46 protein-coding genes are annotated in these 44,659 nt (G+C 70.0%); 28 read left to right on the top strand and 18 right to left on the bottom strand.

Going from position 1 to position 44,659, the window contains the following annotated elements; genetic code table 11:
- The 5 genes from ICN82_RS13790 to ICN82_RS13770 all read right to left on the bottom strand — a co-directional run.
- On the bottom strand, positions 1–713 hold a 713-nt coding region (locus ICN82_RS13790), incomplete at its 3' end, for an FGGY family carbohydrate kinase (protein ID WP_269142411.1).
- 4 nt (positions 714–717) lie between these two features.
- A complete protein-coding gene (locus tag ICN82_RS13785) occupies positions 718–1,536 on the bottom strand; it encodes an SDR family oxidoreductase (protein ID WP_193183765.1) in 819 nt (272 codons plus the stop codon).
- A 14-nt stretch (positions 1,537–1,550) separates the two neighbouring features.
- Positions 1,551–3,101, bottom strand: coding sequence for a tripartite tricarboxylate transporter permease (locus ICN82_RS13780; protein WP_193183763.1), 1,551 nt, complete (start codon positions 3,099–3,101; stop codon positions 1,551–1,553).
- On the bottom strand, positions 3,098–3,568 hold the full coding sequence (locus ICN82_RS13775; protein WP_193183761.1) for a tripartite tricarboxylate transporter TctB family protein: 471 nt from the start codon (positions 3,566–3,568) through the stop codon (positions 3,098–3,100). Before ICN82_RS13775 ends, ICN82_RS13780 begins: the two co-directional genes overlap by 4 nt.
- Before the next feature lie 24 nt (positions 3,569–3,592).
- Positions 3,593–4,576 (bottom strand): Bug family tripartite tricarboxylate transporter substrate binding protein, encoded by a 984-nt coding sequence (locus tag ICN82_RS13770; protein WP_193183759.1) that lies wholly within the window; start codon positions 4,574–4,576, stop codon positions 3,593–3,595.
- 174 nt (positions 4,577–4,750) lie between these two features.
- Between ICN82_RS13770 and ICN82_RS13765 the strand changes: the two genes are divergently transcribed.
- Together ICN82_RS13765 and ICN82_RS21535 are read left to right on the top strand one after the other, a co-directional pair.
- Positions 4,751–5,500, top strand: a complete 750-nt coding sequence (locus tag ICN82_RS13765; RefSeq protein WP_193183758.1) for a FadR/GntR family transcriptional regulator — start codon at positions 4,751–4,753, stop codon at positions 5,498–5,500.
- On the top strand, positions 5,493–6,173 hold the full coding sequence (locus tag ICN82_RS21535; protein ID WP_193183755.1) for an RraA family protein: 681 nt from the start codon (positions 5,493–5,495) through the stop codon (positions 6,171–6,173). Before ICN82_RS13765 ends, ICN82_RS21535 begins: the two co-directional genes overlap by 8 nt.
- A 206-nt stretch (positions 6,174–6,379) precedes the next feature.
- Here the strand turns inward: ICN82_RS21535 and ICN82_RS13755 are convergent, their stop codons facing one another.
- A complete protein-coding gene (locus ICN82_RS13755) occupies positions 6,380–7,357 on the bottom strand; it encodes a LysR family transcriptional regulator (RefSeq protein WP_193183753.1) in 978 nt (325 codons plus the stop codon).
- 126 nt (positions 7,358–7,483) lie between these two features.
- On the opposite strand from ICN82_RS13755, the gene ICN82_RS13750 reads away from it, so the two are divergent.
- The 8 genes from ICN82_RS13750 to ICN82_RS13715 all read left to right on the top strand — a co-directional run bounded on the left by ICN82_RS13750 (position 7,484) and on the right by ICN82_RS13715 (position 15,174).
- The gene (locus tag ICN82_RS13750) at positions 7,484–8,659 is read left to right on the top strand and encodes a cytochrome P450 (protein WP_193183751.1); all 1,176 of its coding nucleotides are present in this window, start codon (positions 7,484–7,486) and stop codon (positions 8,657–8,659) included.
- 72 nt (positions 8,660–8,731) lie between these two features.
- Positions 8,732–9,055 (top strand): 2Fe-2S iron-sulfur cluster-binding protein, encoded by a 324-nt coding sequence (locus ICN82_RS13745; RefSeq protein ID WP_193183749.1) that lies wholly within the window; start codon positions 8,732–8,734, stop codon positions 9,053–9,055.
- A 1-nt stretch (position 9,056) separates the two neighbouring features.
- Entirely contained in the window at positions 9,057–10,208 is a 1,152-nt protein-coding gene (locus ICN82_RS13740) for an NAD(P)/FAD-dependent oxidoreductase (RefSeq protein ID WP_193183747.1), read from the top strand.
- A gap of 79 nt (positions 10,209–10,287) precedes the next feature.
- The gene (locus tag ICN82_RS13735) at positions 10,288–11,292 is read left to right on the top strand and encodes an AraC family transcriptional regulator (protein ID WP_193183745.1); all 1,005 of its coding nucleotides are present in this window, start codon (positions 10,288–10,290) and stop codon (positions 11,290–11,292) included.
- Between the two features lie 106 nt (positions 11,293–11,398).
- Positions 11,399–11,950: a 2,4'-dihydroxyacetophenone dioxygenase family protein gene (locus tag ICN82_RS13730; RefSeq protein WP_193183743.1), complete on the top strand. Its 552-nt coding sequence runs from the start codon at positions 11,399–11,401 to the stop codon at positions 11,948–11,950.
- A gap of 79 nt (positions 11,951–12,029) precedes the next feature.
- Positions 12,030–13,292, top strand: a complete 1,263-nt coding sequence (locus ICN82_RS13725; RefSeq protein WP_193183741.1) for an MFS transporter — start codon at positions 12,030–12,032, stop codon at positions 13,290–13,292.
- 56 nt (positions 13,293–13,348) lie between these two features.
- Positions 13,349–14,173 (top strand): SDR family NAD(P)-dependent oxidoreductase, encoded by an 825-nt coding sequence (locus ICN82_RS13720; RefSeq protein WP_193183739.1) that lies wholly within the window; start codon positions 13,349–13,351, stop codon positions 14,171–14,173.
- Positions 14,173–15,174: a zinc-dependent alcohol dehydrogenase gene (locus ICN82_RS13715; RefSeq protein WP_193183737.1), complete on the top strand. Its 1,002-nt coding sequence runs from the start codon at positions 14,173–14,175 to the stop codon at positions 15,172–15,174. The genes ICN82_RS13720 and ICN82_RS13715 overlap by 1 nt, the downstream gene beginning before the upstream one ends.
- A gap of 99 nt (positions 15,175–15,273) precedes the next feature.
- Here ICN82_RS13715 and ICN82_RS13710 read toward each other — a convergent pair whose 3' ends face one another.
- Genes ICN82_RS13710 through ICN82_RS21345 form a run of 3 tightly spaced genes read right to left on the bottom strand, consistent with a single transcriptional unit; the run spans position 15,274 to position 17,446 of the window.
- On the bottom strand, positions 15,274–15,600 hold the full coding sequence (locus ICN82_RS13710) for a YciI family protein (protein ID WP_193183735.1): 327 nt from the start codon (positions 15,598–15,600) through the stop codon (positions 15,274–15,276).
- Positions 15,600–16,439 carry a class III extradiol dioxygenase family protein gene (locus ICN82_RS13705; RefSeq protein WP_193183733.1) on the bottom strand — a complete coding sequence of 280 codons (840 nt, stop codon included), beginning with the start codon at positions 16,437–16,439 and terminating at the stop codon, positions 15,600–15,602. Before ICN82_RS13705 ends, ICN82_RS13710 begins: the two co-directional genes overlap by 1 nt.
- The gene (locus tag ICN82_RS21345) at positions 16,439–17,446 is read right to left on the bottom strand and encodes an alpha/beta fold hydrolase (protein WP_226898487.1); all 1,008 of its coding nucleotides are present in this window, start codon (positions 17,444–17,446) and stop codon (positions 16,439–16,441) included. The genes ICN82_RS13705 and ICN82_RS21345 overlap by 1 nt, the downstream gene beginning before the upstream one ends.
- A 173-nt stretch (positions 17,447–17,619) precedes the next feature.
- Between ICN82_RS21345 and ICN82_RS13690 the strand changes: the two genes are divergently transcribed.
- The 4 genes from ICN82_RS13690 (at position 17,620) to ICN82_RS13675 (ending at position 21,366) form a co-directional block, all read left to right on the top strand.
- Positions 17,620–18,354: a GntR family transcriptional regulator gene (locus ICN82_RS13690; RefSeq protein WP_193183730.1), complete on the top strand. Its 735-nt coding sequence runs from the start codon at positions 17,620–17,622 to the stop codon at positions 18,352–18,354.
- A gap of 237 nt (positions 18,355–18,591) precedes the next feature.
- A complete protein-coding gene (locus ICN82_RS13685) occupies positions 18,592–19,572 on the top strand; it encodes a TRAP transporter substrate-binding protein (protein WP_193183729.1) in 981 nt (326 codons plus the stop codon).
- A gap of 4 nt (positions 19,573–19,576) precedes the next feature.
- Complete coding sequence (locus tag ICN82_RS13680; protein WP_193183726.1) at positions 19,577–20,065, top strand: TRAP transporter small permease; 489 nt, start codon at positions 19,577–19,579, stop codon at positions 20,063–20,065.
- Entirely contained in the window at positions 20,062–21,366 is a 1,305-nt protein-coding gene (locus ICN82_RS13675) for a TRAP transporter large permease (RefSeq protein ID WP_193183724.1), read from the top strand. Before ICN82_RS13680 ends, ICN82_RS13675 begins: the two co-directional genes overlap by 4 nt.
- Positions 21,367–21,426: 60 nt before the next feature.
- Here ICN82_RS13675 and ICN82_RS13670 read toward each other — a convergent pair whose 3' ends face one another.
- The 4 genes from ICN82_RS13670 to ICN82_RS13655 form a co-directional block, all read right to left on the bottom strand.
- Positions 21,427–22,317, bottom strand: a complete 891-nt coding sequence (locus ICN82_RS13670; protein WP_193183722.1) for an NAD(P)/FAD-dependent oxidoreductase — start codon at positions 22,315–22,317, stop codon at positions 21,427–21,429.
- Entirely contained in the window at positions 22,307–22,768 is a 462-nt protein-coding gene (locus ICN82_RS13665) for an Rrf2 family transcriptional regulator (protein ID WP_193183720.1), read from the bottom strand. The genes ICN82_RS13670 and ICN82_RS13665 overlap by 11 nt, the downstream gene beginning before the upstream one ends.
- A 99-nt stretch (positions 22,769–22,867) precedes the next feature.
- Positions 22,868–23,737: a DMT family transporter gene (locus tag ICN82_RS13660; RefSeq protein WP_193183718.1), complete on the bottom strand. Its 870-nt coding sequence runs from the start codon at positions 23,735–23,737 to the stop codon at positions 22,868–22,870.
- 32 nt (positions 23,738–23,769) lie between these two features.
- Positions 23,770–24,252: a DUF2938 family protein gene (locus tag ICN82_RS13655; RefSeq protein WP_193183716.1), complete on the bottom strand. Its 483-nt coding sequence runs from the start codon at positions 24,250–24,252 to the stop codon at positions 23,770–23,772.
- Between the two features lie 126 nt (positions 24,253–24,378).
- On the opposite strand from ICN82_RS13655, the gene ICN82_RS13650 reads away from it, so the two are divergent.
- From ICN82_RS13650 to arsH, 6 genes are read left to right on the top strand one after another with little or no spacing between them, the layout of a single operon-like run.
- Positions 24,379–25,212 carry an arsenate reductase/protein-tyrosine-phosphatase family protein gene (locus tag ICN82_RS13650; protein WP_193183714.1) on the top strand — a complete coding sequence of 278 codons (834 nt, stop codon included), beginning with the start codon at positions 24,379–24,381 and terminating at the stop codon, positions 25,210–25,212.
- Positions 25,209–26,207 (top strand): ArsJ-associated glyceraldehyde-3-phosphate dehydrogenase, encoded by a 999-nt coding sequence (locus ICN82_RS13645; protein ID WP_193183712.1) that lies wholly within the window; start codon positions 25,209–25,211, stop codon positions 26,205–26,207. Before ICN82_RS13650 ends, ICN82_RS13645 begins: the two co-directional genes overlap by 4 nt.
- A 41-nt stretch (positions 26,208–26,248) precedes the next feature.
- Positions 26,249–27,475, top strand: coding sequence for an organoarsenical effux MFS transporter ArsJ (arsJ, locus tag ICN82_RS13640; RefSeq protein WP_226898490.1), 1,227 nt, complete (start codon positions 26,249–26,251; stop codon positions 27,473–27,475).
- On the top strand, positions 27,476–28,495 hold the full coding sequence (gene arsB / locus ICN82_RS13635; RefSeq protein WP_193183707.1) for an ACR3 family arsenite efflux transporter: 1,020 nt from the start codon (positions 27,476–27,478) through the stop codon (positions 28,493–28,495).
- The gene (arsC, locus tag ICN82_RS13630; protein ID WP_193183705.1) at positions 28,492–28,914 is read left to right on the top strand and encodes an arsenate reductase (glutaredoxin); all 423 of its coding nucleotides are present in this window, start codon (positions 28,492–28,494) and stop codon (positions 28,912–28,914) included. The genes arsB and arsC overlap by 4 nt, the downstream gene beginning before the upstream one ends.
- 22 nt (positions 28,915–28,936) lie before the next feature.
- Positions 28,937–29,617 (top strand): arsenical resistance protein ArsH, encoded by a 681-nt coding sequence (gene arsH, locus ICN82_RS13625; RefSeq protein ID WP_193183778.1) that lies wholly within the window; start codon positions 28,937–28,939, stop codon positions 29,615–29,617.
- Between the two features lie 38 nt (positions 29,618–29,655).
- On the opposite strand, the gene ICN82_RS13620 is transcribed toward arsH, so the two are convergent.
- Together ICN82_RS13620 and ICN82_RS13615 are read right to left on the bottom strand one after the other, a co-directional pair.
- On the bottom strand, positions 29,656–31,260 hold the full coding sequence (locus ICN82_RS13620; protein WP_193183703.1) for an ABC transporter substrate-binding protein: 1,605 nt from the start codon (positions 31,258–31,260) through the stop codon (positions 29,656–29,658).
- Positions 31,261–31,300: 40 nt separating this feature from the next.
- Positions 31,301–32,488 carry a mandelate racemase family protein gene (locus ICN82_RS13615; RefSeq protein ID WP_330999007.1) on the bottom strand — a complete coding sequence of 396 codons (1,188 nt, stop codon included), beginning with the start codon at positions 32,486–32,488 and terminating at the stop codon, positions 31,301–31,303.
- Positions 32,489–32,735: 247 nt separating this feature from the next.
- On the opposite strand from ICN82_RS13615, the gene ICN82_RS13610 reads away from it, so the two are divergent.
- Positions 32,736–33,482, top strand: a complete 747-nt coding sequence (locus ICN82_RS13610) for a FadR/GntR family transcriptional regulator (RefSeq protein ID WP_193183701.1) — start codon at positions 32,736–32,738, stop codon at positions 33,480–33,482.
- 188 nt (positions 33,483–33,670) lie between these two features.
- On the opposite strand, the gene ICN82_RS13605 is transcribed toward ICN82_RS13610, so the two are convergent.
- A complete protein-coding gene (locus ICN82_RS13605; protein WP_193183699.1) occupies positions 33,671–34,564 on the bottom strand; it encodes a LysR family transcriptional regulator in 894 nt (297 codons plus the stop codon).
- 194 nt (positions 34,565–34,758) lie between these two features.
- Between ICN82_RS13605 and ICN82_RS13600 the strand changes: the two genes are divergently transcribed.
- From ICN82_RS13600 to ICN82_RS13590, 3 genes are all read left to right on the top strand, one after another.
- Positions 34,759–35,220 carry a (2Fe-2S)-binding protein gene (locus ICN82_RS13600; RefSeq protein WP_193183697.1) on the top strand — a complete coding sequence of 154 codons (462 nt, stop codon included), beginning with the start codon at positions 34,759–34,761 and terminating at the stop codon, positions 35,218–35,220.
- The gene (locus ICN82_RS13595; protein ID WP_193183695.1) at positions 35,217–37,466 is read left to right on the top strand and encodes a xanthine dehydrogenase family protein molybdopterin-binding subunit; all 2,250 of its coding nucleotides are present in this window, start codon (positions 35,217–35,219) and stop codon (positions 37,464–37,466) included. Before ICN82_RS13600 ends, ICN82_RS13595 begins: the two co-directional genes overlap by 4 nt.
- A 61-nt stretch (positions 37,467–37,527) precedes the next feature.
- A complete protein-coding gene (locus ICN82_RS13590) occupies positions 37,528–38,862 on the top strand; it encodes a c-type cytochrome (RefSeq protein ID WP_330999006.1) in 1,335 nt (444 codons plus the stop codon).
- Positions 38,863–38,872: 10 nt separating this feature from the next.
- Here the strand turns inward: ICN82_RS13590 and ICN82_RS13585 are convergent, their stop codons facing one another.
- Positions 38,873–39,778 carry a LysR substrate-binding domain-containing protein gene (locus tag ICN82_RS13585; protein WP_193183691.1) on the bottom strand — a complete coding sequence of 302 codons (906 nt, stop codon included), beginning with the start codon at positions 39,776–39,778 and terminating at the stop codon, positions 38,873–38,875.
- Between the two features lie 100 nt (positions 39,779–39,878).
- On the opposite strand from ICN82_RS13585, the gene pobA reads away from it, so the two are divergent.
- From pobA to ICN82_RS13565, 4 genes are read left to right on the top strand one after another with little or no spacing between them, the layout of a single operon-like run.
- Entirely contained in the window at positions 39,879–41,048 is a 1,170-nt protein-coding gene (gene pobA / locus ICN82_RS13580; protein ID WP_193183689.1) for a 4-hydroxybenzoate 3-monooxygenase, read from the top strand.
- A gap of 53 nt (positions 41,049–41,101) precedes the next feature.
- Positions 41,102–42,133 (top strand): TRAP transporter substrate-binding protein, encoded by a 1,032-nt coding sequence (locus tag ICN82_RS13575; protein WP_193183687.1) that lies wholly within the window; start codon positions 41,102–41,104, stop codon positions 42,131–42,133.
- A 25-nt stretch (positions 42,134–42,158) separates the two neighbouring features.
- Complete coding sequence (locus ICN82_RS13570; protein ID WP_226898486.1) at positions 42,159–42,677, top strand: TRAP transporter small permease; 519 nt, start codon at positions 42,159–42,161, stop codon at positions 42,675–42,677.
- Entirely contained in the window at positions 42,674–43,993 is a 1,320-nt protein-coding gene (locus ICN82_RS13565) for a TRAP transporter large permease (RefSeq protein ID WP_193183683.1), read from the top strand. Before ICN82_RS13570 ends, ICN82_RS13565 begins: the two co-directional genes overlap by 4 nt.
- Before the next feature lie 43 nt (positions 43,994–44,036).
- Here ICN82_RS13565 and ICN82_RS13560 read toward each other — a convergent pair.
- Positions 44,037–44,659, bottom strand: a 623-nt coding sequence (locus tag ICN82_RS13560; protein WP_226898485.1) for an SRPBCC domain-containing protein, incomplete at its 5' end; no start/stop codon positions are given.

Below are 44,659 nucleotides of genomic sequence, written 5' to 3'. Positions count from 1 at the left end.
CGCGCATCGAGCCCGCCGCAGCAGCTGCCCGGCGCCGCCAGCCGCGCGCCCAGGGCGGCGTGGCCGGGCGTGGCCAGGTCCTCCAGCCCGATGGCGCGCAGGAACGCGTCGTCCCAGCCTTCGCCCTGCTGTCCCCTGTGGCCCAGATAGGTCCATTTGCAGACCGTCGAGCACAGCGACCGGGTGTCGCCCCCGGTGGCGCGGTGCACCAGCCAGTCGGGCAGGTCCCAGAAGGCCGCCGCCCGCGCCCAGGAGCCGGGCAGGGCGCGTTTCAGCCAGCTGAGCTTGGGCAGTTCCATCTCGGGCGAGATCACCCCGCCCACATGGTCCAGCGGTGCGCCGCCGATGGCGTTGATCCGCTGCGCCTCGGCGATGGCGCGATGGTCCATCCACAGGATCACGTCCTGCTCGGGCTCGCCCGCGGGGCTGACCGTCACCGGGGCGTCCTGCGCATCGGTGACGACCAGCGAACAGGTCGCGTCGAAGCCGATGCCGGCGATGCTCTCCCCGGGCACGCCGGCCGCCGCCACCGCCCCGCGCACCGCCGCGGTCACCGCCGCCCAGATCTGCGCCGAGCTCTGCTGGGCGAAATCCGGCGCGGGCCGGTGCGTGGCGATCGCGTGGGCGGCGGTGCCCCGCAGGGTCCCGTCCGCGTCGAAGACCCCCGCCCGCGCGCTGCCGGTGCCGACATCGATGCCAAGATAGAAGGTCATGCGCTCACCAGCAGGTGAATCCGCCATCCAGCACCAGGTTCGCCCCGGTCATGTAGCTGGAGGCCTCGGATCCGAGGAACTGGACGATGGGGCCGAATTCCTCGATCTCGGCCTGGCGGCCCATGGGGACGCGTTCGAGGAAGGCATCGATGAATTCCTTGTCGAAGGAGCCCGTCTTGACGCCGCCGAAGGTCACCAGGTTGACGCGCACGCCCTGCTTGGCCCAGTAGGTCGCCAGGTAGCGGGTCATGTTCAGCAGCCCGGACTTAGAGGCGGCATAGGAGATCGCCTTGACGAAGGGTTCGCCGTCGCGTTCCTCGCGATAGGCATAGAGCGCCTGGTTCGGCGAGACCATGCCGTACATCGAGCCGACCATGATGATCGAGCCGCGCCCGGCCTCGGCCATCTTCGTGCCAATCACCTGCGAACACAGCATGCAGCCGGTCAGGTTGGTCTCGATCACGTCATCCCAGTATTTCTTCGGATAGACCTCGAAAGGCGCGTTCTGATCCGCCGCGCCGTCGGGCTTGCTGTCGATCCCGGCATTGTTGACCAGGATGTCCGGCACGCCCCAGTCGGCGATGACGCGGTCGGTCGCGGCGATCAGGCTGTCCTTGTCGCGGACATCGGATCGGTAGACGCGGATGCGCGCGCCCAGGCCGGGAAACTGGGCCTCCACCTCCTCGGCGCTGCGCTCGCGCCGCGCGAAGATGGCGACCCTGGCGCCGTTTGCGGCAAGCTGCCTGGTGAATTGCGAGCCGAGCTGTCCGAGACCACCGGTCACGACGGCGACCTTGTCCCGCACGGAGAAGAAGTCGAGCATGGTAGAGACGTCCTTTACTGGATGTAGGAGGTGTCGGGCCTGTCGGCCCGTCCGGGCCGCAGCGCCTTGCGGATGCGGGAGAGGATGGTCAGCGCGATCACGGCGATCACGAAGACCCCCAGCACCGCGGAGACGGGCCGGTCGAAGAACCCTGCCAGATCGCCCCGCGCGATCTGCATGGACATGATGAAGTTGCTTTCCAGCACCGGCCCCAGCACGAGGCCGAGGATCACCGGCGCGATCGGGAAGCCGTTGCGTTCCATGAGATAGCCGGCAAGCCCCGCCACCAGCATGATCGCCACCCCGAACAGCGTGTTGTTGATGGCGAAGGACCCCAGGAAGCAGCAGATCAGGATCATCGGGACGATGACGTTGCGCGGCACGGCCAGGACCAGGCGCGCGGCACGGATCGCCACATAGCCCAGCGGGAACAGCAGCAGGTTGGCCACGAAGAAGCACAGGATGATCGCCGTGGGCATGGTGGGGTTCTCGGCAAACAGCCGCGGCCCCGGCGCCACGCCCTTCATGTAGAGCACGCCCACCGCGATGGCGGTCACCGCGTCGCCGGGAATGCCGAAGACCAGCGCGGGAATCCAGGCCGAGGACAGGCCCGCATTATTGGCCGAGGTCGCCTCGATCAGGCCTTCCTCATGGCCCTTGCCGAAGCGTTCGGGCGTTTTCGAGAACCGGGCCGAGACCCCGTAGGCGATCCACGCCGCCAGGTCGCCGCCCACGCCCGGCAGCGCGCCCAGGGAGGCGCCCAGCGAGGTGCCGCGCAGCACGCTGAGCGGGTAGCGGCGGAAGAGACCCCAGATGCCCTGGAACGGCCTCTGGCTGCGGGTATCGGCCGGGCGGTCCCCGTCCCCGTCCCCGGGCCGCGGCGTGTCGTCCTTCGCCGAGAGGCCGCGCAGGATCTCGGAGAAGGCGAACATGCCGATCATGACGGGGATGAAGCTGACGCCTCCCATCAGCTCGAGCGAGCCGAAGGTGAAGCGCGGCTGTCCGGTGGTGATGTCCAGCCCGACGGTCGAGACCAGCACCCCCAGCACCAGCGACACGCCCCCCTTCACCGGGTTCGATCCCGAGACCAGCGCGCAGGCCAGCAGGCCCAGCACGGCCAGCCAGAAGAATTCGAAGCTGGAGAAATTCAGCGACACCCGCGCCAGAAGCGGCCCGGTGACCAGCAGCGCCCCGGCCCCGATCAGCCCGCCCAGGGCCGAGAAGAAGAACCCGATCGACAGGGCCCGGACGGCATCGCCGCGGCGGGTCATGGCATAGCTTTCCTCGGTATAGGCGGCCGAGGCGGGCGTGCCGGGAATGCGCAGCAGCGCGCCGGGAATGTCGCCTGCCGTGATCGCCATGGCGGTCGAGGACACGATCAGCGCGATGGCCGGCAGGGGCGCCATGTAGAAGGTCAGCGGCACCAGCAGGGCGGTGGCCATGGTGGCGGTCAGCCCGGGCAGGGCGCCGATGAACAGCCCGTAGACCGCGCCGCCGAGGATGGCCAGCAGGACCTGGACCTGCAGGACCATGCCCAGGCTTTCCAGCAGGGTTGCCGGGCTCATGGCAGCACCCCGTCAAGCACGCCAGCGGGCAGGGAAACCTTGAGCAGGCCGGAGAAGACGTAATGGAGCAGCAGCACGAAGATCGGCGCGACGGTCACGATCACCGCCGCCCGCGCGCCCATCAGCGCCATCATCCCCGCCATGAACAGGATGCCCGTCAGCGGGAATCCCAGCGGTTCGAAAAGGACCATTCCCAGGAGCAGCCCGCCGAAGGCCCAGAGCGCCGCGACCCCGTTGAGGCCGCGCGCCTTCCAGTCATCGAGATGCAGCAGCGCCTCCTGCGGCTGCCGCAGCCCCGACAGCAGGATCAGCCCGCCGAACAGGACCAGCAGGACACCCGCCCCCGTGGGCAGCAGGTCCGCCCCGAACCGGACGCCGGGGACGGCGGGAAGCTTGTGCGCCTCCCAGATGACGAACAGGCCGAACAGGGCCAGGACTGGCCCGAGGAGGCGATCTGCGATCCTCATGGAATGGTCCTTCCGGATGGAGGGTTACTGGGCGAGCCCGGCCGATGTCATGGCGGCGGCCAGCCCTTCGGAGGAGGAGGTCACCGTGGCTTCGAACGTGGCGGCATCCTGATAGGCCACGGAGAATCCGCGCGAGGCCATGAAGGCCTGGAAATCGGGATCTTCCGTGATCTCCTTCAGCGCGGTCTCGACCTTGCCGACGATGTCCTCGGGCACGCCCTTGGGGGCGGCGAGGCCGCGGAAGGGCAGGGGGGACCAGTCGGTGCCGAAGATCTCGGTCGTGGTCGGCAGGTCGGGATAGAGCGCGCTGCGTTCGGAGGAGATCAGCGCCACGGTCCGCGCCTCGCCCGCATCGACCAGCGACTGCGCCTCGGCCGGGGAGGTGGAGACCACGTCGATCGCGCCGGAGGCCAGTTGCTGCAGCGCGGGCGCGGAGCCGTCGGAGGCCACCCAGGTGGCGGCGGCCGGGTCGATGTCAAGCTTGTCCAGCAGGCCGATCCATGCCAGGTGGGACAGCCCGCCGCGATTGGCGCCGGAGGCCGCGACCGCGCCGGGATCGGCGCGGACCGTCTCGATCAGGCCCTCGGCATCGTCATATCCGGCATCCGCCGCGATGTTGATGGCGATCGGATCGGCATTGAACCGCCCGATATAGGTGTAATCCGCCGGGGTCACGCCGGGCAGGCCCTGGGCCTGGAACATCGTGCTCTCGATGGTGATGACCCCCAGCGTGTAGCCGTCCGCGGGGGCCTGGGCGATGGCGCTGTGGCCGACGAGCCCGCCGCCGCCGGTGCGGTTGACCACGTTGAAGGGCTGGCCGAATTTCTCCTCCAGCTCGCTGGCGACGGCGCGGGCCGTCGCGTCGGTGCCGCCGCCGGCCGACCAGGGGACGATGACGGTCACGGCCTTTTCCGGCCAGTCGGCCAGCGCGGGTCCCGCGGTTGCGGCCAGGGCAATGCCCGCCAGGCACAGGGCGCGGCGGCCCCGAGACATACCTTCGTGGATCATGAGTTCCTCCCGTTTCCGATTGGGGCGAGCGCCCTCCTCAAAGCAGACTCACCCTTGACATATGACTTATGTCATAAGATGACTAACCCCCATCGGATGGCGGCGTCAACAGCCCTTGTTGATTTTCGATCCCCCGCCATCATTGGACCGGAACAGGCAAAAGAGGACCGAGAGATGAGCCCCAGCGCGACGCCGCCTCCCGCCCGGGAGCGCCTTCACATCACCGTCCAGTCCGCGCTGGAGGACCGCATTCTCGGCGGGGATCTGCGCGTGGGCGACAAGCTGGCCTCGGAAAGCCAGATCGCGCGCGATTTCGGGGTCTCCACCCGCTCCGTGCGGGAGGCCATCCAGGCGCTGGAGACCAAGGGGCTGGTCCGGCGCCGTCATGGCGGAAACACCACCGTCGTGCGCCGCGACGTGAACGAGTTCATCGGCACGCTGGCGGTGACGGTGCGCCAGCAGCTGGCCTCGGATCCCGGCTATCTGCGCCAGCTGATGGATGCGCGGCGGATGATCGAAACCGAGGTGATCGAGATACTCGTCTCCCGCGACGCGCCGGTCGACGATGCCGTGCACGCCGCGCTGGAGCAGATGCGCATCGCCCGCGACACCGGCGATTTCGACGGGTTCGTCAATGCCGACGCGGGTTTTCACCTGGCGCTGGTGCGCAGCACGGGAAACCGCATCCTGGCGATCATGTACGAGAATTTCGCGAACCTGATCAGCGACATGATCCAGGTCTCCAGCCGCGTGCCCACCAAGTCGCTGGAGGAGGCATATGGCGAACACGAGGAAATCTTCAGCCGCATCCGCGACCGCAACGGCCCCGGGGCCAAGGCGCTGATGCGCGAACAGATCGCGCGATCCGCGGAATATCTGCGCATCGCCGTGGAAAAGGAAATGGAGGAGAACAGGAATGTATGATTACGCCTACACGGCCCGGGAAACCGATGCCATCGAACGGCTGAAGAGGTGGTATTCGGGCGATGTCCATGACAGCATGGAGGCGCTCGGGCTCTGGGGCTTTCTCGACGGGATTTCCCTGCAGGGGAGCCTGGCCCCGGGCGCGGTGATCGTCGGTCCGGCGGTGACGGTGCTGTTCGCGCCATCCGATCGCAAGGGCGAGCCGCAGGATGTCTATCACAATGCCATCGACAATGCGCCCGCCGGGGCGGTGATGGTCGTGGATGCCGCCTGCGCGGATGGCAGCTGCTCGGGCGAATTGATGAGCACGGGGGCCAAGACCGCCGGGCTGGCCGCCACCGTCGTGAACTCGACCGTGCGCGACCTGGCGCAGGTGCGGGACCTCGGATACCCGCTATTCGGCACCGCGCCCAGCCCGGTCGGCATCACCGGCAAGAAGGAACCGAAGGAAAGCCAGGTGCCCCTGACGCTGGGCCGCACCGTGGTCAAGCCCGGCGATGTCATCTTCGGCGATATCGACGGAGTCGTCAGCATCCCGCGCGAACACCTGGTCGCGGTGGCCGACCAGGCCGATGAGCTGGGCGCGCATGAGGCGGCGGCGCGCCGCCGCATCCTGTCGGGGGAAAAGCTGCAATCGGTCTGGCCGGTGGCCCGGGCGGACGGCGTCGCGTGACGCCCTGCGGACCGGCCCGCGGGCGGGCCGGTCCGGCAGATCACCGCCGGGATCCCGGGCGGTCCTGACCCGGCAGCGGATCACGGTCATCCCCGCGTTCCCCGGCCGGGCTGCGCAGGGGGGCGCGGAGGCATCCGGCGGCGACCGCCCGGCCCGGCCATTCGCGGAGGAAGGCACATCGCCGGCCGGCAGCCGCGGCGGGGCGCTCAGATCCCGGGATATCCCGTCCGGCGATCGGGGCATGATCCGGGGGCAGCCTGTGCGGACAGGTGCGGTTTCGCGCTGCGCGCGATCAGGTCCCTCATCCAGCGGTGCATCGGCTGGTCATGCGTCCGCCGCGTCCAGACCATCAGCACGTCGAAGGGCGCGGGGACCGGGCAGGGCAGGAGCCGCATCGGCCCTTTCAGATGCGCCGCCAGCAGGTGCGGCACGGTCGCGACCAGGGCGGTGCCCGCGATCAGTTCGGGCACGCCGGCCGGGCTCGGGACCCGGATCGCCGGGACGAATGCATGTCCCATCTCCTCCAGTTCGGAGACGTAGCGGGATTTCCACAGCCCGCCATAGGTGATCAGCACGTGCTCGAACTCCAGATAGGCGGCAAGCTCCGGCGCTGATCCGGCGGCGGGATGGGAGGGGTCCATCAGGCAGGCATAGCGTTCCTCGGTCAGCTTGCGGCTCATGAAGCCGGATTCCAGCCGCCGGAACGGTCCGATCAGAAGATCGGCCTCGGCCGCCAGCAGGCGGTCATGGCCCTCGTCGCCGGAATTGACGATCTCCAGCTGCAGGCCCGGGGCCTGCTGCCGCAGCGCATGGACCAGCGGCGGGATGATCAGCAGCCGTTCGTAATAGTTGCAGGCGATGACGAAGCGGGCGTGCGTGGTCGCGGGATCGAAGCTGTCCGGCGCGGCCAGGCGGCGGAAATCCTGCACCATGCGTGCCGCTTCGGCGACGATGGCGCTGCAGCGTTCGGTCGGGACCTGGCGGCGCGCCTCGCGCACGAAAAGCGGATCGTCGAACAGGCGGCGCAGCTTGTCGACCGTGTAGCTGACCGCCGACTGGTTCACCTCCAGCAGTTCCGCCGTCCTGGTGAAGGAGCCCGTGCGGTGCAGGAGGCACAGGGTCTCCAGCGTGCCGAAATCGATGCCCGACGGGTCGGGGCGGGGGCGGGGATCGGACCGGGTCATTGCGCACCTGCAAGCAAATCAAATCTCTTGATGGCAACTATAAGGCGTATCGGATTGATTCATTCAAGCCAACGATGAATCCTGGCGGACACAACCCGGATGAATGCACCAGGAGGAGGGCTGCATTTGCCACTGGCACCTTCGAATGCCGAGGTCAGCTTCGATCAGCTGACGCTCGACCCCTATCCCGTCTATCGCCGGATGCGCGCCGAGACCCCGGTGGTCCGGGTCGAGTCCGTCAAGCGGACCTTCCTGACCAAGGCGGCGCATACCAGGCTGGTCAAGGACAATCCCGAACTCTTCAGCTCCAACGATCCCAACACGCCGATGCAGCCGGCCTTCCGCGCCCATACGCTGATGCGCAAGGATGGCGCGGCGCATCGCAGGGAACGGATGGCGATGCAGCCGTCCTTCACCCCCAAGGTCATCAAGTCGAACTGGGCGGAGAAATACGAGGCGATCGCGAAGGACTACATCGCGCGCCTGCCGCAGGACGGGGGCGTCGATCTCTATCGCGACCTCTGCGGCCCGGTGGCCGCCCGGATCCTGGCGGTGATCCTCGGCATCGAGGACGCGACCGACGAACAGATGATGCGCTGGTCGCAGAACCTGATCGACGGGGCCGGGAACTTCGCCTGGCGGCCCGGGCCCTTCGAGGTCACGGACCGGGCGAATGACGAAATGAACGCGCTGTTCGACAGGATCGCGCAACGGCATCTGGCCGATCCCGGCCCCTCGGCCTTCTCGGTGATGCTGAACGCGAAGGACCCGATCCCGCGCGAACAGATCTACGCGAATCTCAAGATCGCCATCGGCGGCGGCATCAACGAGCCGCGCGATGCGCTGGCGACCATCGTCTACGGGCTGCTGCGCGATCCCGGGCAGTTCGAGGAGGTGCGGCGGCAGGAGGCCTGGGACGCCGCCTTCGAGGAGGGCGTGCGCTGGGTGGCGCCGATCCAGGCCTCGTCGCGGCTGGTGCTCGAGGATTGCCAGATCGGCGGCTGGGACATCCCGAAGGGCGACACGGTGATGACCATCCAGGCCTCGTCCAACCGCGACGAGGATGTCTACGAGAACGGCGAGGATTTCATCGTCTTCCGCCCGTCGAACCCGCATCAGGCCTTCGGCTCCGGCCCGCATCACTGCGCCGGCGCCAATATCGCGCGGCGCACGGTGGGGCAGATCATGCTGCCCCTGCTGTTCGACGCCTTTCCGCGGATGAGCCTGCCGGATGCGGAGGCCGTGCAATGGCGCGGCTTCGGTTTCCGCGGCCCGATCAACCTGCCCGTCCGCCTGAACTGACGGATATGCGGCAGCGGTCCGGGCGGGCGGAGGAGGCCCCCCGGACCGGACCAGACAAGAAGGAGGAGTATCATGGTACAGGTGCATTTCGTGGCACATGACGGCACGCGCACATCCGTCGAGGCCGAGGCGGGAACCAGCATCATGGCGGCGGCCGTTGCCAATGGCATCGACGGGATCGTCGGCGAATGCGGCGGCGCGGCGATGTGCGCGACCTGCCATGTCTATCTCGATCCGGCCGATGCGGCCCGGGTGCCGGACCGGGCGGAGATCGAGGAGGAGATGCTCGACAGCGCGGCGGCCGAGGTGACGGGGTTCAGCCGCCTGTCCTGCCAGATCACGCTGGAGCCCGGGCTTGACGGGCTTGTCGTCCACCTGCCGCAAAGCCAGCACTGAGATGGCGGGCATCGTCATCGCCGGGGCCGGACAGGCGGGGGTGGAATGCGCCTTCGGGCTGCGCGCGGCAGGCTATGCGGGAGAGGTGACGCTGATCGGGGCGGAGCCGGGGCTGCCCGGCCAGCGTCCGCCGCTGTCGAAGAGCTATCTCAAGAGCCGCGGCACCGAGGCGCCGCTGCCCTTCCGCGGCGCGGCGCTTTATGACAGGCAGCGGATCGGGTTCCTTGCCGGGTGCGCGCTGCGCGGCATCGACCGCGGCGCGCGGCGGCTGGCGCTGTCGGATGGCCGCGCCCTGGACTATGACCGGCTGGTGCTGGCGACCGGTGCGCGCAACCGCGTCCTGCCGCTGCCCGGCTTCGGTCCGGGCGAGGTGCTGGGCCTGCGCGACCTGGCGGATGCCGACATGCTGATCGCGCGGCTGCCCGGGCTGCGCCGGCTGGCGGTGATCGGGGCGGGGTTCATCGGTCTGGAGGTCGCGGCCGCGCTGGCGGGGTCCGGCATCGCCGTCACCGTGCTGGAGGCCGGGCCGCGGGTCATGGCGCGGGCCGTTTCCGCCGAGGTCTCGGCCTGGTTCGAACGGCTGCATCGCGGCATGGGCACCGACCTTCGCCTGGGGGTCGAGGTCGCGCGCCGGGAGCCGGGGGCCGTGGTCCTGGCCGATGGGACACGGATCGCGGCCGATGCGGTTCTGGTGGCGGCGGGGGTGGTGCCGGACACGAACCTGGCCGCCGCGGCGGGGCTGGCGACGGGCAACGGCATCCTCACCGACGACTTGCACCGCAGCTCCGATCCGGCCATCTTCGCGATCGGTGACGTCGCCATGGCGCCGAACCGCTGGGCCGCGGATCCGGTCCGGCTGGAATCCGTTGCCAATGCGACCGAACAGGCCCGCCGGGTCGCCGCGCATCTGGCCGGCAAGCCGGTGCCCGACCCCGCCGTGCCGTGGTTCTGGTCGCATCAGGGCGCGGGCCGGCTGCAGATGGCGGGGCTGGCCCGGCCGCAGGACGCCTCGCGCGTCATCGAGGATACCGGCGAGGTGCTGGTCGTCGAACGCCATCGCGGCGGCCGGCTCGTTGCCCTCGAGACGGTCAATGCGCTGCGGCTGCACATGGCCGCGCGCAAGGCGATCGCGCCCGAGCGGGTTCCGGCGTGACGGCCGGGCCCCGCGCCTTCCGACCGTGCGGCGAACAGCGCGGCGGAGGATGCGGACCAAATGGGAGGACACACGCGCCATGGGACGGATTGCCCGTTTCGCATCGAAGGAGGTCGCGCCCCGCCGCCGCCTCGACTACTGGAACCGCCTTTGCGACCAGAGCCTGGCCCGCACGCAGGTGGACAGCGCGGCCGAGGGGTTCCGCGCCGAGATGCTGCGCATCACGCTGGGGGAATTGACGGTGCTGCGCCCGTGTTCGGTCGCCTCGACCGTCTCGCGCGCCCCCTCGCCCGGCGCGCGCGAGACGGTGGTGATGCACATGGTCCTGCGCGGGCGGGCCAGGATCTCGCGGGGGGGTACCGAAACCTCCGTGGAGGCGGCCGATTTCATCATCCTGCCCGGGCAGGAGGGCTACCGGTTCCGGCTGTCCGACGCGCATGAGCTGTTCGTGGCCGAGATTCCGCGCGAAGAGCTCGACCGCCGGGTCGCCGATCTCGACGGGCTCTACGGCCGCCCGCTTCCGGGGCTGACCCCCGGGGGGCGGATGTTCCGCGACTGCCTGGTCTCGCTGTGCCGCCAGGACGGGATCGAGGAGGCGGGCGCCGCCTTCGACGCGGGCATGACGGCGGCGCTTTGCGATCTGTGGGCCCTGGCGCTGACCGGCGCGGGCCAGGGCATGCCCAAGCCGACCCGGGGCGGCGCGCGGCTGCGCCAGCGCATCGTCGCGCATGTCGAGGCGGCGCTCGGCGATCCGGAGCTGGGCGGCGCCAGCATCGCCGCGGCCTTCGGCATCTCGCAACGCAGCCTGCAGAGCCTCTTCGCCGCCGTGGGCACGACGCCGACCGCGCTGATCCTCGAACGCAGGCTCGCCCGCGCGGCCGAGGTGCTGCGCGCCGATCCCTCGCTGCCGGTGACCGCGGTCGCCTTCGATCACGGCTTCAACGACAGCGCCTATTTCGCGCGGGTCTTCCGCCGGGCGCATGGCGCCAGCCCGACGGCATGGCGGGCCGGACGATCCGGCGGCTCTGCGCATCCGTCCGCATCTTCCTGCGCGCCCGTCCAAGCGGCATCCGCCGCGCCCTGACACGCTGCAGTTGCCGGCGGAGGAGCCGGCACCGCCAGGAGGCAGGGGAGGAGACGGCGCCGGCAGGACCGGTCCCGGCCCGCTGCCCGAGCAAGGGAAGAGACCGATGTACGACGAACCGACCGATTTCAGCAAAGCCCCGCCGCCCTCCGATGCCTATCGCATCGTCGAGGTGCCGGATCCGTTCAGGGAATTGCAGGCGCGCCGCGGCGTCGCCGGCACGTTCGTGGGCACCGATCCCGGCGACAGCCCCTGGATCCCCTTCGGCCCGAATGCCGCGATCCGCCACCTCGCCTTCGATGTGCGCAACAACATCTTCTCCAACATCCTGTGGATCAAGAAACCCGGCGTGATCGGCACGCATTACCACCGCGGCCAGATCGTCATGCTCTGCCTCGAAGGCAGCGCGCGCTATCTGGAATACGACTGGGTGGCGACGCCGGGCGGCTTCATCCAGGAGGTCCCGGGCGAGGCGCATACCCTGGTCACCGACCACCCGGAGGGCACGAAGCTGTTCGGCTGGATGCAGGGGGCGATCGACTTCTACGACGACGAGGCGAAATTCGCCTTCACCGCGGATGTCTGGTGGTTCATGAACCATTACGAGACCTATTGCCGGGAAAACGGCATCGAGATCAACGAGCAGCTCTACATCTGAGCGCCGTCCCGTCCCGGCCGCCGCGCCGGGACCTCCGGCGCCCGGCCCCGGGCGGTCCGTTTTCCAGGGAGGAATTTCCATGTCACACGCACCTGCCGCAGGCGGGGCGCGTCCGGTGGTCCGCTCGGCCCGCTACCAGTTCGTGATGGTGGCGCTGCTGAGCCTGACCTTCGGGGTCGTGTTCTTCGACCGCAACGCGCTCGGCTTCCTGATGCCCTTCATCCAGCCGGAACTGGGCCTGACCAATGCCCAGATCGGCATGCTCGCCTCGGCGCTCAGCTTCACCTGGGCGCTGTCGGCCTTTGCCATCGGCAAGCTCTCGGACACGATCGGGCGGCGCAAGATGCTGCTGATCGCCTCGACCATTGCCTTCTCGCTATGCTCCTTCCTGTCGGGCCTCGCCTCCAGCTTCGCGCTGCTTCTGGGCGCGCGGCTGCTGATGGGTGCGGCCGAGGGCGGCTTCATGCCGATCGCCCACACGATGGTCGCCGCCGAGGTCGCGCCGGAGCGGCGCGGGCTGGCGCAGGGGATCACCCAGAATTTCGGCTCGAACCTGCTGGGCAGCTTCGTCGCGCCCGTGCTCCTGGTGGGCTTCGCCACCGCCTTCGGCTGGCGCGAGGCCTTCTACCTCGCCGGGGTGCCCGGTCTCCTCTGCGCCGTGATGATGTGGTTCATGATCGAGGAGCCTGCCGCGCCGCAACGCCATGTCCGTGGCCCGAAGGGCAGCCTGCGCGACGTGCTGCGGGACCGCAACGTGGTGATCTGCGTCACGCTGTCGGTTCTGCTGGTCGGCTATCTGGTGATCTGCTGGGCCTTCATGCCGCTCTACCTGACCCAGGTGAAGGGCGTGCCGCCCGAGGCCATGGGCTGGCTGATGGGCTCGCTCGGCATCTCGGCAACGCTGGGCAGCTTCGTGGTCTCGGGGCTCTCGGACCGCTACGGCCGCCGTCCGATCATGATCCTGATGCCCGCGCTCGGCCTGCTTCTGCCGCTGGGGGCGCTGTTCTTCGACGGCTCGCTCTGGCTGCTGGCGGTGTTCTTCTTCATCGGCTGGGGCGTCAACGGCATCTTCCCGCTCTTCATGGCGACCGTGCCCTCTGAAAGCGTCGATCCGCGCCATGTCGCGACCGCGCTGGGGCTGTCCATGGGCATGGGCGAGGTGCTGGGCGGCGTGCTGGCCCCGTCGCTGGCGGGCGTCGCCGCCGACGCGGCCGGGCTGACCGCGCCCTTGTGGATCATGGCGGCGCTGACCGTCCTGTCCTTCGGCGCCGCGCTGTTCCTGCGCGAGACCGCCCCGAGCCAGGTGGGCCGCCCGTTGGCGGGCCCGGCCCCGGCCGAATGAGACAGCCCCCGGTCCCGGCAAGCCGGGGCCGGATCCGCAGGACAAGGGATCACGGAATGAACACGTTGGAGCAATTCCGCATCGACGGCCGCTCGGCCTTCGTTACCGGCGCCGCCTCGGGGCTTGGCCTGGCCTTTGCCGAGGCGATGGCCGAGGCCGGCTGCGCGGTGACGCTGAGCGACAGGGACGGCGAGGGCGCGGAGCGAGAGGCCGCGCGGCTGGCGCAGCAGGGCGCCGAGGCGCGCGCCGCCGCGCTGGACGTCACCGACCGCGCCGCGATGGCGGCGGCCGTGGATGCGCATGTCGCCGCCTTCGGCGGGCTGGACATCCTCTTCGCCAATGCCGGGATCGATACCGGCGCGGGGTTCTGGAACCCGGCCGGGCACCGCAACCCCGAGGGGCAGGTCGACACCTACGACCCCGAACGCTGGGACCGCAGCATCGCGGTGAACCTCACCGGCATCTACAACACCATCCGCGACGGGGTGCGGGCGATGAAGGCGGCCGGGCGCGGCGGCTCGGTCATCGTCACCTCCTCGAACGCGGCGGTCGTCAACGAGCCGATCGTCGGGTTGGCCTACATGCCCGCCAAGGCGGCGGTGAAGCATCTGGTCGAGCATCTCGGCTTGGAGCTGGCCGAGTTCGGCATCCGCGTGAACGCCATCGCACCCGGTCCCTTCGTGACCAATATCGGCGGCGGCTGGCTGAAGAAGGACCCGCAGGCGCGGAAGAAATGGGACAGCCTCGTGCCGCTGGGCCGGGTGGCCGAACCCTGCCAGATCAAGCCGCTGGCGCTCTATCTCGCCTCGGATGCCTCGAACTACATGACCGGCGCGCATCTGATGATCGATGGCGGCATGGCGCTGGGAAAGCTGGGCTGATGCGCGCCGCGGTCTTCGAGGCGCATGGCGCGCCCCTGGCGGTTCAGCAGCTGGCCGATCCGGAACCCGCGGCCGACGGCGTGGTGATCCGCGTCGGGCGCTGCGGCATCTGCGGCTCCGACCTGCACATGGCGGAAGAGCCCGAATTCGGCGCCTGTCCCGGCGATGTCTTCGGCCATGAATTCGCGGGCGAGGTGGTGGAGGCCGGGCGCGGCACGCAGCGGCTGAGCAAGGGCGACCTGGTGTCGGTCGTGCCGCTGGCAAGCTGCGGGCACTGCCCGAGCTGCCTGGCCGGCGAACCCGCCTGGTGTCCGCAGATGCGGCTGCAGGGCGGCGGCTATGCCGAATATGCGGCCGTGTCGGAACGGCAATGCACGCTGCTGCCGGGGACCGCCTCGCTGGCAGACGGCGCGATCGTGGAGCCGCTGGCCGTGGCGCTGCATGGCGCGGTGATCGGCGATGTGCGTCCGGGCGACCGGGTGCTGATCCTCGGCGCCGGGCCGATCGGGCTGGCCACCGCCTTCTGGGCGCGGCGCATGGGGGCGGCGCGGGTGGCGGTGCAGGACATCGCGCGCCACCAGGAGGCGCGCGCGATGGAGATGGGCGCGACGCATTTCCTCTGCGATCCCGAGGCGCCGGTCGCGGCCTCGGACCGGGCGCTGGGGGGCAAGGCCGATATCGTCTTCGACTGCGCCGGGGTGCCGCAGCTGGTCGCGCAATCGGTGGAGCAGGTGCGGGTCAAGGGCCGGATCGTGATGCTCGGCCTGTGCACGCGCGCGGCCTCCTTCGTGCCGTTCCGCGCGGTCTCGAAGGAGGCCGCGATCCTGACGGCGGCCTTCTTCAAGCGGCAGGAATACGAGGCGGCGCTGGACGTGCTTTCGGCGGGCGCGGTCGAGCCGCGCGCGCTGGTCAGCCAGACGGTGTCGCTTGCCGAGGTGCCGGAGACGTTCCGCGCGCTGAAATCGCGGACCGGGCAATGCAAGGTGCTGATCGCTCCCTGATCCGGAGCGAGGTCCGTGACAGAGGCGGCGTCCGTCTTCCGCGGGCGCCGCATCGCCTTGCGTGCCGCCCCTGCCGGGCGCGGCAGAAGGGCAGGGCGATCAGCCCAGTCGCGGGCTCATCGGTTCCGCGATGCGATGCGCTTGGAACCCCGGGGGCAGCGGGGTGATCTCGATGGAGGAAACAAGTCCCGCCCGGGCGAAGGGGTCCCCCTCGGCAAAGGCGCGGGCGGTGGCGGAATCCGGGGCCTCGAGGATCGCGAAATTGCCGATCGAGGCCCCCGCGGCATCGGTCAGCGCCGAGCCGATCAGCACCGAGACCCGGCCCTCCCCGCCGGATCCCACCCAGGCCCGGTGGCGGGGCCGCAGGACCTCGCGCGCCTGCGCCGGGTCCTCGTGATGGAGGCAGGTCATCAGGAAATAGGCCATCACGCATTCTCCAGGACGACCATGCCCGCCCCCGTCATCGAGGCCGGCGCGTGGTAATGCTTGTGCACGAGATCCACCTGCGGGTTCATCGCCGCGCGCATCACCAGCCACATGATCAGCTCGGCGCCCTCGGATCCGAACATCTCGACATAGTCCTCGCGGCTCATGGCGCGGTAGCGTTCGGGATCGGCGGCGATGCCGTCGAGCCAGGCCAGGTCCGCCTCGCGGTTGAGGAAGCCCGCGCGCCGGCCCTGCAGCTGGTGCGACAGCCCGCCGGTGCCCATGATCACCACGCGCTCGCCGCCCGGGAAGCTCTCGATAGCCTCGCGCAGCACCCGGCCCATCTCCCAGCAGCGCTGCGGCGTCGGGATCGGGTACTGGATGGTGTTGACCCAGATCGGCAGCACCTTGACCGGCCAGGCCTCCGGGCGGCCGAAGAACAGCTCCATAGGCACCTGAAGCCCGTGATCGACGTCGATCTCCCGGCAAATCATCGGGTCGAAATGGGACTCCACCAGCCTGTCGGCGAAATGCCAGGCCAGATCCGCCGCGCCCTCGAAATCGGGCACCGCGCGCGGGCCCCAGCCCTCGTCGGCGGGCCGGTAGCGATCCGCCACGCCGATGGCGAAGGTCGGCACCCGGTCGAGGAAGAAGCTGTTGCCGTGGTCGTTGAAGATGACGACCGCCACATCGGGCTTCGCGGCCCTCATCCAGGCCTTGCCCGCGTCATAGCCGTCGAAGAACGGCTTCCAGTCCGGTGTTCCGGTCAGTCCCTTGTCGATCGCCACCCCGATCGAGGGCACGTGGCTGGTGCCCAGCCCGCCGATGATATGCGCCATCAGGTCTTCCCCAGCCGCTGTTTCAGGAAATCGTCATGGGCCATCCCGGCCTGCGCCGCGCCGATGGCGGTGATCGGCACCGGGTCGATGGCCGAGATCTTCAGGATGAAGAACAGGTTGCCGCCAAGCCGGACCATCTCCTCCCAGTTGCGGTCCTGCACGGCCGCGCGTTCCCGGGGGCTCAGGCCGAAGCGGTCGAGATAGGCGGATTCGTCCTCGCGGAAGGCGGCGCGGTTGGCGGGCTCTGCGAGCGCCATCGCCATCTTGTTCAGCCGGTAGCCCCGCAGGCTGGCCGCCCGGTCCAGAAGCGGGGTCTCGGCGATCTGCGGCCGTTCGGTCCGGGCCAGCCAGGCGGCCACGGCCGCGGCCGTCTCGGCAGGCTTCTCGACCGGCAGGAAATGGCCCGCGCCGGCGATGACCTGCAGTTCCGCGCAGGGCAGGGCGGCGGCGATCTCCTCGTGCTGCGCCACCGGCGACCAGCCGTCCTCGGACCCCGCCAGCAGAAGCACCGGACAGGAGATCCCCGGCAGGCAATCCATCGCGTCGGGCCGCTCCAGCAGGGCGCGGATCTGGCGTTCATGCACCTGCGCGCCGATGGAGCGCGCCATTTCCGCCAGCTCCTCCGTCAGGGCGGCGTCGGCCTGCCGTCCGGGCGCCAGCATCGGCGGCAGCCACGCGGCGACCATGGCCTGCATGTCGCGATGCCCGGCCGCGATCTTCGCCATCCGCCGCGGCAGCTCATCCGGCTTCTGCCGGTCATGGCCGGTATTGGCCAGGATGAGGCCGCGGATGCGCGCCGGGGCCTGCCGCGCCATTTCCATCGCCACGCGGCCCCCCATCGAGTGGCCGGCGACGATCAGGGGACCGGCGGTCTCCGCCAGAAGGCGGCCCGCCATGGCCGCGATATGGGCATCCCGCGTCACGTCGGCGTGGCGCACCCGGCCCGGCGCTGCCGTTTCCAGGGCCTTCCAGACCCGCCGGTCGGACAGCAGACCGGGGATTGCCATGATCGGTGTCTCCACCTTCTCCTCCCAAAATGAATACATTTACGAAGATAATTGCCGCGATGAACCCGTTCTGCAAGGACTATGGCGAATAATGTGTACACAAAAACGCAATGCAGGCTCTGGCACAGGCGGGGCGACAAGGTCTAGGATGGCGCCATCCAGAGGAGGGCGGCATGGACGCGGCAACCGGTCGGAACCACACGATGCGCACCCAGGCGGTGCTGCGGCGCCAAATCCTGGCGGGCGAGCTTCCCGGGGGCACGCGGCTTTACGAAGTGGCGCTGGCCGAACGGCTGGACGTGTCCCGCACGCCGGTGCGCGAGGCGATGGCGCGGCTGGTCGAGGAAGGGCTGCTGGAACGGGGGCCGAAGGGCGGTTTCGCCGTGCGGGCCTTCGAGACGGCTGATGTGCTGGACACGATCGAGCTGCGCGGCGTGATGGAGGGCATGGCGGCGCGGCTGGCGGCGGAACGCGGCGCGGATCCCGCCGCGCTGGCCGGGGCGCAGGAGGTGCTGGCGCGGCTCGATGCCTGTTTCGCGGGGGACGAGACGGATTTCGACGCCTATGCGGAGGCCAATCGCGAGTTCCACGCGCTGCTTGCGCGTCTCGCGGGAAGCGCCACGCTGGAGCGCGAACTGGAACGGATCGCGCGGCTGCCCTTCGGGTCGCCCTCGGCCTTCCTGCCCTTCCGGATGCAGGCGGGTGAATTCCGCGACATCCTGCGGGTCGGCCAGCACGAGCACAGGATGCTGGTGGAGGCGATCCTGCGGCGCCAGGGCGCGCGGGCGGAGGCGCTGGCGCGCGAGCATGTCCGTCCGGCCCAGGAGAATTTCCGCAGGCTCTTCGGCCGCGGCGACGCGCCGCCGCTGTCGCCGGCGATGGCCCTGGACCCGCCCGCGGCCGGCTGAGCCGCCACGCGGCAGATTCCTGTTGCCGCAATTCCGCGCTCTCGCTAGACAATGTATACATGAGACGGGACCCCTCGCAGGAGGCCCTCATTGCAGAGGGAGGGGGGTCATGCCTCAGAAACGTCGCAGAGCCTTGGCCCCTTGCGTCAAAGCCACGCCTCAGGGCGGGAAGTCGAAGATGGCAGCCGGGGGCGCAATGAGGGGCTGCAGGATTCTGCAGCCCAGGGAGGAAATTAGATGTATACAAAAACGCGCGCCTGGGTCGGGGCGGCGGCCCTGTGCCTGTTGCCTGCAATCCCCATGGCAGAGGAGCTGTCCTTTGCCCATTTCGTCCCGCCCGGCCATACCATCACCGAGGCCGTGATCACGCCCTTCGCCGAGGGGATCGGCGGGGCGTCGGATGATGCGCTCACCGTCCGGGTCTATCCCGGCGGGGAGCTGGGCGCCGGTCCGCTGGAGCAATATGTGCGGGTCGTGCAGGGCGTGGCGGACATCGGCTGGGGGTTGCAGGGCTATACCTCCTCCCAATTTCCCAAGACCATGGTGGCGGAGCTGCCGGCCGTCTTCGGCGCCGGAGAGCCGGGCTATCCCGGCATCTGGCGGGCGATGGACCTGATCGGGCAGGAATACCCGGGGGTCAAGCCGCTGGCGCTTTGGACCTCGGAGCCCAATATCTTCATCATGAAGGGGCACACGATCCGCAGGCCCGAAGATGTCCGGGGGCTGAAATTGCGGGTTTCGGGCGCGGCGGCGGCCGAGGTCATCGCCGCGCTCGGCGCGACGCCGGTGCAGATGCCCGCGAACGAGATGTACAATGCCCTGCAGACCGGCCTGATCGACGGCATCATCACCGGTTCCAGCGCGGTCTCGGATTTCAAGCTTGACGAGGTGGCGGATTCCTACACGCTGGGCGCCCCGCTGGGGCGGATCACCTTCTTCGTGGTCATGAACCAGCGCCGCTATGACGGCCTGTCCGCCGAAGAGCGTGCGGCGATCGACGAGTCCAGCGGCGCGTGGCTGTCGCAGAAGGCCGAGGCCGGCTGGATCGCGACCGCCGAGAGGACCATCGCGGCGCTCAAGGCGTCGCCGGACGAGGCCGTGACCGAACTTTCGCCGCAAGAGGCGGCCGCCTTCGAGGCGCTGACCTTCCCGGTGACCGAGCGCCTGGTCGAGGCGGCGGGGGCCGCCGATGTCCTGGCCGCGATGAAGGGCGAGTGACGCGATGCGCGCGTTGCGGCGTGCGGCGGATGCCCTGACCGGCTTCGCCGCCCTCGTTGCGACCATCGGGCTGGTGTTCGAGGTCGTGGTCATCCTTGCCGATGTCGCCGGGCGCGCCTTGCACGCGCCCCTGACCGGCGCGCAGGACCTGTCGCAGATGACGATGGTGATCGTGGTCTTCGGCGCGATGGCGCTGTGCGACCGGCAGGGCGGGCATGTGGCGGTCGATATCCTCGAACCGGCCTTCCCGGCCTGGCTGAACCGGGCCTGCGACATCGCCTGGGCGGCCGCCGGTGCCGTGATCTTCACGGCCATTGCCTGGGCCGTTCTGGACAGCGCCGCCCTGTCGCGGATGCTGAACCTGTCGACCAACATCCTGCATCTGCCCAAGGACTGGTTCCAGACGGCGATGGCGGGGCTGTGCCTGATCGCCGCCTTCGGCATGGCGCTGCGCGCAGCCGAGCGGATGCTCGGCGGGAGGGAGGCGCGATGAGCCCCGAACTTGTCGGCCTGGCCGGGCTGGCGGCGATGGTCGTGCTGATGCTTCTGAGGATGCCGGTGGCGCTGGCCATGTTCGCCGTGGGCTTCGCCGGCGTGGCGATCCTGCGCGACACGGCTTCGGCAATGAGCCTGCTGGCCTCGGAAAGCTTCACCCTGGCCTCATCGGCGGAACTGGTCGTCGTGCCGCTCTTCATCCTGATGGGCAATGTCGCCTCCGCCACCGGGATGAGCCGCGCTCTCTATGACGCCGCCCATGCGGTGATCGGGCATGTCCGCGGCGGGCTGGCCTCGGCGACGATCCTCGGCTGCGGCGGCTTCGCGGCGCTGTCGGGGTCGTCCGTCGCGGCGGCGCTGACCATGGGCAGGGTGTCGATGGCGGAGATGGAGCGGTTCGGCTACGACACGCGGCTGTCGACCGGCGTGGTCGCGGCGGGGGGCACGCTGGGCATCCTGATCCCGCCCTCCACGGGCTTCGTGATCTACGCGATCCTGACCCAGCAGTCGATCGGCAAGCTGTTCCTCACGGGCGTCCTGCCGGGCATCCTGCTGCTGTCGCTCTTCATGCTGGCGGTGACGCTGCTGTGCCGGCTCGATCCGCGGCTGGGACCGCGCAGTCCGCGCAGCGGGCGGGCGCAGCGGCTGCGCGCCCTGACAGGGGCCGCGCCGATCCTGGTCATCGTCTGCCTGACCATCGGCGGCATCTATGGCGGGCTGTTCTCGCCGGTGGAAGCGGCGGCGGTCGGGGCGGGGCTGGTCATGCTCGCCGGAGCGCTCCAGCGGCGGCTGACAATTGCCGTCCTCTGGGCGGCGGCGCGGGACTCCGTGGTCACGACGGCGACGGTGATGCTGATCCTGATCGCCTCGCACATGATCAACCCCTTCCTGGCGCTGTCCCATATTCCCTCGACGGTGGGCACGTTCCTCACCGGGCTGCCGGTCGGGCCGATGGTCGTTCTGGCCATGATCCTCGGCTGCTACCTGGTGCTTGGCTGTTTCCTCGACGGTTTCGCCATGCTGGTGCTGACATTGCCGATCTTCTTTCCGGTCATCACCCAGCTCGGCTTCGACCCGGTCTGGTTCGGCGTGCTCGTCGTGCTGACGCTGGAGATGGGGCTGATCTCGCCGCCGGTGGGCATGAATGTCTTCATCGTCAAGTCGGTGGCCCGGCACGTGCCGCTGGGGCGGATCTTCGCGGGGGTGCTGCCCTTCTGGCTGGCGATGCTGGCCGCGCTCGGGCTGCTTGTCGCCTTTCCGCAGATCGTTCTGATCCTGCCCGAGACGATGATCCCCTGACCCGCCCGCTCCCGGCCCGTCGGCGGCGGGCCCGGCCCGGATCCTGCGGCAGGTCCGGGGTCATGTCCCGGGCCAGACGAGCGAACGGTGGAGCTGCGCCCCCGCCAGGGCGCCGTCGCCCACGGCAAGCGACACGGAATGCGGCATCACGGCAAGATCGCCGCAGGCGAAGATGCCGGGCACCGACGTCTCCCGGGTCGCGCCGGTGCGGATCCGCGTGCCCATCGGGGTCTCCTCCATGGCGCATCCGGCCTCGACCGGCAGGGGGCTGGCGGGCCTCACCGTCGTGGCGACGAAGAGCCCGGCGAAGCAGAGCAGGCGCCCGTCGGCAAGGCGGATGTCGGCGTCGTTCTCAAGCCTGCGGATGGCGCCTTCCTCGATCCGGACGCCGCGCCGCGCGAGGCCGTCGCGCGCCGCGTCATCGAGGCCCGGGGCGCCGTTCAACAGGAAGGTGACGGAGCCCCACTCGGTCAGTAGCTCCGCCTGGTGCAGCGACAGCGCGCTGCTTGCGATGACGCCGATGGCGCCGCGGTCCAGTTCGTATCCATGGCAATAGGGGCAGTGGAAGACCGAGCGCCCCCAGCGCGGCCCGATCCCCTCGATCGCGGGCAGCAGATCGCTCACGCCGGTCGCCATCAGGACGCGGCGCCCGCGCCGTGCCGTGCCGTCGCTCAGCGTCACCTCGAACCTGTCCTGCGTCCCGTCGAGGGAAACCGCCTCCGCCTCGATCCATGTCAGGTCCGGATAGCGCTCCAGCTGGGCGCGCGCCTGCGCCGCGATCTGCTCCGGCGGCGTGCCGTCCTGAGCGAGGAACCCGTGCGCATGGGCGGCAAAGCGGTTGCGGCGGGCGCCGGCATCGATCACCGCCACCCGCCGCCGGGCGCGCAGCAGCTGGAGCGCCGCCGCCATGCCGGCATATCCGCCGCCGATGACGATCACGTCATGCATCATGTCCCGTTTCCTTGTCATGCGCGGACCGCGAGGCGTGGCGCCGGGCGAAGTCCTCGGCCAGGTCGGCAAGCGTGACCTCGCCCATGCGGCGCAGCAGCAGCGCCTCGGCCTCGGCGAGGGTCGCGTCGAGCGCGGCATTGACCGCCTGTTCGACCAGACAGTCCGGCGCCGCGTTGCGATGGCCGATGGCGAAGATCCCGGGCTCTTCGAGAGCAAGGTGAAGATCGCGCAGCGTGATCGTCGACAGGTCCCGGGCGATCCGCCACCCGCCGGCCTGCCCCCGGTCGGAGGCGACGAGGCCCGCGCGGCGCAGGAACCCCATGGTGCGCCGCACCACGACCGGGTTGGTCGCCAGACAGCGCGCCAGCGCGCCGGAGGTCATGGGCGCGTCGCTCTGGGCCATGTGCAGGAGCGCGTGGAGGACGGAGGAGAGGCGGCTGTCGCGTTTCATGTAACACCGTATGTTACGATTCGCGCCGGGGAGCAAGCGCAACCGCGCTGCCGAGCACGGGACCCGCGGGCATCTCCCCGCGGGTCCCGTGCCGGCGGTTCAGCCCGCCCCCAGCCGGCGTTCGCGCATGAAGGTATAGATGCCGCTGGCCACGATGATCGCCGCGCCCAGAAGCATGACGGGCTGCGGCATCTCGCCGAAGAAGGCGAAGCCGTAGATCAGCGCGATGACCAGCGAGACGTAGCGGAAGGGCGAGATCACCGCGATCTCGCCGAAGCGCATCGCCAGCACCATCGCCATGTAGCCGGTCAGCAGGAAACAGGCCCCGGCGAAGATCAGCCCCAGCTGCGCCGGGGAGACCGGCATCCAGCCGCCCTTCACGGTCATCACGACGAGGCTGATCAGCATCAGCGCGCCCGAGGCCAGCAGTGCCAGCAGCGAGGCGGGGACGCTGGCGCCCAGCATCCGCGTGGCGATGTCGCGCAGGCAGACCCCGGCCACCGCGACCAGCACGAACAGCGCGCCGGGGCCGAAGGCCTCGCTGCCCGGGCGCACGATCAGCAGCACCCCGGCAAAGCCCACCGCGATGGCGATCAGCCGCCGCGGTCCGATCGGCTGGGCCAGGAACACGGCGGCGGCGAGGGTGACGGCCAGCGGCTGCAGCTGGAAGATCGCCGTCGCCGCCCCCATCGGCATCAGCGTCAGGGCGATCAGGTAGAAGCACACGACCGTGCATTCGCCCAGCGAGCGCAGCCCGATCAGCGTCGCCTGGCGCGGCGCGGGGCGCAGCCGCAGCGCCCCGTCGCGCCAGGCCATAAGCCCCAGCCCGGCGGTCATGAAGACATGGCGCAGGAAGATGATCTGGAACAGCGGCAGGTCCTGCGCCACGGATTTGACCACCGTGTCGGAGGTCAGCATCGTGGCCATGGCGATCACCATGAACAGGATGCCGCGGGTATTCTCGTTCATGTCCGAAGCTTTCTTCTGGGCCTTGCAGGGGGTCAGGCGAAGGCGCGCGCGCCCATGTAGAGCGCCAGCGCGAAGATCGCGTGGTTCTGCAGCGTCTCGATGATGCGCTGCGCCTGGTTCGGGGTGTTCCGCGCCAGCATGCCGCCGCCCATCGCGGGGGTCAGCAGGCACAGCCCCGCCAGCGTGGTCAGGCCGAAGCCCACGATGACGGCCGGCCAGAGGCCCGGCGCGGCGACATAGCCCGCCCCCCAGAACAGCGGCAGCATCGCGGCATAGGCGATGCCCACCGCGTAATGAAAGATCCAGCCGGTCGCGGTTTCCGCCCGCCCGGGCGGGTCGCGCCGCGACTGGTCCAGCCTCCAGCGCCCCTGTCCCAGCCCCAGGACCCAGCGCCCGATCAGCCCCCAGGGCGATCCGCTGCGCCCGCGCAGCCGGTCGGTGGCGTATTTCCACAGGTCGAAGACCAGCGTCGCGGTGATCCCGACGGTGATCGAGAACAGGATGAGATGCAGCATGGGGCAGGGGTTCCGTCACTTGATGCCCCAGCCCTACAGGGTTTGCGGGCGAAGGCAACGGCCGCGGCGTCGCGGCAGGGCGGAAAGGGATTGCGCCCGGGTTATAATTTCATTATTTCACGAAATATGGAAAAAGAGATTCCCGACCAGCTTGCCATCCTCGGCCATCCCCAGCGCCTCGCCGTGTTCCGGCTGCTGATGCGGCGCTATCCCGACCGGGTTCCGGCCGGGGAACTGGCCGCGGTCCTGGACGTCAAGCCCAGCACCATGTCCGCCTATCTCGCGTCCCTGACAGGGGCGGGGCTGCTGGCGCAGGGACGGGCGGGAACCTCGGTCCTCTACGCCATCGACATGACGGCAGTGCGACGGATGCTGGGGGGGCTGCTGGCGGATTGCTGCCGCGGCCGCCCCGACCTGTGCCTGCCCTTCCCCTCCGGAGAGCCCGCCATGACCGGCCGCAAATACAATGTCCTCTTCATCTGCACGGGCAATTCCGCCCGCTCGGTCTTTGCCGAGTCCATCCTGCGCAAGGCGGCGGGGACGCGGTTCAACGCCTTCTCGGCCGGAACCCGCCCCTATTCCGAGCTGAACCCCTTCGCGCTGCAGGTGCTGCGGGACAAGGGGCATGACGTCTCTGTCCTGCGCTCGAAGAACGTGGGCGAGTTCGCGGCCCCGGGGGCCGAGGCGATGGATTTCGTCTTCACCGTCTGCGACCGGGCCGCCAACGAGGAATGCCCCGCCTGGCCCGGCCAGCCGGTCAGCGGACATTGGGGGATGCCGGACCCGGTGAAGGCCACCGGCAGCGATGCCGAACGGGCGCTGGCCTTCCAGCAGGCCTATGGCGCGCTGAAGCACCGGATCGAGGCCTTCACCGCGCTTCCCGTGGAAAGCCTCGACCGCGTCGCGCTGCAATCCGCCGTAGACGAGATCGGCCGCGCCGGGACGGAGGCGCAGGCATGACCGTCTATGCGCTGAACGGTCTGGGCCGCATGGGCAAGCTGGCGCTGCGGCCGCTGCTGGAGAAGGGCGCGCGGATCGCCTGGATCAACGACGCGGTGGGCGATGCGGCGATGCATGCGCATCTGCTGGAATTCGACACGGTGCACGGGCGCTGGGATGCGGAGATCTCGCATGACGCCGATAGCGTGACCATCGACGGCACGCGGCTGCCCTTCATCGGCCGGGCGGCGATTGCCGATCTGCCGCTGGACGGGGTCGATGTCGTGATCGACTGCACCGGCGTGTTCAAGACCGCGGCCAGGATCGCCCCCTATTTCGAGGCCGGGGTGAAGAGGGTCGTCGTCTCCGCCCCGGTGAAGGACGGCGATGCGGCGAATATCGTCTACGGCGTCAATCACGACAGCTATGATCCGGCGCGCCACCGGATCGTCACCGCGGCCTCCTGCACGACGAACTGCCTCGCCCCGGTGGTGAAGGTGGTGCATGAAACCTTCGGCATCCGCCACGGGTCGATCACCACGCTGCATGACGTGACCAATACCCAGACCATCGTCGACCGCCCCGCCAAGGATCTGCGCCGCGCGCGCTCGGCGCTCAATTCGCTGATCCCGACCACGACCGGCTCGGCGACGGCGATCACGCTGATCTATCCCGAGCTGTCGGGCCGGCTGAACGGCCATGCGGTGCGGGTGCCGCTGCTGAACGCCTCGCTGACCGATTGCGTCTTCGAGCTGGAACGCGAGGTGACGGCCGAAGAGGTCAACGCCGCCTTCGAGGCCGCCGCCGGCGGCGCGCTGAAGGGCATCCTGGGATACGAGACGCGGCCCCTGGTCTCGGCCGATTACGCCAATGACCCGCGCAGCGCGATCATCGACGCGCCCTCCACCATGGTCGTGAACGGCACGCAGCTGAAGGTCTATGCCTGGTACGACAATGAATGGGGCTATGCCAACCGGCTGGCCGACGTGGCGCTGATGGCCGGGGTCGCGCCGTGACCGCCGCGACCCGCGACCGGCCCGAGGGGCTGGCGGCCTATATGGCGGTGACGGCCGCCTACTGGGCCTTCATGCTGACCGATGGCGCGCTCAGGATGCTGGTGCTGCTGCATTTCCACACGCTGGGATTCAGCGCGGTCCAGCTGGCCTATCTGTTCATCCTCTACGAGCTGGCCGGGATGATCACCAACCTGGCCGCGGGCTGGATCGCCGCGCGCTTCGGGCTGACGCCGACGCTCTATGCCGGCCTGGGGCTGCAGGTCGCGGCGCTTCTGGCGCTGAGCCAGCTTGATCCGGGCTGGGGCATCGCCGCCTCCGTCGCCTTCGTGATGTGCGTCCAGGGCGTGTCGGGCGTGGCCAAGGACCTGGCCAAGATGTCGTCGAAATCCGCCGTCAAGCTGCTGGCCCCGGAGGGTGCGGGGCTGTTCCGTTGGGTGGCAGTTCTGACCGGCTCGAAGAACGCGGTGAAGGGGCTGGGCTTCCTTCTGGGGGCGGCGCTGCTGGCGGGGATCGGCTTCGACGGGGCGGTTCTGGGCATGGCGGCGGTACTGGCGGTGATCCTGGCCTGCGTGGCGGTGTTCATGCCCGCGGGCCTGCCCAAGGGCAGGAAGGGCGCGAAAATCTCCGAGGTCTTCTCCCGCTCGTCCAACGTCAACTGGCTGTCGGCGGCGCGGGTCTTCCTGTTCGGGGCGCGCGATGTCTGGTTCGTGGTCGGCATCCCGATCTATTTCTACGCCGTGCTGTCGGACGGGTCCGAGGCGGGGAACCGCGCCGCCTTCTTCATGATCGGCAGCTTCATGGCGGTCTGGGTGATCCTCTACGGCGCGGTGCAGGCGGGCGCGCCGCGGATCCTGCGCGCCGCATCCCGCCCCGAAGCTGCGCTGATCCGCGCGGCGCGGGGCTGGGCGCTGGCGCTCTTCGCGATCCCGGCCGCGCTCTGCGTCGCGGTGGCGTTGTCTTCCGGGCCGCAGGCCTGGCTGACCGCGACGCTGGTCGCCGGGCTTCTGGCCTTCGGCGCGGTCTTCGCGGTGAATTCGTCGCTGCATTCCTACCTGATCCTCGCCTTCACGCGCTCGGAGCGGGTCACGATGGATGTGGGATTCTACTACATGGCCAATGCGGCGGGGCGGCTTGGCGGCACGCTTCTGTCGGGGCTGAGCTATCAGGCCGGCGGGCTGGCCCTGGTGATGGGCACCGCGGCGGTGATGGTGGCGCTGTCGGCGCTGGCCGCCGGACAATTGCAGGATTCTGGTGCAGGGACCGAGTGAATGGGTAGTTTCGAACGTCTTCTGACCCTCTGGGTCGCGCTTGCCATGGTGGCGGGCATTGCCATCGGCGCGGCGGCGCCGGAGCTGGTGGGGGCCATTGCCGGGGCCGAGATCGCCTCGATCAACCTCGTCGTCGCGGTGCTGATCTGGGCGATGGTCTATCCGATGATGGTCAGCGTCGATTTCGGCGCCGTCGCGGGTGTGGCGCGCCAGCCCCGGGGGCTTCTGGTGACGCTGGCGGTGAACTGGCTGGTCAAGCCCTTCACCATGGCGCTGCTGGCGGTGCTGTTCTTCGACCATGTCTTCGCCCCCTGGATCGCGCCCGAGGATGCCGCGCAATACACGGCCGGGCTGATCCTGCTGGGCGCCGCGCCCTGCACGGCGATGGTCTTCGTCTGGTCGCAGCTGACCCGGGGCGACGCCACCTACACGCTGGTGCAGGTCTCGGTGAACGACCTGATCATGGTGGTGGCCTTCGCGCCGATCGTCGCGCTGCTCCTCGGCGTGACCGAGATCGCGGTGCCCTGGGATACGCTGGTCCTGGCCACGGTTCTTTATGTCGTGCTGCCGCTGGCCGCGGGGCTGGCCACGCGCCGGGTCCTGGGCAGCGAGGCGGCCATCGCCGCCTTCACCGCGAAGGTCAAGCCGCTGTCGATGATCGGGCTGGTCGCCACGGTGGCGATCCTGTTCGGGCTGCAGGGCGACACGATCCTGAACCGTCCGGGGGTCATCGCGCTGATCGCCGTGCCGATCCTGATCCAGAGCTACGGCATCTTCGCGCTGGCCTATGGCGCGGCGTATCTCCTGCGCGTGCCGCATCGCATCGCCGCGCCCTGCGCGATGATCGGCACCTCCAACTTCTTCGAGCTGGCCGTCGCCGTCGCCATCAGCCTGTTCGGGCTGAGCTCGGGCGCCGCGCTGGCCACGGTGGTCGGCGTGCTGGTCGAGGTGCCCGTCATGCTGTCGCTGGTGGCCTTCGCCAACCGCACCCGCGCCCGTTTCCCGGAGACCGCCCAATGAGCATCGTCATCCATCACAACCCCGATTGCGGCACCTCGCGCAACGTTCTGGCGATCCTGCGCGCCGCCGGAGAGGAGCCCGTGGTGATCGAGTATCTCGCCGAGGGCTGGACGCGGCCGCAGCTGCTGGGACTGTTCGCGGCGGCGGGGATCACCCCGCGCGAGGCGCTGCGCGAGACGAAATCCCCCGCCGCCGAGCTGGGCCTCCTGGAGCCGGGTGTCGATGACGCGGCGCTGATCGCGGCGATGGTCGCGCATCCGGTGCTGGTCAACCGGCCCATCGTCTGCACGCCGAAGGGGGTGCGGCTGTGCCGGCCCTCGGAACGGGTCCTGGACCTCCTCGACCGCCTGCCGCCCGGCCCCCTCTGCAAGGAGGACGGGCAGATGATCCTGACCGAGAAGGGGGAACGCCTTGACTGAGACACCCGACCCCGATGCCGCCCTGCTGGGCGCCCCCGATCCCGCGCAGCTGTTCCCGGCCCGCCGCAGCACCCATGCCCCGCGCATCCTGCTGCTTTACGGATCGCTGCGCGAGCGCAGCTTCTCGCGGCTGGCGGCGGAGGAGGCGGCGCGCATCCTCGAGCGGCTGGGCGCCGAGACGCGGTTCTTCGACCCGCGCGATCTGCCCTTGCCCGATGCGGTGGAGCCCGACCACCCGAAGGTCGCCGAACTGCGCGACCTGGTGCAATGGTGCGAGGGCATGGTCTGGTCCTCGCCCGAGCGTCACGGCGCGATGACCGGCATCATGAAGGCGCAGATCGACTGGATCCCGCTGAGCCTCGGCTCCGTGCGCCCGACCCAGGGCAAGACCCTGGCGGTGATGCAGGTCTCGGGCGGGTCGCAATCCTTCAACACCGTCAACCAGCTGCGCATTCTCGGGCGGTGGATGCGGCTCCTGACCATTCCCAACCAGTCCTCGGTCGCCAAGGCCTGGAACGAATTCGGCGAGGACGGGCGGATGAAGCCCTCGCCCTATTACGACCGGATCGTCGACGTGATGGAGGAGCTGGTGAAATTCACCCTGCTGACCCGCGACATCCGCGACCACCTGGTCGACCGCTATTCCGAGCGCCGGGAAAGCCATGCCGAACTGTCGGCGCGGGTCAACCAGAAGACGATCTGAGGCGGGGATCCGGGCGGCGATGCCGTCCGGGCGCGGGCTCAGCGGTCCTTGGTCACGGTGGCCAGCTTGGTCTGCCAGACCGGGCTGATCGCCAGCCCGGCGATGTCGCTGCGCATGGCCACCGAATCCGTGACCTGGGAAATCGGCTGGATCGGCGGCACATCCGCCTCGTAGAGGCCCAGGATCTGCTGGTACATCTCGTCCTGCCGCGCCTTGTCGCGTTCCAGAAGCGCCGCATCGGCGAGGCGGTTGATCTCCTCGTTGCGATAGGACACGCGCCAGGACAGGATGCCGGTCAGCCCGGCCGCATCGCTGTTGTCGGGATTGACCAGGATGCTGCGCAGGTCGCCGTCGGGATGCGAGATCTGCCCGCCCGAGCGGCCGACGATCATCTGGAAGTTGCGCCTGCGCATCGCGCCATAGACGGTCTCGCCATCGCCGGTGATGATCTCGGCGCGGATCCCGCCCTCGGCCAGCGATCCCTGGATCGCCGCGGCGAGGCTGTCGAAGGGCGGCACGGACAGCGCGCGGATGCTCAGATCCAGCCCGCCTTCATGCCCTGCCTCGGCCAGCAGCGCCTTCGCCCCCTCGACATCGCGGGCGATGCCGCTGTCGAAGGTCTCGCCGCCCAGCCCGATCTGCACCGGGCAGAGATGCTTGACCCCGTAATAGGGCATCACCGCCGCGTTGATCCCGTCATAATCGATCAGCTTCAGCACCGCCTGGCGGATGCGCGGATCGGACAGGACCGGGTCTGCCATCGACATGGCGAGATAGTAGAGCCCGTTGCCGATGGCGGTCTGCACGGTGATGGCGGGATCGTCGTCGATCGATTCCAGGTCGGCGGCGGCCATCGAATAGGCGATGTCCAGGTCGCCCTGTTCCAAGAGCAGCCGCTGGCTTTGCGATTCCGGCACATGGCGCATCAGGATCCGCCGCATCGCGGGTTCGGGCCCCCAGTAATTCTCGTTGCGCACCAGGAGCGCGAATTCATTGGCCCGGATGGCCTGGAGCGCATAGGCGCCCGATCCGGCCGAGTTCAGCGCCAGCCAGGCCCGGCCCTGGTCGCCGTCGGTTTCATGTTCCATCACCAGCTTGCGGTCGAGGATGGATCCCGTGCCGGTGATCGCCAGGGTCAGCAGGATGATCTGCGGATCGGTCCCCTCGGGCAGCCGGATCTGCAGCGTCCGGTCGTCGAGGGCGCGGAAATCCTCCCCGGCCGTTTCCGCCGCATAGCCGCGGATCCGGAAATTGGTGGCCTGGGCCAGGTTCTGCTCCAGCACGCGGCGCAGCGACCAGACGGCATCCTCGGCCGTCACCGGGTTGCCCGAGGCAAAGCGCGCGCCCTCGCGCAGGGTCAGCCGCAGCGCGCCGCTATCCTCGGCGACCTCCCAGCTTTCGGCCAGTTCCGGCACCAGCCGGGTGCGGTCGGCCGGGTCGATCCCCACGAGGCAGTCATAGAGATTGGTGATGATCTGCGTGCGTTCCTTGCTGCCCGATCCGGCCGGGTCGAGCGTCAGCACATTGGCCATCGAGAAGCCGATGGCCAGCTGGTCGGCGGGGGTGGCGGCCGCCAGCGGGCGCCCGGCCAGCGCCGCCAGCGGCAGGCAGGTGGTGGCAAACAGGAAATTGCGGCGTTTCATGAACCCTCCCAAGATCATGCAATGGCGCGCCCGCCCCGGTTCAGTCGGCGGGATGGGCGTCGATATGGTCGAAATCGATCTCCTCGCCGATCCCCGGGGTCTGGCCGAGATGGACGAAGCCCTCGGCATCCATCGGGTCGGGAATGGCCTTCAGGTGGTCGGGGCAGCGGTCGTAATCCAGCATCGGATGCAGGAGCCCGCGTTCGTACCAGCGGCAGTTCTTGGACACGGCCGAGATCACCAGGTTCTCCGCCCCGTGGCCATGGACCTCGCAATTCATGCCGAAGCTCTCGGCCAGGTGCATGGTCTTCAGCGCGGGGGTGATGCCGCCGACATCCTCGACGCCGGTGCGCAGGATGTCGCAGGCGCCTGCGCGGATCCATTCGGCGCGGTGCTGGTACTTGCCGCCCATGGATTCCGGGCCGATCACCGGAATGCGAAGTTCATTGGCCAGCCAGGCGTAGGAGGACATGGATTGTTCGTCCATCACCTCCTCGATCCAGGTGAAGTTCAGCGCCTCCAGCCCGCGGCCCAGCTCGGCCGCCTCCTCGCGCGAATACCAGTGATAGGCATCCAGCATCAGCGGCACATGCGGCCCCACCGCCTCGCGCACCGCGGCGCAGGCCCGCAGGTCCATCGCGATGCTGGGCGACCAGCTGACCGGGGGCATCCATGTATGCAGCTTGATCGCCTGATAGCCGCGCGCCACCAAGGTCTCGGCGAAGCGGCCGTAATCCTCGGGGGTCGCCAGCCCGCCCTCGATCTCGTCGCCGCACATGATCGAGCCATAGGCGGGGACCTTGTCGCGATAGGCGCCGATCAGGCGGTAGACGGGCAGGCCCGCGGCCTTGCCCGCCAGGTCCCACAGCGCGCAGTCGACGATGGCCAGGGTGCGGTCCGACAGCTGCCCGCCCGAGCCGCGCTGCCAGTGGGCGAGGTCCTGCCACAGCCTTTCGCGGGCCAGCGCGTCCTGCCCGATCAGCACCTTGCGGATGAAGCGCTCGGCCAGGTGCGGGCGCAGCTGTTCGGGGGAGCCGAAGGCATGGCCCTCGGTGCCGTTCTCGCAGGTGATGGTGAGAAGGCTCTTGCGGACCTGGCGCTCGGGGCCGGGATGGGCATGGCCGTCGCTGTCGAGTTCCTCGTATGTGGTGGTCCAGAAGGTGCGGACGCGGATATCGGTGATGGTCAGCCCGTCGGCGAGGCTGGCCCTGGGCATCAGGCCGTGCACGTGGAGGTCTCCTTTCGGCCGGGCGGTCCCGGCGATGTCAGGGATATCAAGCCCAACTTGTCCGACATCGTCAACCGATTCTCGACATGTTGTCCGACAAAGAGGCTACTGTGCGCCGATATCCGGTTGCCGCAGTCTTTTCATCCTGTCCGGGATCGGGCATCCTGCCACGGACGCCGCGCCGCCTGCATCCGGGAGGCCCCGCATCGGGGTGCGGGGCGGGACGGTGCATCGGACAGGACAGGACATGACAGCAGACATCACCCCCCGGACCCCGCCGGAATCCGCAGGCCCGCAGGGCGGATCGCGCGGCGCGCAGCTCATCGCGCATCTGCGCCGGGAACTCGGGACCGGCGCGCTGGCCGCGGGCGACCGGCTGCCGACCGAGGCCGAGCTGTGCCGCGCGCATGGCGTCAGCCGCGCGGTGGTGCGCGAGGCGATCGCGGTGCTGCGCTCCGAGGGGGTGGTCGATGTGCGCCGCGGGGTCGGGGCCTTCGTCGCCGATCCAACCGGGGAGGGCCGTCCCTTCGCCGATCTGAGCCTGGACCGGATGCCGGGCGTGATCGAATTGCTGGAACTCAGGATGGCCTGCGAGGTGGAGGCGGCGGGGCTGGCGGCGTCGCGGCGTTCGGCCGCGCAGCTGGAGGCGATCCTCGAGGCGCATGCGCTGGTCGGCGCCTGCCTCGATCAGGGGCTGTCCACCCGCCATACCGATTTCGGGCTGCATTTCCGCATCGCCGAGGCGACGCAGAACCGCCGGTTTCCCGAATTGCTGCGCCTGCTGAAGCCGGGGATCATCGCGGAGGCCCCGGCGAGCCGGGCAGGGGAGCCGCCGGCGCCGCCGCGCAACCGTCATCTTCAGCAGGAACATGGCCGCATCGTCAGCGCGATCATCGCCGGCGACGCGGAGGAGGCCCGCGCGGCGATGCGCGCCCATCTGACCGGAAGCCTGGAGCGCGGCAAGGCGCGGCTGATCGCGGGAGAGGCTGTCTGAGGGAGCGGTGTCAGACAACCGGCGCCGTGCGGTCGGACCGGACAGGGCTGGATCGGCAGACCGGCCCCGGCGCCCGGGCTGGTCCTGCGGGCGCCCCCGGCCGTCCGGTCGGTGCGGGGAGGCCCGCGCCGCCCGCCGGTCGCCGCCGCCATCCTGCAGCCGCCCCGACGCGGAGCCGCCGATCGGCCTCAGCCGCGCCAGCGCAGGCGGTCGATCAGCAGGCGCAGCGCGGAACTGACCTGGCGGCGGCCGGGGTAATACAGGTGCATGCCCCCGAAAGGCGGGCACCAGTCCTCCAGCACGCGGTGCAGCCGCCCCGCGGCGAGATCCGCGGCCACCTCCGCCTCGGTGACGAAGGCGATGCCGTGCCCTTCGCGCGCCGCCGCGATCGCCAGGTCGCTGTCATTGACGATGAAGGGGCCGTCGACGCGGCGGATGATCTCCTCGCCGTCCTTCTCGAATTCCCAGGCATAGACGGTGCCATGCGGATCGAACCGCGTCCCCATGCAGGCGTGATCCGCCAGATCCGCCGGATGGCGCGGGATGCCGCGATGCGCCAGGTAATCCGGCGCCGCCACCGCCGCCATGCGCGCGGGCGGGCCCACCGGCACGGCGATCACGTCGGGCGCCAGGAATTCCTCCAGCCGGATGCCGCAGTCGAACCGGTCCTCGGCCAGGTCGGTCAGCCGCCCCTCGGAGCTGAGCTCCACCCGGATGCCCGGATAGTCCCGCACGAGCCCGGTCACCACCGGCCAGAGGATATGGCGGATCGCGGCCTTGGAGGCGGTGATGCGCAGCAGCCCCGAAGGCGTATTTCCCTGCACGCGCAGCTCCTCGATCTGCGCGGCGATCTGGTCCAGCCCGGGGCGCAGCTTGGCCAGAAGCTTCTCGCCCGGTTCGGTCGTGGAGACATGCCGCGAGCTGCGGTTCAGCAGCTTGACCCCGATCGAGGCTTCCAGCCGCCGCATCGTGTGGCTGACGGCGGATTGCGACAGGCCCAGCCGGGCCGCCGCGCGGGTGAAATTGCGCTCCTCCGCCACGGCCAGGAAGACCGCCAGATCCGCCAGGTCCTCTTTCTTCATCTTCGTGCCGCTCCCGTCCTGCCGGGCAGTGTATCGCCGATCGCGGCGGGAGAGATAAATGAATCCTGTTCATATCTGCAATCGATCAGCCGCCATTCCCCAGGCGCGTCGCGGGGTCTAGCTTGTTGCCTGCCGCCCTCCGGCCCGCCTTGCCGCGGCCCGAGCCGTTTCCAGCCCGAAGCCAGGAGCCCCCGATGCAGCTGACCGTCAACGGAACCCCCCGCGAGATCGACGCCCCCGGCGACACGCCGCTTCTGTGGGTGCTGCGCGACGATCTCGGCCTGACCGGCACCAAGTACGGATGCGGCCTGGCCCAATGCGGCGCCTGTTCGGTGCTGGTCGACGGGCAGGTCATGCGATCCTGCGTCACCCCGGTGGAGATGTTGGAGGGCGCCGAGATCACCACGATCGAGGCGATCGAATCCGACCCGGTCGGGGCCCGCGTGGTGGAGAAATGGGTGGAGCACCAGGTGCCGCAATGCGGCTACTGCCAGTCGGGCCAGGTGGTGGCGGCGACCGCCCTGCTCAAGGAGATCCCCGAACCGACCGAGGAGGATATCCGCGCGACGATGGTCAACCTGTGCCGCTGCGGCACCTATAACTACATCCGCGCGGCGATGACCGACCTGGCGGGGCGCGAAGGAGAGACGCTGTGACCGGGCATCCCGCCGCGCTTTGCGCCGCCGAGCTGGCCTCGGGCCGTCCGCTGAACCTGTCGCGCCGCGGCTTCCTGCGCGGGGCGCTCGGCGCCGGGGCGGGAACGCTGATCCTGGGGGTCGGCCTGCCTGCCGGTCCCGCCCGCGCCCAGGCCGCCGCGGCGGCGCCGGGCACCAATGTGCCCGCCTTCCTGGAGATCCGGCCCGACGGCACGGTGCGGCTGCTGTCGCCCTTCGTCGAGGGCGGGCAGGGGATCTTCACCGGCATGGCGCAGATCGTCGGCGAGGAGCTGGATGCCGACCCGGCGGTCTTCACCGTGGAGAACGCGCCTGCGGGCGCCGATTACCTGGTGATCGGCGGGCAGATGCGGATCACCGGCGGGTCGATGTCGGTGCGCCTGTCCTACCCGGTGATGCGCCGTCTCGGCGCGCTGGCCCGGGCCATGCTGATCGAGGCGGCGGCGGCCGAGCTGGGCGTGCCCGCGCGGGAGCTGTCCACCGAACCGGGCCGGGTCGTGCACGCGGCCTCGGGCCGGGACCTGGGCTATGGCGCGCTGGCCGGGGCGGCCTTCGACCTGGCGGTTCCCGATCCCGACAGCGTGACGCTGAAGGATCCGTCCGCCTTCCGCTGGATCGGCCGGGAACAGCCGCGGCTGGACGTGCATGACAAGTCCACCGGCCGCGCGGAATACGCCATCGACATCCGCGTCGAGGGCATGCTGCAGGCTGCGGTCAGCCATGCGCCGCGGCTGGGCCTGACGGTCGGCACGATCCGCAACCGCGAGGAGGTCGCGGCCTTGCCGGGCGTCGCGGCGGTGGAGGTGCTGGACGGCGCCGTGGCGGTTCTGGCCGAACGCTGGTGGACGGCCAAGCGCGCGGTCGAGGCGCTGGAGGTCGACTGGGTGCCCTTCGACACGCTGCCCGAGGGCTGGCGCGAGATGCCGGCCGATTTCTCCTCCGCGGATTTCGCGGCGGCGCTGGCTGCCTCGGAGGCCGATGAGACCGAGGCCGAGGCCGAGGGCGATGCGCCGGGCGTCCTGGCAGGGGCCGAAACGGTGATCTCGGCGACCTATCACAGCCAGTACCTGAACCATGCCCAGCTGGAGCCGCCCTCCGCGGTGGCGCGGTTCAACGGGGATGGCACGCTGGATCTGTGGCTGCCCAACCAGGCGCCGGAACAGTACCAGTCGACGGTTGCGGGGCTGACCGGGCTGGACCCGGCGCAGGTGCGCATCCATTCGCCGATGCTGGGCGGGTTCTTCGGGCGGCATTTCCTCTATCCCGCCGCCAGCCCCTATCCGCAGGCGATCGAGCTGGCGCGCCGCGCGGGCCGCCCGGTCAAGATGATCTGGACGCGCGAACAGGAATTCCTGCGCGATCCGCTGCGGCCGATGGCGGCGGTGCGGTTCCGCGGGGCGCTGGACGGTGACGGCCTGCCCCTGGCGATCGAGGCGGTTTCGGCCACGGAGGGTCCGACCGAGGCGATCAACGGCCGCGGCGACCAGGTGGATCCGACCGCGCTGGAGGGGCTGACCGGCAAGGCCTATGCCATCCCCACCCGCCGCATGGCCCAGGCCTATGTCCGCAACCCCGCGATGCTGGCCTATTGGCGGTCGGTCGGCAATTCGATGAACGACTTCTTCTACGAATGCTTCCTCGACGAGATGGCGGCGGCGGGCGGGCAGGACCCGTTCGAGCTGCGCCGCCACCTGCTGCGCGATGATGCGCGGCTTTCGGCGCTGCTTGAGGCGGTGGCGGACCTCTCGGGCGGCTGGAAACGCGGACCCTATGACGCCCCGGACGGAACCCGCCGGGCGCGCGGCATCGGCATGGCCTCGCCCTTCGGGTCAGAGGCCGCCGCCATCGCCGAAGTGTCCATTGCCGCGGGAAGGGTCGTGGTGCATGACGTCTGGGAGGTGCTGGATCCCGGCCAGGCGGTCAATCCCGCGCTGGTGCGCCAGCAGGTGCGCGGCGCCGCCGCGCTGGGTCTGAGCCAGGTGCTGATGGAGGAATCCGTCTGGCAGGACGGGGCGCCGGTGGCGCGCAATTACGACATGTACCGCATCCTGCCGCCCGGCGACATGCCGCCCGTCCATGTCGGCATCCTCGAAAGCGGGGCGCAGATCGGCGGCGTGGGCGAGCCGCCCCTTCCTGCGGTGCCCCCGGCCGTGGCCAATGCCGTCGCCGCGCTGACCGGTCAGCCGGTGCGCCGCATGCCGCTGTCGCGCATGAGCTTCGAGAGCTGATCCCGCCAGGGCCGCCGCGCCGCGCGGCGGTCCCCCGCAACGACAGATACCGGACATGCCCGTGAAAAAGACCCTTTCCCTTGCCGCCGTCCTGGCCGTGCTCGTCCTTGCGGGCGGGGCCTGGTACGTGACCCGCCTGCCTGCCTCGCCCTTCGACGGCGAAACCGCCGCCGCCCCCGCGCCCGACCTGATCGCGCGCGGCGAATATGTCGCCCGCCAGGCCGATTGCGTCGCCTGCCACAGCCTGGAGGGGGGCGCGCCCTTCGCCGGCGGGCTGGAGATGGGCACGCCGCTGGGCGTGATCCATGCCACCAACATCACCCCCGATCCGGATCACGGCATCGGCGGCTACACGCTGGCGGATTTCGACCGGGCTCTGCGCGACGGGGTGACGCCGGACGGGCGGCGCCTGTATCCGGCGATGCCCTACCCGTCCTACGAGAAGATGACCGATGACGACATCCGCGCGCTTTACGCCTTCTTCATGGCAGGGGTGGAGCCGGTGGCCGAACCGGTGCCGGAGAACGGCATTCCCTGGCCGCTGAACATCCGCTGGCCGCTGGCGGCGTGGAACGCGGTCTTCACCAGCGGCGCGGTCTACCAGCCCGACCCGGAGCGGGACGCGCTGTGGAATCGCGGCGCCTATCTGGTCGAAGGCGCGGGCCATTGCGGCAGCTGCCACACCCCGCGCGGGATCGCGATGAACGAGAAGGGGCTGGACAGTTCCGACCCCGATTTCCTGTCCGGCGCGCTGCTGGATGGCTGGTACGCGCCTTCGCTGCGCGGCGACGGGGCGGCGGGGATCGGCCGCTGGAGCGAGGAGGACCTGTTCGCCTTCCTCTCCGAGGGGCGCAATGCCCATGCGGTCGTCTTCGGCTCGATGACCGAGGCGTTCAACAATTCGCTGCAATTCCTGACCGAGCCGGATCTGCGGGCGATGGCGCATTACCTCAAGTCGCTGCCCGGCGAGGGCGAGGCCTGGGTGCCCGCCCCGGCCGAGGTGACCACCCCGGCCCAGGCGGCGCGCGCGGGCCTTCCGGGGGCGCAGTCCTACCTGGCCAATTGCGCCGCCTGCCATGGCCGCGACGGGTCGGGCCAGGCGCCCTGGATCCCGCCGCTGGCCGGGGTGACCTCCGCGCAGGTGGCCGAGCCCGCCTCGCAGATCAACGTCACGCTGAACGGCTCGGGCCGGGTGGTGGCCGACGGGATGCCCGATGCCTACCGGATGCCGCCCTATCGCGGGCGCATGGACGATGCCGAGATCGCCGAGATCCTCAGCTTCGTGCGCCAGAGCTGGGGCAACCGGGGCGGGGCGGTGGACCCGGCGGACGTGGCCGATCTGCGCAGCCGCACCGATCCGGCCTCCATCGACCCGATCGTCCTGCAGATGCGGTGACCCGGCCCGGTCACGCCGCGGCCAGGGCGCCGCGCAGCGCGGGCAGGAGCCTGCGCCCCGCCGGGGTCTGGTCCTCGCCCGCGCGGGCGATCAGCCCGGCCGGCATGGCCGTCGCCTCGGTGTTCAGGGGCAGTCGCGCCAGCAGGCCGCGCGCCACGGCCTCCTGCACCATGCCCTCGGGGGCGAACCACAGGGCATCGCCGCCCAGCGTGCGCGACAGGCCGAAGGCGAAGGACCCCGTCTCCACCCGGATGCGCGGCAGCGGCACGCCATGGCCCACCAGGAACCGCCGGAGCACGGGGCGGACCGGGTCCTCGGGCGGGGGATAGACCGCCGGCCAGTCCGCCAGCGCCTGCAGGTCGGGGCGCTCCAGCGCCGGGTGGCCGGGCGCGGCGACGATGGCCAGGCGCTCGGTGTAAAGCTGCACGAAGCTCAGATCCGCCATCGTCTCGGGCGGGCCCTGCATCCCCACCACCAGGTCCAGCTGCCCGTCGCGCAGCCGCTGGGCCAGGTCGGCATGGCTGCCTTCCTGCAGCGTCACGCCGAGCCCCGCAGGCTCCTGCTCCAGCGCCCGGGTCACCGCGGGCATCAGCCGGGCCGCGGCGGCGGGCTGCATGCCGATGCGCATCGACAGCCCCGCCTCGGGGGCGAATTCTCCCACCCCGCTGATGCCGCGCTCCAGCGCGGCGAGGCTGGCCTCGGCGAAGCTGAGGAAGAAGGCGCCGACCGGGGTCAGCGCGACGCCGCCGCGATCGCGGCTCAGCAGCCGCGCGCCGAGGATCTCCTCCAGTTCGGCCATGCTGCGCGAGATCGCGGGCTGGGTCAGCAACAGCTGTTCGGCCGCCGCCCGGAAACTGCCGGCGCGGGTGATCGTGGTGAAGGCCTGCAGGTGGCGCAGCTTGATCCGGGCTTTCATTGCTTACCATTTTTGGTATCCATTATCCTGAATAACTCATTTCCGAAAGCCGCGGCAACATGCGAGATCTGGATGCGGAGGAAGACGGAGGGAGGTTTCCATGCGGTGCCAGGTGGCGATCATCGGCGGCGGTCCGTCCGGGCTTCTGCTCGGGCAGCTTCTGCATGGTCAGGGGATCGACGCGGTCGTGCTGGAGAGGCGCAGCCGCGATTACGTGCTGGGCCGGATCCGCGCGGGGGTTCTGGAACAGGGGCTTGTCGGGTTGATGGAAGAGGCCGGGGTTGCCGAGCGTCTTCATGCCGAGGGGCACAAGCATAACGGAACGGTAATCGTCCATCCCGGCGGCAGCTTCCGCGTCGATTTCCGCGAACTGACCGGGCGGCCGGTGGTGGTCTATGGCCAGACCGAGGTGACGCGCGATCTCTACGATGCGCGCGACGCGGCCGGGCTGATGACCGAATTCGGCGCGGAGGATGTCGTCATCCATGGCGCCGATACCGATGCGCCGCATGTCACCTATCGCGTCGGAGACGAGGCGCGGCGGCTGGATTGCGATTTCGTGGCGGGCTGCGACGGGTTCCACGGCGTGTCGCGCCGCACCATCCCCGCCGCGCTGCGCCGCGAATTCGAGAAGACCTATCCCTTCGGCTGGCTGGGGGTGCTGTCGGAAAGCCCGCCGGTCGGCGACGAGCTGATCTATGCCGGGGCGGAGGGCGGCTTTGCGCTGTGCTCGATGCGCAATGACCGGCTCAGCCGCTATTACGTCCAGTGCCCGCTGACCGACCGGCCCGAGGACTGGAGCGACGAGGCCTTCTGGGCGGAACTGCGGCACCGGCTGCCCGCGGATGTGGCCGGCCGCCTGGTGACCGGCCCGGTGATCGAGAAATCCATCGCGCCCCTGCGTTCCTTCGTGACCGAGCCGATGCAATGGGGGCGGCTGTTCCTGTGCGGCGACGCGGCCCATATCGTGCCGCCCACCGGCGCCAAGGGGCTGAACACCGCTGCCTCGGACGTGAACTACCTGTATCGCGCGCTGACGGGCTATTACGCGTCGGGCGACCGGGCCGGGCTGGACAGCTATTCGCAAAAGGCGCTAGGCCGCATCTGGAAGGCGGAACGGTTCTCCTGGTGGTTCAGTTCGCTGATGCACCGCTTTCCGGGCCAGGACGGGTTCGACCTGCGGATGCGCGAGGCGGAGCTGGCCTTCCTGGCGGAGAACGAGGCGCAGCAGCGCGCCTTTGCCGAGAATTACGTCGGTCTGCCCTATTAGCGCAGCGCGCCGGGGCCGGCCGGAACAGCATCCCGAGGAGGAGGAGGGAAGCCATGAAACAGAGGATCACGACGGGTCTTGCGGCCCTGGCGCTGGGGCTCGCCGCGGCGGGGGGGGCGATGGCGCAGGAGGTCACGCTGCGCGTGCATCATTTCCTGCCCGCCGCCGCGCCGATCCAGCAGGGCGTGCTGGAGCCGTGGAAGGCGATGGTCGAGGAACGCTCGGGCGGGCGGATCGAGGTGCAGATCTTCCCCTCGATGCAGCTGGGCGGCAAGCCGCCGCAGCTGTTCGACCAGGCGCGCGACGGGATCGTCGACGTCTCCTGGACGCTTCTGGGCTACACGCCCGGCCGCTTCCCGATCTCGGAAGTGTTCGAGCTGCCCTTCGTCGCGGGCACGGCCACGCAGACCACCGCCGCGCTGCAGGAATTCCAGGCGAAATACCTGGGCGAGGAACTGGCGCAGGTCCATACGCTGCTGCTGCACGCGCCCTCGGCCTACAAGCTGCATACCAGCGAGGCGGAGGTGGCCAGCCTGGAGGATCTGGCCCGGCTGAAGATCCGCGCGCCGTCGCGGACCATGACCGAAGGGCTGGACGCGCTCGGCGCGGTGGCGGTCGGCATGCCGGTCCCCGAAGTGCCGCAGGCGATGACCACCGGCGTGATCGGCGGCGCGGTGATCCCGTGGGAGGTCTTCGGGTCGCTGCGGCTGGAGACGCTGGCGCCGCATCACACCGAATTCGGCACCGAGAATGGCGGGCTGTCCAGTGCCGTCATGGCGCTGGTGATGAACCAGCGGGTCTATGACGGGCTGCCCGAGGATCTGCGCGCGGTGATCGACGAGACCACGGGCGCCACCCTGGCCGAGATCGCGGGCGCGGCCTTCGATGCCGCCGAGGACGAGCAGCGCGCGGCTGCGCTGGAGGCGGGCGGCACCGTCACCGTCATCCCCGAGGCCGACCTGGAGGAATGGAAGACCGCCTCCGCCCCGGTGATCGAGGCCTGGACGGCGCAGATGGACAAGGCCGGACATGACGGCGCGGCGATCCTGGAAGACGCCCGCGCGATGATCGCGGCGGCCGAGTGAGCCGATGACCGGGGCAGGGGAACCCATGCCGGAAGGGGGCGCGCCGGTCGCGCCCCGCCTTCTGGTGCAGCTGGCGCGGGGCTTCGCCGTGATCGGCGGCAGCGTGCTGGTGGCGATGATGCTGATGACCGTGACCAGCGTGGTGCTGCGCAGCACGCTGGGACGGCCGATCTCGGGCGATTTCGAGCTGGTCGAACTGGGCAGCGCCATCGTCATCTTCTGCTTCCTGCCCTGGTGCCAGATCGAGGGGGGCAACGTGACGGTCGATTTCTTCACCACCCGCGCCGGGCCGCGGCTGCGCGGGGTGCTGGATGCCTTCGGCGCGCTGGTCTACCTGGCCCTGGCCGCGCTGCTGCTGTGGCGCGCGGTGCCGGGCGCCGAGGAGATGAAGCTCTATTCCGAACAGACGATGATCCTGCGCATCCCGGTCTGGTACAGCTTCTTCGTCATCCTGCCGGCCATGGGCCTGCTGGTGGCGGTCACGGCCGCCTCGGTGGCGGGGCATCTGCGCCGCGCCTTCGGCCGGGCGGAGGGCCGCGCATGACCGGGATTTCCGCGGGGCTGGCAGGGTTTGCCGTGCTCCTGGTGCTGATGGCGCTGCGCGTGCCGATCGGGGTGGCGATGCTGGCCGTGGGCGTGGGGGGCTACGGGCTGGTCTCGGGCTTCGTGCCGCTCCTGGCCTTTCTCAAGACCGCGCCCTATCACCAGTTTTCCACCTATTCGCTGTCGGTGATCCCGCTTTTCGTGCTGATGGGCGAATTCGCCACCCGCGCGGGGCTTTCCCGGGCGCTGTTCCGCGCGGCGGCGGCCTTCCTGGGGCATCGTCCCGGCGGGCTGGCCATGGCCTCGGTCGGCGGCTGCGCGGCCTTCGGCGCGATCTGCGGCAGTTCGCTGGCCACCGCCGCCACCATGGCCCAGGTCGCCCTGCCCGAGATGCGCCGCTACCGCTATTCGGGGGCGCTCTCCACCGGGTCGCTGGCGGCGGGCGGCACGCTGGGCATCCTGATCCCGCCCTCGGTGATCCTGGTGCTCTATGCGCTGATGGCCGAACAGAACATCGCCAAGATGTTCATGGCCGCGCTGCTGCCCGGGGTGCTGGCGGCCCTGGGCTACATGGCGGCGATCGCGATCTTCGTGCGGCGCCATCCCGAGGACGGCCCGGCCGCGCCGCGCGCCGGGCGCGCCGAGAGGCTGGCCGCGCTCGGCGAGACCTGGCCGATCCTGCTGATCTTCGCGCTGGTGATCACCGGCATGTATCGCGGCTGGTTCACCCCGACCGAGGCGGCGGCGGTCGGCGCTTTCGGCACGGGCCTTTTGGCGGTGATCCATGGCGGGATGCGGGCGCGCGGGCTGATGGCGTGCATCCTGGGCACGGCGCGGATCTCGGGGATGATCTTCCTGATCCTCCTGGGCGCCGAGACCTTCAACGCCTTCCTCGCCCAGACCCGCACGCCGATCCTGGCCGCCGATGCCATCGCCTCGGCGGGGCTGTCGCCGATGCTGGTGCTGCTGGCGATGCTGGCGCTCTACCTGGTGCTGGGCTGCGTGATGGATTCGATGTCCATGCTCCTGCTGACGGTGCCGATCTTCTATCCGATCATCGCCGGGCTGGATTTCGGGATGCCGCGCGAGGACACGCTGATCTGGTTCGGAATCCTCGCCGTCGTGGTGGTGGAGGTCGGGCTGATCACCCCGCCGGTGGGGATGAATGTCTTCGTCATCAACGGCATGGCGCGCGACGTGCCGATGTGGGACAGTTTCCGCGGGGTGCTGCCCTTCCTGGTCAGCGACGTGATCCGCATCGCCGCGCTGATCCTTTTCCCGGCGCTGACGCTGGGGCTGGTGCGGCTCCTGGGATGAGCCGGACGGGCCGGGCGGCGCGATCCGCCCGGTGCCCTGCGGGTCAGCGCCGGCGCAGCGTCGCCAGCAGCATGCGGATCAGCGCGCCGATGCCCAGCTTGCGCGGCGCGGGGGCCGGGCCGCCGCCGAGCACCGCGTCGCAATTGGCGACGAAATCGCCCAGCAGGTGATCGACCAGTCCGTTGACCAGTTCGGGGCGGTTGAACTGGCCCAGCCGCCCCTCGATCCGGAAGCGCAGCGCGACATCGGCGCGGGTCTCGGCCTCCGTTTCCCCGGGGGCGAGCGCGAAATCCAGCCCGCCCGCGACGCTGGACTGGCCGCCGCGATCCTTGCCCCGGCCGGTGACGCGGCCGGTGCGGGCGGCCTCGTCGGTCTCGAACCGGCCTTCGCCCTCGAATTTCGCGGCGATCGGACCGAAGCCCACCGCGACATGGCCGGTGAAGTCCTCGCCCTCGCGGCTGTCCAGCTGCGCGCCGCGCAGACAGCGGATCACCGCCGCCGGATCGGAGAAATGCGCCCAGACCGCGGCCGGGGGATGGGCCAGGGTCACGCGGCGGCGGATCACGGTCCAGCCCTCCTCGACGCGCACCTCGCCCTGTGGCGCGGGGGCGGCGGCCGGGACGGGGGCGGCGGCGGGTTCGAAGGGCGCGAAGCCGGGCGCCGGCG

Origin of the sequence: Mangrovicoccus algicola (assembly GCF_014903745.1) — a bacterium.
Classification (GTDB): Bacteria; Pseudomonadota; Alphaproteobacteria; order Rhodobacterales; family Rhodobacteraceae; genus Mangrovicoccus; species Mangrovicoccus algicola.
The sequence above is the reverse complement of the archived record's forward strand: the minus strand, read 5'-3'. Positions and strand labels throughout refer to the sequence as shown.

Excerpts from the sequence above, each read along its gene's own strand:
- arsC (WP_193183705.1), top strand. The coding sequence starts at position 28,492 with ATGAGCATCGTCATCCATCACAACCCCGATTGCGGCACCTCGCGCAAC.
- ICN82_RS13645 (WP_193183712.1), top strand. The coding sequence starts at position 25,209 with ATGACCGTCTATGCGCTGAACGGTCTGGGCCGCATGGGCAAGCTGGCG.
- ICN82_RS13680 (WP_193183726.1), top strand. The coding sequence starts at position 19,577 with ATGCGCGCGTTGCGGCGTGCGGCGGATGCCCTGACCGGCTTCGCCGCC.
- arsB (WP_193183707.1), top strand. The coding sequence starts at position 27,476 with ATGGGTAGTTTCGAACGTCTTCTGACCCTCTGGGTCGCGCTTGCCATG.
- pobA (WP_193183689.1), top strand. The coding sequence starts at position 39,879 with ATGCGGTGCCAGGTGGCGATCATCGGCGGCGGTCCGTCCGGGCTTCTG.
- ICN82_RS13585 (WP_193183691.1), bottom strand. The coding sequence starts at position 39,778 with ATGAAAGCCCGGATCAAGCTGCGCCACCTGCAGGCCTTCACCACGATC.
- ICN82_RS13725 (WP_193183741.1), top strand. The coding sequence starts at position 12,030 with ATGTCACACGCACCTGCCGCAGGCGGGGCGCGTCCGGTGGTCCGCTCG.
- ICN82_RS13660 (WP_193183718.1), bottom strand. The coding sequence starts at position 23,737 with ATGAACGAGAATACCCGCGGCATCCTGTTCATGGTGATCGCCATGGCC.
- ICN82_RS13665 (WP_193183720.1), bottom strand. The coding sequence starts at position 22,768 with ATGAAACGCGACAGCCGCCTCTCCTCCGTCCTCCACGCGCTCCTGCAC.
- ICN82_RS13570 (WP_226898486.1), top strand. The coding sequence starts at position 42,159 with ATGCCGGAAGGGGGCGCGCCGGTCGCGCCCCGCCTTCTGGTGCAGCTG.
- ICN82_RS13620 (WP_193183703.1), bottom strand. The coding sequence starts at position 31,260 with ATGAAACGCCGCAATTTCCTGTTTGCCACCACCTGCCTGCCGCTGGCG.
- ICN82_RS13770 (WP_193183759.1), bottom strand. The coding sequence starts at position 4,576 with ATGATCCACGAAGGTATGTCTCGGGGCCGCCGCGCCCTGTGCCTGGCG.
- ICN82_RS13780 (WP_193183763.1), bottom strand. The coding sequence starts at position 3,101 with ATGAGCCCGGCAACCCTGCTGGAAAGCCTGGGCATGGTCCTGCAGGTC.
- ICN82_RS13650 (WP_193183714.1), top strand. The coding sequence starts at position 24,379 with ATGGAAAAAGAGATTCCCGACCAGCTTGCCATCCTCGGCCATCCCCAG.
- ICN82_RS13785 (WP_193183765.1), bottom strand. The coding sequence starts at position 1,536 with ATGCTCGACTTCTTCTCCGTGCGGGACAAGGTCGCCGTCGTGACCGGT.
- ICN82_RS13745 (WP_193183749.1), top strand. The coding sequence starts at position 8,732 with ATGGTACAGGTGCATTTCGTGGCACATGACGGCACGCGCACATCCGTC.
- ICN82_RS13670 (WP_193183722.1), bottom strand. The coding sequence starts at position 22,317 with ATGATGCATGACGTGATCGTCATCGGCGGCGGATATGCCGGCATGGCG.
- ICN82_RS13610 (WP_193183701.1), top strand. The coding sequence starts at position 32,736 with ATGACAGCAGACATCACCCCCCGGACCCCGCCGGAATCCGCAGGCCCG.
- ICN82_RS13705 (WP_193183733.1), bottom strand. The coding sequence starts at position 16,439 with ATGGCGCATATCATCGGCGGGCTGGGCACCAGCCACGTGCCCTCGATC.
- ICN82_RS13775 (WP_193183761.1), bottom strand. The coding sequence starts at position 3,568 with ATGAGGATCGCAGATCGCCTCCTCGGGCCAGTCCTGGCCCTGTTCGGC.
- ICN82_RS13565 (WP_193183683.1), top strand. The coding sequence starts at position 42,674 with ATGACCGGGATTTCCGCGGGGCTGGCAGGGTTTGCCGTGCTCCTGGTG.
- ICN82_RS13655 (WP_193183716.1), bottom strand. The coding sequence starts at position 24,252 with ATGCTGCATCTCATCCTGTTCTCGATCACCGTCGGGATCACCGCGACG.
- ICN82_RS13675 (WP_193183724.1), top strand. The coding sequence starts at position 20,062 with ATGAGCCCCGAACTTGTCGGCCTGGCCGGGCTGGCGGCGATGGTCGTG.
- ICN82_RS13755 (WP_193183753.1), bottom strand. The coding sequence starts at position 7,357 with ATGACCCGGTCCGATCCCCGCCCCCGCCCCGACCCGTCGGGCATCGAT.
- ICN82_RS13715 (WP_193183737.1), top strand. The coding sequence starts at position 14,173 with ATGCGCGCCGCGGTCTTCGAGGCGCATGGCGCGCCCCTGGCGGTTCAG.
- ICN82_RS13720 (WP_193183739.1), top strand. The coding sequence starts at position 13,349 with ATGAACACGTTGGAGCAATTCCGCATCGACGGCCGCTCGGCCTTCGTT.
- ICN82_RS21345 (WP_226898487.1), bottom strand. The coding sequence starts at position 17,446 with ATGGCAATCCCCGGTCTGCTGTCCGACCGGCGGGTCTGGAAGGCCCTG.
- ICN82_RS13690 (WP_193183730.1), top strand. The coding sequence starts at position 17,620 with ATGGACGCGGCAACCGGTCGGAACCACACGATGCGCACCCAGGCGGTG.
- arsJ (WP_226898490.1), top strand. The coding sequence starts at position 26,249 with ATGGCGGTGACGGCCGCCTACTGGGCCTTCATGCTGACCGATGGCGCG.
- ICN82_RS13740 (WP_193183747.1), top strand. The coding sequence starts at position 9,057 with ATGGCGGGCATCGTCATCGCCGGGGCCGGACAGGCGGGGGTGGAATGC.
- ICN82_RS13685 (WP_193183729.1), top strand. The coding sequence starts at position 18,592 with ATGTATACAAAAACGCGCGCCTGGGTCGGGGCGGCGGCCCTGTGCCTG.
- ICN82_RS13605 (WP_193183699.1), bottom strand. The coding sequence starts at position 34,564 with ATGAAGAAAGAGGACCTGGCGGATCTGGCGGTCTTCCTGGCCGTGGCG.
- ICN82_RS13730 (WP_193183743.1), top strand. The coding sequence starts at position 11,399 with ATGTACGACGAACCGACCGATTTCAGCAAAGCCCCGCCGCCCTCCGAT.
- ICN82_RS13735 (WP_193183745.1), top strand. The coding sequence starts at position 10,288 with ATGGGACGGATTGCCCGTTTCGCATCGAAGGAGGTCGCGCCCCGCCGC.
- ICN82_RS13600 (WP_193183697.1), top strand. The coding sequence starts at position 34,759 with ATGCAGCTGACCGTCAACGGAACCCCCCGCGAGATCGACGCCCCCGGC.
- ICN82_RS13765 (WP_193183758.1), top strand. The coding sequence starts at position 4,751 with ATGAGCCCCAGCGCGACGCCGCCTCCCGCCCGGGAGCGCCTTCACATC.
- ICN82_RS13575 (WP_193183687.1), top strand. The coding sequence starts at position 41,102 with ATGAAACAGAGGATCACGACGGGTCTTGCGGCCCTGGCGCTGGGGCTC.
- ICN82_RS21535 (WP_193183755.1), top strand. The coding sequence starts at position 5,493 with ATGTATGATTACGCCTACACGGCCCGGGAAACCGATGCCATCGAACGG.
- ICN82_RS13710 (WP_193183735.1), bottom strand. The coding sequence starts at position 15,600 with ATGGCCTATTTCCTGATGACCTGCCTCCATCACGAGGACCCGGCGCAG.